Origin of the sequence: Ensifer sp. ENS06 (assembly GCF_014852205.1) — a bacterium.
Lineage (GTDB): Bacteria > Pseudomonadota > Alphaproteobacteria > Rhizobiales > Rhizobiaceae > Ensifer > Ensifer adhaerens.
Genome location: NZ_JACVBC010000008.1, coordinates 1 through 57,487, shown reverse-complemented (window position 1 = coordinate 57,487; position 57,487 = coordinate 1). Strand labels below are relative to the sequence as shown.

Genomic DNA, 57,487 nt, shown 5'->3' with positions numbered 1-57,487 from the left:
CGGCACCCATGTCGGCACCCGCAAGATCGGCGAGACCAATGAGGCGGAACTGATCGCGCTGATGATCAACCGCACGATCGAGCAGATCTATCACAAGGAGCATTTTCCGCCCGGCGAGATGATCGTCGAGACGCGCAACTTGAGCGGTCCCGGTTTCCAGGATGTATCGCTGACGGTGCGCGCCGGCGAGATCGTCGGCCTCTATGGGCTGATCGGCGCGGGACGCAGCGAGTTTGCGCTCGGCCTCTATGGCCGGCACCGACCAACGGCTGGAGAGATCTACTGGCAGGGCCGCAAGGTTGAGATCGCCAGCGAGCGTAAGGCCATGGACCTCGGCATTGCGCTTGCGCCGGAAAGCCGGCGCGACCAGGGCCTCTGCCTCAACCTGCCGATCGGCCTCAACATCAATCTGCCGGTTTTCAACCGGCTGACACGCGGTCTGACGATCAATGGCCAGCAGGAACGGGAAAACGCCGACCGCCAGATTCGCGACCTGAAGATCAAGACGCCGTCACGCCGGGTGCTGGCCTCCGCCATGTCCGGCGGCAACCAGCAGAAGATCGTCATCGGCAAGTGGCTGAGCCACGGCGCCAAGCTTTTCATCTTCGACGAGCCGACGGTCGGCGTCGATGTCGGAACCAAGGCGGAAATCTATCGCCTGTTCGCGCGGCTTCTGGAGAACGGGGCGGGCATCATCCTGATCTCGTCCTATCTGCCCGAGGTCTACGAACTGGCGGACCGGCTGCACGTGTTCCGGCGCGGGCGGCTGGTCGCCAGCCACGACTATCGCGCCGCGAGCCATGAGGAAGTGCTGACGCAGGCAATTGGCGTTTGAACCGATAAAAACAAACTTGAGGATGCAGGGAGGAAGACGATGAGTGCGGAAACGGTGGAGAGCGGCGCCAGCGCGGCACCACGCAAGGGCGTGAGCATTCTGTTCGGCCTTACCCTCCTGGGGTTGCTTCTGTTCCTCTGGCTGCTGTTGGGCTTCGCGACCAACAGTTTCTGGACGCCCAACAACATCAGCAACCTGCTGCGCCAGGGGGCGATGACGGCGATCCTTGCGGTTGGCCAGACCTTCGTCATCATCACCGCCGGCATCGACCTTTCGGTCGGTGCCGTGGTCGGCTTCACCAGCGTTATCGTCGCCTGGCTGCTGGCCGCCGGCGTGCCGCTCTGGATCGCCATCATCCTCACGCTCGCCTTCGGTGTCCTGATCGGCGCATTCCACGCCTTCGGCATCGTGCGCATGGGCCTGCCGCCCTTCATCATCACGCTGGCGACCCTGACCTCGCTCCGCGGTATCGGCCTCTTGATCACCAATGGCTCGACTATTTCGATCACCAATGAGGCCTTCACCAATTTTTCGCGGGCGGATTTCCTGGGCGTTCCCAGCCTGTTCTGGATGGTGATCGTGGTGGCGATCCCGGCCTATGTCTTCCTGCATTTGAGCCGGTTCGGCCGCTATCTCTTCGCCGTCGGCTCCAACAGTGAGGCCGCCCGTCTCTCCGGCGTCAACGTCCACCGCACGATCTATCTCGCCTACATCCTGTCGTCGACCTGCGCCGCCTTCGTTGGCCTGCTGCTTGCCTCGCGCATCGGCATCGGCAACGCCACCCAGGCCGAGGGTTGGGAACTGCAGGCGATCGCCTCGTCGGTCATCGGCGGCACCAGCCTCTTTGGGGCCGTCGGCTCGGTGCACGGGCCGCTGCTAGGCGCCTTCATCCTCGCAACGATCAACAACGGCGCCAACCTGTTGAACGTCAACTCGTTCTGGCAGCGCATCATCACCGGCGCGCTGATCATCGTCATCGTCTATTTCGACCAATTGCGTCGCCGCAGCGCCCGCTAGGCGCCGCCGTACTCGAGAGAATTGCCATGAAAGCCGTGCTCTGCCCACAACCCGGTCGGCTGGAGGTCGTCGATCGCACACCAATCGAAACCGTGCCGGACGGTTGGGTCCGCCTTGCCGTCAGCCATGTCGGCATCTGCGGCACGGACTACCATATCTTCGCCGGCAAACATCCGTTCCTCGAATATCCGCGGGTCATGGGCCACGAGATCTCGGCAACGGTGATTTCTGGCGGGCGAGGGACGACGATAGCGCCCGGCGCGCCGGTCGTGGTCAACCCCTATCTCTCCTGTGGCGCTTGTATCGCCTGCCGAAAGGGCAAACCGAACTGCTGCACGGCCATCAAGGTTCTCGGCGTCCATACCGACGGTGCGTTCTGCGAGGAGATCGTCGTGCCGGAGGGTAATCTTTATCCGGCGGAGGGTCTGTCGCCGGAGGCGGCCGCCACCGTTGAGTTCCTGGCGATCGGTGCCCATGCGGTCCGCCGGGCATCGACGGATGCCGGGTCACGGGCGCTGGTTATCGGTGCCGGGCCAATCGGACTTGGCACGGCGATCTTCTCGCGCATCGCCGGCCATGACGTGGTGCTCGCCGACACCAGTACCGAGCGGCTGGACTTTGCAGTTCGCAAGCTCGGCTTTGCCAAGGGCATCGTCGTGGATGTTGATGCGGCGGCGCGCATTGCCGCTGCGACGGATGGCGACGGTTTCGATGTCGTCTTCGACGCCACCGGGTACGGTGGTTCCATGCAGGCGGCCTTCGCCCACGTCGCCCATGGCGGTACCCTGGTCTTCGTCAGTGTCGTCAAGGACGAGATCCGCTTCTCCGATCCGGAGTTCCACAAGCGCGAGATGACCTTGATCGGCAGCCGCAACGCGACCCGGCAGGATTTCGACCACGTCGTCGCGTCGATCGCGTCCGGCCTTGTGCCTATCGACGCGCTGATCACCCACCGCACCACGCTCGATGGCGCGGTTGCCGATCTGCCGCGATGGGCGGAGGAAAAGACGGGTCTGGTGAAGGCAGTCATCCAAGTGGCGGCCACCTGAGTGATGGCGGCTTTGCTGCATCGCCACAGGGGAGCGTACCCATATTTTCCTGCGGCGAGGCGCCAGATTTTTCTGAAAACGTCAGGCAGCGTGCCTCAATGCACGAAAACAGCGGAAAACGGCCAGTTTCGAGCAAGCTCGTTTGCAAATCGTCAGGAATCCAGATTCATTCTGGCTTCAGGCCTTGTATCGAGGCGAGACGGGTATATTTGTTGCACTGCACAAGAAAAATGGTAGTCTGGCAGCGATTGCGGACACCAAGACAAACAATCGCAAGCTTGCGTCCGACCGGGAGCGGCGTTGTCGTTGATTGAACCAAGGGGTACGCTTCCCATGTTCTACCAGCTCTATGAACTGAACCACGCAATGATGGCGCCGTGGCGCACGGCAGCCGACGCCATGCGGCTCGCGTTCAGCAATCCGATGAACCCCGTCTCGCACACTTATTTCGGTCGCGCCGCCGCCGCCGGTCTCGAAGTGTTCGAGCGCTCCACCCGCCGTTATGGCAAGCCGGAGTTCGGTCTTCCCGAGACTGTGGTCGATGGTCAATCGGTTTCGATCTACGAACGCATCGTCTGGCGGGCGCCATTCTGCAATCTCATTCATTTCGAGCGTGCGCTTCCCAAGGGCCGCGCCCCCGATCCGAAGGTGCTCATCGTCGCGCCGATGTCCGGCCACTATGCGACGCTGTTGCGCGGCACGGTGGAAGCCCTGCTTCCGCATTCCGATATCTACATCACCGACTGGATCGATGCCCGCATGGTGCCGCTCAGCGAAGGCACCTTCGATCTGGATGACTACATCGACTACGTCATCCAGATGCTGCATTTCCTCGGGCCCGACACGCATGTGATCGGCGTTTGTCAGCCCGCGGTGCCGGTGCTTGCCGCCGTCGCGCTGATGGAAGCTGCCGACGATCCGCTGTCGCCGGCGACGATGACGCTGATGGGCGGCCCGATCGACACCCGCATCAACCCGACCGGCGTCAACCAGCTGGCGGAAGAACGTTCGATCGAATGGTTCCGTGACAATGTCATCATGCCGGTGCCGTGGCCGCAGCCAGGTTTCATGCGCATGGTCTATCCGGGCTTCCTGCAGCTTTCCGGCTTCATGTCGATGAATCTCGACCGGCACCTGATCGCCCACAAGGAGTTCTTCGCCCATCTGGTGAAAAACGACGGCGATGCCGCCGAGAAGCACCGTGACTTCTATGATGAATATCTCGCGGTCATGGACCTGACGGCCGAATTCTACCTGCAGACCGTGCAGGTGGTGTTCATGCAGCACGCGCTGCCGAAGGGCGAGATGATGCATCGCGGCAAGCGCGTCGACACGACCGCGATCAAGAAGGTCGCGCTCTTGACGGTCGAAGGCGAGAACGACGATATCTCGGGCGTTGGCCAGACGAAGGCGGCGCAGACCATCTGCACCAACATCCCGGATCATATGCGCATGCACTACATGCAGCCGGATGTCGGTCACTACGGCGTCTTCAACGGCTCTCGCTTCCGCCGCGAAATCGCGCCGCGCATCGTCTCGTTCCACCGCGAGCATGCGCGCCACGCAAAACCGGTAAAGCAGCTGATCAAGGGCGGAAAGTCGGCCTGATCCCGGCTCTTGGGTCGTTTTGACCGCGTAGAGTCAAGGGTTTGTCGGATTCCGGAGGGAGGCGTCTTGCAGAGCCAAGGGCGCCTTCCCACATCGTTTTCATCGGGTCGCATGGGCGGCCCGGATGATTGCGAGGAATCCTGAAGATGAACCAATCTGCAATGATCCGTCCGGATTGGACGCCCGCGACCATCGCTCTGATGGTGCTTGGCTTTGTGGTCTTCTGGCCGCTCGGCCTGGCCATGCTCGCGTACATTCTCTTTGGCGAAAAGCTCAAGACGTTCAAGAAAGACGCAAACGATACGGTGGATGGCATGTGCTCGGCTTTCAAGCGCGGCGGCCGCCGTTCCAACTGGACGCATCGTACCGGCAACGTCGCTTTCGACGACTGGCGCGAAGCTGAACTGGCTCGCCTCGAAGAGGAGCGCCGCAAGCTCGACGAGATGCGCGAAGAATTCGACACCTATGTGCGCGAGCTTCGCCGCGCCAAGGACCAGGAAGAGTTCGACCGCTTCATGCGCGATCGCAAGAATGGTGGCTCGGGTCCGATTGTCGAAGCCCATTAACCTGACGAAACCGCTTCCGGCGTTTCACATGAAACGCCGGATCACTCTCGGCACGCATCCAACCAGCGAACAGTAGGCGAAAGCCCCGCGAATCGGTTAGAAAGCCTGCATGTTCCCTTCCTTCAAGCGGCGCATTCAACCTGCACCACCCGCAACAACGCGGCAGATCGAGGTCGCCGGCAAGTCCCTGCCGCTGACGATCAAGCAAAACGCGCGCGCGACGCGCATGACGCTGCGCATCGAGCCAGGCGGGCGGGCCCTGAAGATGACGGTGCCGCAGGGCCTCCCCGAGCGCGAGGTGAATGCCTTCCTTACACGGCACCAGGGCTGGCTAATGACCAAGCTCGCCCGCTTCTCCGGCGAAAGCCAGATCGAGGAGGGCGGTTCCATCCTCATCCGCGGCGTTGCCCACCGCATCGAGCGCACCGGCAAGATCCGTGGGCTCACGGAAGCGATCGTGATCGATGACGAACCGGTGCTGCGCGTCAGCGGTGGCGAGGAACATCTCACCCGGCGCATCGTCGATTTCCTGAAGAAGGAAGCGCGCCAGGATCTCGACCGATTGGTGGCGATCTATACCGGCCGTATCGGCCGGAGGGCAAAGTCGCTTTCGCTCAAGGACACGCGCAGCCGCTGGGGATCATGCTCAGCCGACGGGGCGCTGAGTTTTTCCTGGCGCATCGTCATGGCGCCGCCAAAGGTCATCGCCTATCTCGCTGCGCATGAAGTGGCACATCTGCAGGAAATGAATCACGGGCCCGACTTCTGGGCGCTGTGTGGGAGGCTGTGTCCGGATACGGACGATGCCAAGCGATGGCTCCGCCGCAACGGCACGATGCTTCACGCGATCGACTTCGATTGAATCTTGGATGGCGATGAGCGGCGCGTTATGCGCGATGGCGCAGCGCTTCACGGATCTTCTCGTCGGTCTTGTATTGGCTGAGCGCATAGACCGACCAGATCGCCGCCGGAACCCAGCCGATCAGGGTCAACTGCAGGATCAGGCAAATGAGGCCAGCAAAGGGGCGGCCGATGGTAAAAAACTGCAGCCAGGGCAGGATAAGCGCGAGCAACAGGCGCATCAGTCTCTCCGTTGTGGTAAAATGCATATGGTGAAAGCGCGCCTGCCGCGCAAGGGGCGCGCACCCGCCAAAGGACGGGTGCAGGGGCGCTGAGTGACCGCTTTTGCGTCGGTTTTTGGCTCGACTCGCGCGGCATTTCATGCAAGGTCGCTTCTCATGAAAACCCAAGTGAAGATATGCGGGCTGAAGACCGCGGAAGCGGCCGAGCGTGCTGTCGCGCTCGGCGCATCCCATGTCGGCTTCATCTTTTTCCCGAAGAGCCCCAGGAACATCGAGCCCGACGATGCCGGCCGCATCGCCGACAGGATTCGTGGCCAGGCGAAGATCGTCGCCGTCACGGTGAATGCCGACAATGACGAGCTTGACGAGATCGTCTCGGCCCTCAATCCGGATATCCTGCAGCTTCACGGCAGCGAGGACGCGGAGCGACTGCTGACGGTCAAGGCGATGTATGGCCTTCCTGTCATGAAGGCCCTTTCGGTGCGCGAAGTATCTGACCTTGAAAAGATCGATGCCTATATCGGCATTGCTGATCGCTTCCTCTTCGATGCCAAGCCGCCAAAAGGGTCCGATTTGCCCGGTGGCAACGGCGTTTCCTTTGACTGGAAGCTGCTCGATGCGCTTGACGGAAGCGTCGATTACATGCTTTCCGGTGGTCTTAACGCCGACAACATTGGCGAGGCCATGGCGCAGACCAACGCGCGTGCCATCGATATCTCCTCCGGCGTCGAGAGCGCGCCGGGCGTCAAGGATCTGAAGCTCATGGAATCGTTTTTCAATGCCGTTCGCCAGGCGGAGGCGGGCATGCCACGGTCAGGGAGCAGGACGTGAACCAGGCGCCAAAGTTGAATTCCTTCCGGGGTGGCCCGGACGAGGACGGCCGTTTCGGTATCTTCGGTGGCCGCTTCGTGGCCGAAACCCTCATGCCGCTGATCCTCGATCTCCAGAACGAGTGGGACAACGCGAAGAACGATCCGGCCTTCAAGGCGGAGCTGGAGCATCTCGGCGCGCATTATATCGGCCGCCCGAGCCCGCTCTATTTTGCTGAACGGCTGACGGCGGAGCTTGGCGGCGCCAAGATCTACTTCAAGCGCGAAGAGCTGAACCACACCGGCTCGCACAAGATCAACAACTGCATTGGCCAGATCCTGCTTGCCAAGCGCATGGGCAAGACGCGCATCATCGCTGAGACCGGTGCCGGCCAGCATGGCGTGGCTTCGGCAACCGTCGCTGCCCGCTTCGGCCTGCCCTGCGTCGTCTACATGGGCGCGACCGACGTCGAGCGCCAGGCGCCGAACGTCTTCCGCATGAAGCTCTTGGGTGCCGAGGTAAAGCCGGTGACGGCCGGCAGCGGCACGCTCAAGGACGCCATGAACGAGGCGCTGCGTGACTGGGTCACCAATGTCGACAACACCTACTACCTGATCGGCACGGCTGCCGGCCCGCATCCCTATCCGGAGATGGTCCGCGATTTCCAAGCGGTGATCGGCCAGGAAGCCAAGGAGCAGATGCTCGCCGCCGAAGGCCGGCTGCCGGATCTCGTCATTGCCGCCGTTGGCGGTGGCTCCAACGCAATCGGCATCTTCCATCCGTTCCTCGATGACGAGAGCGTCAAGATCGTCGGCGTTGAAGCTGGCGGCAAGGGCATCGAAGGCGACGAGCATTGCGCCTCGATCACAGCCGGTTCGCCCGGCGTGCTGCATGGCAACCGCACCTATCTGCTGCAGGACGGCGACGGCCAGATCAAGGAAGGCCATTCGATTTCGGCCGGTCTCGACTATCCCGGCATCGGCCCGGAGCACGCCTGGCTGAACGATGTCGGCCGCGTCGAATACGTGCCGATCATGGACCACGAAGCGCTTGAGGCGTTCCAGACGTTGACCCGTCTCGAAGGCATCATTCCGGCGCTCGAGCCGTCGCATGCGCTTGCCGAAGTCATCAAGCGCGCGCCAAAAATGGGCAAGGACGAGATCATCCTGATGAACCTCTCCGGCCGCGGCGACAAGGACATCTTCACCGTCGGCAAGTTACTGGGAATGGGGCAGTAAGATCATGACCGCACGCATGGACAAGCGATTTGCCGATGTCGCGGCCGAAGGACGTCCGGTCCTCGTCACCTATTTCATGGGCGGCGATCCGGATTTCGAGACGTCGGTCTCGATCATGAAGGCGCTGCCGAAGGCCGGCGCCGACGTCATCGAACTCGGCATGCCTTTCTCGGACCCGATGGCCGATGGCCCGGCGATCCAGCTGGCCGGTCAACGCTCGCTGAAAAGCGGACAGACGCTCGCAAAGACGCTTGAGATCGCCCGCCGTTTCCGTGAGGACGACCAGCGCACGCCGATCGTGCTGATGGGCTATTACAACCCGATCTATATCTACGGCGTCGACCGCTTCCTGACGGATGCGCTGGCCGCCGGCATTGACGGCCTGATCGTCGTCGACCTGCCGCCGGAGATGGACGACGAACTCTGCATCCCGGCGCTGGAGAAGGGCATCAACTTCATTCGCCTGGCGACGCCGACCACGGACGACCGTCGCCTGCCGAAGGTCCTCGAAAACACCTCCGGTTTCGTCTATTACGTGTCGATGAACGGCATCACCGGTTCGGCTCTGCCCGATCCGTCGTTGATCGCCGGCGCCGTCGGGCGTATCAAGGCACACACCAATCTGCCCGTTTGCGTCGGTTTCGGCGTCAAGACGGCGGAACATGCAAGGGCCATCGGAGCATCTGCCGATGGCGTGGTCGTCGGTACGGCGATCGTCAACCAGATCGCGTCGAGCCTGACCGAAGAGGGCAAGGCGACGGATGCGACGGTTCCGGGTGTCGAAGCGCTGGTGAGAGGGCTCTCGGCAGGCGTGCGGTCCGCACGTCTCGCAGCAGCCGAATAATTGCCTATATTAGCGCGCACAACCCGAAGGAAATCTTCAGGAGTTACTAAGTGAACTGGATCACAAACTACGTTCGGCCGAAGATCAACTCGATGCTGGGCCGCCGGGAAGTTCCGGAAAATCTCTGGATCAAGTGCCCGGAAACCGGCGAGATGGTGTTCCACCGCGATCTCGAGGAAAACAAGTGGGTCATCCCGCAGTCCGGCTTCCACATGAAGATGCCGGCCAAGGCGCGGTTGAAGGACCTGTTCGACGGCGGCATCTTTGAAGCGTTTCCGCAGCCGAAGGTCGCTCAGGACCCGCTGAAGTTCCGCGATTCCAAGAAATACGTCGATCGTCTGCGCGACAGCCGCGCCAAGACTGAACTCGAAGACACGATCGTCGCCGGTCTCGGCCGCGTCCAGGGCGTCAAGCTCGTCGCCGTCGTGCACGAGTTCAACTTCATTGGCGGCTCGCTCGGCATGGCTGCCGGCGAGGCGATCATCAAGGCCTTCGAACGGGCGATCGCCGAGAAGTGCCCGCTGGTCATCTTCCCGGCTTCGGGTGGCGCCCGCATGCAGGAAGGCATCCTGTCGCTGATGCAGCTGCCGCGCACCACGGTTGCCGTCAACATGCTGAAGGAAGCGGGCCTCCCCTATATCGTCGTACTCACCAACCCGACCACCGGCGGCGTCACCGCATCCTACGCGATGCTCGGCGACATCCACATGGCCGAGCCCGGCGCGGAAATCGGCTTTGCCGGGAAGCGCGTGATCGAGCAGACGCTGCGCGAGAAACTGCCGGAAGGTTTCCAGACGTCGGAATACCTGCTGGAGCACGGCATGGTCGACATGGTCGTCAAGCGCCATGATCTGCCGTCGACGCTCGCCCGGGTCCTGAAAATCCTGATGAAGAAGCCGGCGGAAGCCTCGAAGCTCAACGGCGGCACGCAGCCGGCCGCCTTGCCGGTCGCTGCCAGCGCTTGAATAAGCGCTGGGCTGGTCGAACTGCGTAGAACAAAATAATGCATCTCCGCAATTTCTTGTGTGCGGGGATGCTGCAACTCAAGGCGTTACAGCGATCGGTAGACGGCCTATAAGGCGCGCGCTGTAGCAGCCGAGCGTGTCGGGGCGGGGTTAAGAGATGGCAGCGGTGGAAGCCAGCGAAGCGGGCTACGAGATCGAAAAACTTCTCGCCCTTCACCCCAAGGGCTTCGACCTGTCGCTGGACAGGATCACCCGGCTTCTTGCAGCACTCGGCAATCCCCAGGACCGACTGCCGCCGGTGATCCATGTCGCCGGCACCAACGGAAAGGGCTCGGCAACCGCGTTTTCGCGGGCGATCCTCGAAGCAGCCGGCCTCAGCGTCCACGTCCATACCTCGCCGCATCTCGTCAACTGGCATGAGCGCTATCGCCTCGGCGTCAAGGGTGGCAAGGGCAGGCTCGTCAGCGATCCCGTGCTTGCCGATGCCGTGCGCCGCGTTGCCGAAGCCAATGGCGGCGAGAAGATCACCGTCTTCGAGATCCTGACCGCCGTCACCTTCCTGCTCTTCGCCGAGCATCCGGCCGATGTGGCGATCATCGAGGTTGGCCTTGGCGGCCGCTTCGACGCGACCAACGTCATGTCCCGACCGGCCGTCTCGGTCGTCATGCCGATCTCGCTCGACCATCAGGCCTATCTCGGCGATCGGGTGGAACTGATCGCGGCCGAAAAGGCCGGCATCATGAAGCGCGGCTGCCCCGTGGTGATCGGCCAGCAGGAGGAAGAGGCCGCTCGTGACGTCCTGGTCTCGACGGCGGAGCGCTTGGGCTGCCCGATGTTCGTTTATGGCCAGGACTTCATGGCCCACGAGGAGTTTGGCCGGCTCGTCTATCAGGACGAGGGCGGGCTTGCCGACCTGCCGCTGCCGAAGCTGCCGGGGCGCCACCAGTATGCCAATGCCGCTGCGGCCATCCGCGCGGTCCGCGCCGCCGGTTTCGACATCTCCGACGCGGCGATCGAAAGAGGGCTTGCGGGCGTCGAATGGCCAGGGCGACTGCAGCGCCTCACCAGCGGCAAGCTCACGCATTACGGTCCGATGGGTGCCGAGATCTGGGTCGACGGCGGTCACAATCCTGGCGCCGGCCAGGTGATTGCCGAGGCGATGGCGACCTTCGAGGAGCGCGAATCGCGCCCCTTGTTCCTGATCATCGGCATGATCAACACCAAGGAGCCGATCGGCTACTTCCGCGCCTTCCTCGATCTCGCCGAACAGGTCTTCACCGTGCCGATCCGCGGTTCCGATGCCGGGCTTGATCCCGTGGCTCTTGCGAGCGATGCCGCTTCGGTCGGTTTCGAGGCTTCCGCGGTTTCCTCCGTTGCCGAGGCGCTGACGGTCATCGCCAATCTGGTCGACGAAGACCCGGCGCCGCCACGCATCCTGATCGGTGGCTCGCTCTATCTGGTGGGCGATGTGCTTGCCGACAACGGCACGCCGCCGAAGTGATCGCCAGCCGGGACCGCCATCCGGCTTCTAGATTGAAGACAAGAAAAAAGCCCGGCATGCCGGGCTTTCAGCGTTTTCAGCAGTGAACTTGCTTTAAGCGACCGCCGTGGAGATCCACGAGGACAGGGCCGTCTTCGGGGCGGCGCCAACCTTGATGTCAGCCACTTCGCCGGCCTTGAACATGGCGAGCGTCGGGATCGAGCGAACGCCGTACTGGGCGGCCAGTTCCGGGTTTTCGTCGATGTTGAGCTTGGCAACCTTGACCTTGCCGGCGAGTTCGTTCGAGATTTCCTCGAGGCTCGGGGCGATCATCTTGCACGGGCCGCACCATTCAGCCCAGAAATCGACAACCACCGGCTCGGCGGAGTTCAGCACTTCCTGCTGAAAATTGGACGTATCGACCTTTACAGTAGCCATAGGCTGCTCCTTGCGTTCGGAATGGCAGTATCCAGATGTTGTGTGTCATGTGAGAAGGCACCGCTGGATTTTCAATATCGGGTATCTCACTTTGTCGCGAGGTCTTCAAGGCTCCTGTCGAGTGCCTGGTCGGGAACGACGTGGATTGCCGGCCCCTCGGTGAAGATCAGTACACATCGAAACGCATGTGCTGGATAAAGCGGCTGCAGGAGCGCGCGGTAGATCGCAAGCTGCGCCGTGTAGGCGAAGGGAATGTCGTTAGGAGATGCCGGCACCTGCCTGTTGGTCTTGAAGTCCGCAATCGTGACGACGCCGTCGCGAACGGCCAGCCGGTCGATCCGGCCTGAAACCGCGTGCTCGCGCTTGCCGAGCGCCAGCGTACCCATGACCGAAACCTCGGCCCGGCTGCTCACCGAGAAAACTGCGCCGAGGTCCGGATGGTCGAGCACGGCTTCGATGCTGGCGATCAGTGCGGCGCGTTGTTCTGAAGGCCAACTGGGCACGGATCGCTCGAGATAGCGTTCGGCCGCGGCCCGGCGATCGTCTCCCGCCATCGAGGGCAGAACCTGCAGCAGGCGGTGCAGGATGGCGCCGCGCAGCATCGAGAGGTTTGCCGGGGCCTTTTCTGAGAAAAGAGCCGAGCCGACGAGCGCATCGCCATCGTCCTCGTCAACCGCGATGCCGACGCCGGAAGGACTGAGCGGCCGCGGCAGCCGCTTTTGCGGCGGCAGTGGCGTCGAAAGCGCCTTTGGCAGGGCGGTGGCGGGACGGCCCGAATCGGCCGAGCGCGCATCGCCGGAGGGCAGATCGCGTTCGAGCTGCTTCTCGCGCCAGGCATGGCCGGACCATTCCTCGCCGCCGGCGTGAAAACTGGTCGGGTGGCCGCGGCCGCTCTCGTCTCCGGCAAGGCTCGCCTGAACCATAGCGTGCCATGTATCGGCAACGGCCCGCTGGCCGCGATAACCGCAGACGATCAGGCGGTCGGCGGCGCGGGTCATGCCGACATAGAGCAGGCGACGATATTCTTCCTCAGCCAGCGTCTTCAGCCGCTCGCCGTCGGCGGTGATGAGCGAGTTCGATTCCGCGCCCGGCGCGCGCCACACCGGAAGCGGCAGGACGGTGCCGTCTCTCTGGGCAAGCTCCAGGAAGCGAAGAGAGGGCACATGCTGGTTGCTGAACGCCGCCCCGCCGCCATCGGCGAGGAAGACGACTGGCGCTTCCAGGCCCTTGGCCGCGTGCACGGTCATGATCCGAACTTCATCGCGTTCCTTGTCCTGCTCGCGCTTGACCGTCGGCGCTTCCATTTCCAGCGTCGAGACGAAGGCCTGCAGGCCGGGCAGGCCGCTTCTTTCCTGGTCGAGCGCGAAGGTCAGGAACTCGTCGAGAATGTCGCTGACCTCGGTGCCGAGGCGCGCGAGAAAGGCGGCGCGTCCGCCATGCACGCCGAGGACGCGGGCATAGAAGTCATGCGGCGCCAGCTGGCTTGCGAGCGCCATGTAGGATTTCAGCGTTCGCGCCGTCTGGTGAAACAGGATACCGTCATCGGCTTCATGCTGCAGCCTCTCCCAGAGGCTTTCGCCTTCGCCGCGCCGCGCCGCGAGTTCGAACAGCGCGTCTTCGCCGAGGTTGAACAGCGGGCTTTTCATCAGCGCGGCCAGCGACAGGTCGTCCTGCGGCAACAGCACGAACCGCCCGAGGGCGAGCAGGTCCTGGACGGCAATATGCTTGGTGAGCACCAACCGGTCGGCGCCGGCGACCGGAATGTTGTTGCGGCGCTTGAGTGCTCTCGTCAGAGCATTGACGAAGGCGTCGCGCTTGCGGACCAGTACGATCACGTCGCCCGGGCGCATCGGCCGGCGAACGCCCTTCTCGACGATCGTCTCCTTGCCGATCCAGCTTTCCAGCGTGGCTGCGATCCGGCGGGCGAGGATGTTGACCGGCGCACTCTCCGGCGTTGCGTCGAAGGCGGCGGTCCATTCCTCGTCTGTATCCACCGGTTCGGCGGCAATCACGTCCCAGATGTCGACGGCGCCGGGATGGCCGATGCGGTTCGAAGCATGCACCACGGGCTCGTTGCGGGCGCTGAGGCCTCGCGCATGCGCCGGATTGGCAAAGACGGCGTCAACGGCCGAAAGCACGTCGACGGTCGAGCGGAAGGAGAGCTGCAGGCGGATGGGCTCGAAAGCCTTGCCGCCGTCGCGCACCCGCCGTTCGGTCTCCTGGCTCTCGCGCGAAAACCGCTCCGGACGGGCGCCCTGGAAGGAGTAGATCGACTGTTTCTCGTCACCGACAGCAAACATCGTGCGGGCAGTACCGCGTGCGCTCTCGCCCGAGAAGAAGTCGGAAGCCAGCGCCTGGATGATCGTCCACTGCGCCGGGCTGGTGTCCTGCGCCTCGTCGACGAGGATATGGTCGATGCCCTGGTCGAGCTTGTAGTGTACCCAGGCGCTGACGTCGCCGCGGGCAAAGAGCGCCGCCGTGCGGTTGATCAGGTCCTCGAAATCGAGCTGGCTGCGGCGTCGCTTCAGTTCCTCGTAGTCGGCATTCAGCCGCTCGGCGAGCGTCAGCGCCGCCAGCGTCGCCTCGAACATCCTGAGGATGCTGATGTGATCGATGCAGGCGATGACATGGCGATAGGCCTCGTCCACGAGGTCAATGAGATCGGGGGCAGCCTGCTGCATCGCCTTGTTGAGGAAGGCGGATTGCGCCCGCGGCTTGCCCGTGCCGGTGAAGAACAGATGCCTGAGCCCGTCATAGCGCGCGCTGAGATCCGTCATCTTCGAAACGGTCCTCAGCCCCTCCGCAAAGTCGAGCACCTTCGTGCCGCCGACGCTGGTGGCGAGCGAGAAGTACCGTTCGAGCGCCGCGCCGTTCAAGCCCGCCAAGGGCCAGATCGTCGCCATGGCGCCGTCGACGCTTTCCCCCGGCGAAAGCTTCAGCGCCCGGCGCAGCTCGGCCTCGGTGCCGCCGAGCCCGTCGGCATGTTCGAGGAAGACCTGGATCGCGGTTCGGTTTTCGACGATTGCGGCCAGCAGCTTTTCCAGGCCGGTATCGTCGGCGATGTCGAGCACGGTGGCAAAGGCGTGGGCAAGAGCCGGATCGTCCTTGGCCGCGGTCGCGGTCAGCAGCAGCCGGCGCGCATCGGCAAGCAGAACCGCAGCCGCGCGATCGTCGAGAACCGAGAAATGGCCGGCGACATTGGCCTCCAGCGGAAACTGGTGCAGCAGCGCCTCGCAAAAGGCATGGATCGTCTGGATCTTCAGGCCGCCCGGGGTCTCCAGCGCGCGGGCGAACAGGCGCCGCGCCTCCTGCAGCTTCAAGCGCCCGGGCCGCTCGCCCTCAATCGCCTCGATCCGCTTTTCGAGCGTCGCGTCGTCGAGCGTTACCCATTCGGCCAGCCGTTCGAACACGCGATTCGACATTTCGGAGGCCGCCGCCTTGGTATAGGTGAGGCAGAGGATCGCCGAGGGGCGGCAGCCGGCAAGCAGCAGCCGAATCACCCGCTGGGTCAGCACGTGGGTCTTGCCGGAGCCGGCATTGGCCGACACCCAGGCGGAGCGGTCCGGGTCCGAAGCCAGCGACTGCCGGCGCGAGGTCCAGTCGAGCCAGCTTTGAGGCGTCGCCTGTTCGGGGCCGAGGTTGTCATCCCTCATCGCCATCCTCCTCTTCGCTGTCGGCCGTCGACCATTCGGCTACGCGTGCCAGATGGTCGTATTCGCCGCCATAATCGCGCTCTTTCTGAACAATCACGCGCGAGGCAAAGCCATGCTTGCCCGAGAGAAGCGCGCTTAGCAGCTTCCTGAGTTCGGCAAGCGACTCGTCCGCAAGCTGATCGGCCGACTTCGTCTCCTTCGACTTGCTGCCTTCGTTGTTGACCGCTTCCGGTTTGAAGCGCGCGCCCGGTTTGAGCCGGACATAGAGCAGCGACTGTGGGTGGCTGGGCGGCACGTCCTTAAAGGCGCCGGCCTTGAGGGCCGCGGCTTCCAGCGCGAGCTGCGGGTCGAGCAGGACGCGCGCTTCCTTGGTCGATGGGCTGGAGCCGGTCTTGTAGTCGACGATCTCGACGCTGCCGTCGGTCAGCGTATCGAGCCGGTCGGCAATGCCGGTCAGCCGCATGTCGGCGACGCCGAGCTCCATCGATGCCGCCACTTCGGTGCGCGACCGGCGGATGAAGCGGGCGCGGTCCCGTTCCCATTTGATGAAGGCCAAGCCGACGGCGGCAAAGCGCGGCCGCCAGATCGTGTCGATATGGGTGGGCAGTCGCGCCTCGTCGAAAGCCTCGTTCAGCAGCCGGTGCATGACCTCTTCCGCCGCCGGCAACATCAGATCGACGCCGGCGCGTACGAAACGCTCGACGATCTGGTGGTAAAGCGTGCCGCGCTCGGCCGGGCCGGGGTCGCTGTTGAACGGCAGCAGCGGATCCAGCCGAAGGATGCGTCGCGCATAGATCGCGTAGGGGTCGCGCCGTAGCCGCGACACTTCGCTGAAAGAGTACTTGCGCGGCTGCAGGTCCGCCGGTGGCTTGGGGGCGGGGCGCTCGGCCAGCGGCTGGCGGCCGCCGTCGTCAAGCATGCGGGCCCAGGCGAGATAGTCGGCGCCATTGGCGTGCAGCGCTCGCGTCAGCCGTTCGCCGCCGAGCGCCAGCAGCCGCTGCAGCCAGCGCGAGGCGACGGTGGGTGCTGCGCCCTGGCGCATCGAGCGGGTGAAGATCAGCCGCCTTGTGCCGCAGGCCATCTGGAAGTCGTGCGCAAGCTGGCCGATGCGTCGTTCAGGCGGCTCAAGACCGATCCCCGTCTTCATGGTGCGCGACAGGAACGGATCGTTGGCCGTCTGGCCCGGCCAATTGCCTTCGTTCAGGCCGCCGAGAACCACCAGGTCCATGCTCTGCAGGCGCGATTCCAGCGCGCCGAAGATGAACACCCGCGGATGGCGCATGGAGCGAGGCTTGACCGCGGCGCTGGCCGACAGGGCTTCGACGACATCGCACCATTGCGGCCCGTTCGCGGTCATCTGGCCGTCGGTTTCGATGATGCCGCGAAGGAGAGTTGCGAGCGTATCGGCGGCCTCTCCGGACCAAAGCCCACCGAGGTCGCCACGCTCGTCGGCTGAGGCTGCTTCCAGGGCCTCGCCGGTGCGCATCGCCCAGTCGGCAAAGGTAAATTCGTCCGAGAACACGCGGCTGCCGTCCCGGCTGCGCGTCAGCGCGGAGGCGAGCGGTGCCACCGCGAGACCGATCTTCGCCGCCACGTCGCGGGCCGCCTCAAGCGCGTCATCCCCGATGCCGATGCGCCATTCCGGTGGATGGCGATCGGTCTTGTGCCGGACGATCGCCGCGTCGAGCACGGATCCGAGGGCCAGCAGATCGACCGTCGCGGTGCTGCCACGCAGTGCCATGCGTTCCAGCGCGTCGGCCCCTTCGCGCATCCTGTCGCGGGAAAGCCCGAAGCGCGCCAGCGGATGCTTGAGCAGCGCGACGAACGGCACGGGATCGCCGGGGCGCAGGCATGCTTCTAGCAGCAGCCGCAGCAGGCTGCCCTGCGGCGTCGCGATGAGAGGCGTACCGGCGGAATCGTCGGCCTCGATGCCGAAGCGGGCAAGCTCGGCGCCGACCCGCCGTGCGAGATTGCGGTCCGGCGTGATCAGCGCTGCCTGGCTCTCGTCGCTGCCTTCGAGCGCGAGCCGCAAGGCGACCGCGATCGCGGCCGCTTCCTCGCGTTCGTTGGCGGTTTCGATGAGGGCTGCATCCTGGAAGGCTTGCTGCAGCAACGCCGGATCCAGCTCGCTGCGCATGGCGGTCCATGCATTGGTCGCCTTGGCCGGCAGAAGAGCGTGCGACAGGATCTCGGCACGGACGTCGAGGTCGACCTCGGCGACAGCCAGGGCGGTCACGTCGGGCCGCAGAACGCCCATGCGTTTCAAAAGCCTGTAAAAGCCGTATTGCGGGTGGCTGCGGCTTGCCGGGTCCGGCCTGCCGTCAAGGGCGGCGTCGGCGACGATCATGTCCCATTCGGCCTCGCTCATCGTCTGGTCGAGGCCAGGCAGCACGATCGTACCGTTGGGCAGCTTCTGCACGGCGGCAATCAGCGCGGCCGTTGCGGGAATGGAGCCGGTCGAACCGGCAATGATGATCGGGCCCTCGATCTTGCCGGCGGCGATGCGCTGCGTCTCGGCCTGCAGGATCGCGTTGCGGTGGCGCGCGGGCGAGGATTGTTTCAGTTCCTCCAGCCGTTCCGGCCAGTAGCTGCGGGCAATCTTCAGGAATTCGAGCGTCAGCTGCCACCAGAGGGCGTGCTCGCCGGCATCGAGCTTGTCGAGCTTGTCCCAGTCGAGCTCTTCCGTCTCCATCGCGTCGATGAGGTCGGCAAGATTGCGCGCGAGCCAGATCGCATCGGCAGGGCTTGCCGGCGCAATCAGCGGGCTCTCCGCATGGATGTCGAGCACCACCTTCGGCAGCCGGTTGCGCCAGGCGAGGATAAGCCGGCCAAGCTCGATCAGGCGGGCGGTCCCGGGCAGGGGCGGGGCGAGATCGAGGATTGCCGGCACCTCGGCATCGAAGAAGCCGCTGTCGTCATCGGTCTCGCCGAGTGCCTTGATCGTGGGCAGGATGGTGGAGCGTCCGCCGAGCAGGTCGACGAACTCGGACCGGAGCACACGGGCCGAGCGCCGCGTCGGCACGAAGATCGTCACGCCGGCAAGCGGCAGGGGATCGGCCGGGTCGTAGCGGAAGTCCGGCGTCAGGCTACCGTCGCAAAGCTTTTCGGCGAGCGTCTTCAGGAAGGGGAGGCCGGGCGGGATCGTGAAGACATTGGACCGGCGGCCAAGCACGCTCATCCCTCCGGCTGGTGGCGGCGGATCGCCGCCTCCGCTTCGCCGATCGCCTCGGGCGTTCCGACCGTCATCCAGTGACCGTCGAGCAGCAGGCCGTAAAGACGGCCTTCTTCGGCGGCGCGATCGAAGTAGATGTTGAGATTGAAGGCGTCGTCGGGCGCGTCGGCAAAGAGCCGGGAGTGAAGCGCAATCGCGCCGGCATAAACCACCGGGTTCGGCAGGCCTTCGGCGTAGCGCGTGAGCTTGCCGTCGTCACCCAGCGAGAAATCCCGCTTGCCGTTGTGGCCGGTCGTATCCTCGTCGCGCACGCAAAGGAGCAGCATGTCCATGCGCTCCGCGTCGAAGGCGGCGGCCAGGCGCGTCAGGTTGCTGGGCTTGCCCTTGGGCTCGCCGACCCAGAAGAGATCGGCATTCATCACCAGAACCGGACCCTCCGGCAGCAGTTTCAGCCCCTTGGCGAGACCGCCGCCGGAATTCATCAGCGCCTCGCGCTCGTCCGAAATCACGATCTCCGGGGCGCTGCGTTGGCTGAGATGGCCTTCCATCAGGTCGGCGAAATGATGCACGTTGACCGCGGCCGTGCTGACGCCGGCCTCCACCAGGAGGTCCAGCACGTAGTCGATCATCGGCTTGCCGGCGATCTCGACGAGCGGTTTTGGCATGGTGTTGGTGATCGGACGAAGACGGGTGCCGAGGCCCGCTGCGAGCACCATCGCATTGCTGATCGACATTGATTCTCTGTCAGTTCGCTGATTCGGAAACGAGGATTCCGGTCTTCATACACCAGTCGTGCAAGGGTTTCAGCGATTCATGTGAAAGCGCCGCCTGAAGATAGGCGAAAGTGCGCGGCATGTGCTTCATGTAGCCGGGTTTGCCGTCGCGCTGCATCAGCCGCACCCAGATGCCGACGAGCTTGCAGTTGCGCTGCGCCGACATCAGGTGCCAGTCGCGAAGGAACATAGCCTCGTCGAAGCTACCACCCGCGCGCCGTTCGGCGAGATAGGCGTCCATCATCCGGCTTGCGAGCGAAGGCGGGATGGTGACGCGGGCATCTTGAACCAAGGACGCGACGTCATAGGCAGTCGGACCGATCATTGCGTCCTGGAAATCGATGAGGCCGATCCGGTTCAGACCTTCGCGTTCCCCGCGCCAGATGATGTTCGGCGAGTGAAAATCGCGCAGCAGCAGGTTCGTTTCGGATGTCTGCAGGAGGTCGATCAGGCCGTCCCAGATCTCTCCATATTCGCGCTTCTCGTCGTCGCTTGCCGGCGCGCCGCGTTTCCAGGGCAGATACCAGTCGGTCAAAAGCCGCGTCTCGATCTTCATCGCCGTCCGGTCGAAATCCGGAATGCGGTGGATCACAGTCGGCTCGACCTTGATCTCGGCCTCGGCCGGTTCCGAGTGCAGGCGGGCAAGCAGCCGCGCGCTCTCGATGTAGCGTTCGTCGATCGGCTCTCCGTCCGCATGGAGGACGCCCTCCGAGCCCAGATCTTCGATCAAGAGGATGCCATGGTCGATGTCGCGGGCGTAGATTTCAGGCGCCGCAAAGCCGCGGGCAATGAGCATCTGGTCGACGGCGACGAAGGGAACGACATCTTCGGCGATATGCGCCAGCTGCTGATAGTACTTTCCGTCCTGAAGGATCGGGCCCGGCTTGTGCCGCGGCGTATCCATCAGAATCCGGCTAACGGAGCCGTCCGCCGGGTAAATGCGCTCATAGGCCCGGATGGAGGCGTCGCCGCTCAGGTGCCGCCGCCGCGCCTTGGAATGTCCGTTCGTATCGAGAAATTCGCGGATCGAAAGCGTTCGGGCGATGCGCTGCAGCGTGTCATCAGGCGCCGAAATATCGACGCGTCGCCCGTCCTTCTCGTGGGTGATCGCAAGCGTGATGCGACGTGAGGGGAGGGCGTCGTCCGCCCGTTCCGGCCATTCGACCAGGCAGATGCCCTGCGACAGGGCTTCATCGAAGCCCAGTTCGTCGAGCTCGCTGGAATCGGCCAGCCGGTAAAGGTCGAAATGCGCGACGGGTATGCGCAAGTCGTAGCTCTGGACCAGCGTGAAGGTCGGGCTCGGCACTTCCAGGCCGTCGTCATCGGCGACGACCCTCAAAAAGGCGCGCGCCAGTGTGGATTTGCCGGCGCCGAGATCGCCCGAAAGAGCGACGCAGTCGCCAGGCTTCAGGGCGAGCGCCAGGTCCTCACCAAGCTCGATCGTTGCCGCCTCGTTTGCAAGATGGCGCTCGATCGCCGGCATCATTCGGCCGCGACGGTGGCCGGCACGTCGGCCGAAGGGATGCGGCAGGTCACTTCCGTGCCTTCGCCTTCCTTGCTGCGGATCGAGACCGTGCCGTGATGCAGGCTGACGAAGCTCTCGACGATCGAAAGCCCGAGGCCGGCGCCGCCGCGCTGACCGTGGCTTTCAAAGCGGTTGAAGACCGTGTCGAGCACGTCCTGCGGAATGCCGGGGCCGCTGTCGGAGACCGAGAAGATGAAGTCGCTGCCCTCGCGGCGGCACGCCAGTTCGATGACGCTGCCATCGGGGGCGAAGTTCGCGGCATTGGTGAGCAGCTTGACGAAGATCTGCTTCAGGCGCTGCTGATCGGCGACCATCCGGCCGAGATTATCAGGTGCGGCGATCCGGAGCGTCACGCCGCTTTCGGTCAGACGGTCGGCCATCTGATACGCGATGTCATCGAGGAAATCGGTGAGGCTGATGTCGGCAAGGTCGAGCTGGACGATGCCGGCGTCGACGGTCGCAAGATCGAGGATGTCGTTGACGATCGTCAGAAGCAGCGACGACGACGTGGCGATATGGTCGACATACTCTGCCTGGCGCTCGTTGAGGTCGCCGAACGCAGGCGTCTTCAAGAGATCGGCGAAACCGATGATGTTGGTGAGCGGCGAGCGCAGCTCATAGGAGACGTGGTGGACGAAGTCGTTCTTCAACGCATCGGCCTTGCGCAGCGCCTCATTCTTTTCGGTGAGCGCGCGCTCGACCCGGACGCTGTCGGTAATGTTGACGAAGGTCAGCATCGTCTGGGCGTTCGGCAGCGGGATGACCGCGTAGTCGAGAATCAGCCCGGTCCTGAGTTCGAGAATGCCGCGGCTGGAAGGCCTCTCGTCGTCGAAGCTGGTGATGATGTGGGTGAAACGCTTCCAGCCGTCGGGCTGGTCGTAGGAGATCAGGCAGGCCTGCTCGATCGCCTTGATATGCGTACCGGGTTTGGCTTCAGCCTCGCTGATGCCCCAGATCGCGCGAAACGCCGGGTTCGACAGGCGGATGCGGCCGTCCGGGCCGAATACCGCTACGCCTTCGGCTAGGTGATCGATGGTTTCGCCCTGGACCTGGACGAGGGTGTTGTAGCGCGTTTCGAGGTCGACCTTCTCGGTCAGGTTCTCGAACACCCAGGTAACGCCGCCCTGCGGGCGGGCGGTGGCAAAGACGCGCAATGTCTGTCCGTTCGGCAGGTGCCAAAGGTCGCTCTGCGTATCGAGCGCCTGGTAGACCGATAGTGCGTTCGCCTTCCACTGTTTCCAGTTGAGCTGCTCCGGCAGCTGGCCGCCAGCACGCAGCCGATCGAGCACTTCGCCATTGTCCGGCTTGCGCTCCAGGAAGCCGATATCGAGGTTCCACAGGCGCTGGAAGGCCTGGTTGTAGAACTGCAGACGCTGGTTGCCGTCGAAGATCGCGACGGGCGTCGCCAGATGGTCGAGCGTTTCCGCATGGCTCTTGAGCGTGCGGTTGAGCTCTTCGCGCACGGCCTCGATCCCCGAAATATCGACTGCGATACCCGCCGAACCGGCGGCGCTGCGGGCGTCGACGACGTCGAAGAAGGTGCGGTTGCCGCGCACGACGGTCGAGACCTTGTCGTGGAAAGGCGTATCGAACGTCGAGACCGACCGGATCTTTTCACGGGCAACGGTCGCAAGCAACTCGCGCTTTTCCGCGACAGCGGTGGCGACATCGGGTGCCTCGACGGCGTCGGCATAGGCTTCGTTGACCCAGACGAGCGCGCCGTCGGTGCCGCGCTGCCAGACGGGCAGGTCGATTGCGTCGAGGAGCGTATGGAAGGAGCGAAGCGCGATATTGAGCCGGTCGTGTTCGAGCTTCAGTTCGGCGAGCTCCGCCCGCATGTTGTTGAGCGCGATGAAGCGCACAAAGGCGCGGCCGCCGGAAACGCGTCCCTGGGCTTCCAGCACTTCATTGCGCTGCGTTTCGATGACGAGATCGAAGCTGCGCGCCTGGGTGCGAAGCGCCTCGATCGATTTTTCGAGCTCGCCTGCAGACTGCGCCTTGACCCAGCGGCCGAAGGCCAGGAAGTCGCGGTCGTCGGAAGGCGCGCCGGTTTCCGCCGGCAGCTGGCCGAGCAGTTCGGCGCGTTCGAGAAGCCCGTCCCAGATGACGATCCGGCGGTTCTTGTCGGCGACCAGCGCCTGGTAGCGCGAGAGGCGCTGGTTGGCGTCGGAAAGGTCGGACCTAAGCTCGCGGTTTTCCGCCTCGATGTTGCCGCGCTGGCGGATCAGCCAGATCGCCGAGATCATCGCAGCGGAAATGACGCCGATCAGCACGGAAAAGGTGACGACTTCCGACGAGCCGAAGATGCCGGCCTTTTGCGGGACAGCCTGGGCGAGAGCATCCGTGGCGGTGAAAAGGGCGGTGCCGGCCAAAAGGCGGCGCAGGAATTTCGGACCCTTGCGGCGGATGGCCGGAAAATCTGTCTGGTCTTTGTTCATGGCGCTGCCATCCCCGTCTGTCCGAAGAGTGCTGCCGGCCTTGCTGCGCCTTGCACAGTTCCACCGGGGCCCTGTTCAAGGGTCCGCGTCAGTTCCGATTGCATCCCCGGTCTGTCTCCGTCTGTTTGCCGCTAATTCGACAAGACATCCCATCCGCGATGCCCAAGGTCCGCACCGGCATCACGAATCAATGGGTTAGAGCATACTTCCTAGTCGAATCGTCGGGAAGGGAGAGGCCCAAAAAAGCGGCCGCGCTCTCTTGTCAAGAACGCGGCCACAAGATGTTGTGGATTGCCCGGGTAAGGATTAGTACCGGTAGTGCTCAGCCTTGAACGGACCCTGCGTCTTCACGCCGATGTAGTCGGCCTGCTCTTCGGAAAGTTCCGAAAGCTTGGCGCCGAGCTTCTTGAGGTGCAGGCGAGCGACCTTCTCGTCGAGCGCCTTGGGCAGGACGTAGACTTCGTTCTTGTACTTCTCACCCTTGGTGAAGAGCTCGATCTGGGCCAGGACCTGGTTGGAGAACGAGGCCGACATCACGAAGGACGGGTGACCGGTGGCGTTGCCGAGGTTGAGCAGGCGACCTTCCGAAAGCAGGATCATGCGATTGCCCTTCGGGAACTCGATCATGTCGACCTGCGGCTTGATGTTCGTCCACTTGAGGTTACGCAGAGCCGAGACCTGGATCTCGTTGTCGAAGTGGCCGATGTTGCCGACGATCGCCATGTCCTTCATCTCGCGCATGTGGTCCATGCGGATGACGTCTTTGTTGCCGGTCGTCGTGATGAAGATGTCGGCCGAGGAGACGACGTCTTCGAGCTGGACGACTTCGAAGCCGTCCATGGCGGCCTGGAGCGCGCAGATCGGGTCGATTTCAGTGACCTTGACGCGGGCGCCGGCGCCGGAAAGCGAGGCGGCCGAACCCTTGCCGACGTCGCCGTAACCGCAGACGACGGCGACCTTGCCGGCCATCATCACGTCGGTGCCGCGGCGGATGCCGTCGACCAGCGATTCCTTGCAGCCGTACTTGTTGTCGAACTTCGACTTGGTGACGCTGTCGTTGACGTTGATCGCCGGGAAGGGCAGCAGGCCCTTGGCCTGGAGCTGGTAGAGGCGGTTGACGCCGGTGGTGGTTTCTTCGGTCACGCCCTTGATCGCGTCGCGCTGCTTGGTGAACCAGCCCGGCGAAGCGGCAAGGCGCTTCTTGATCTGCGCGACGAGGATTTCTTCTTCCTCGGAGCCCGGGTTGGAGAGCACGTCCTCGCCGGCTTCGGCGCGGGCGCCGAGCAGGATGTACATGGTGGCGTCGCCACCATCGTCGAGGATCATGTTCGAGACGCCACCGTCGGCCCACTGGAAGATCTTGTCCGTGTAGGTCCAGTATTCTTCGAGCGTCTCACCCTTGACGGCGAAGACCGGAACGCCGCTGGCGGCGATCGCGGCTGCGGCGTGGTCCTGGGTCGAGAAGATGTTGCACGAAGCCCAGCGTACGTCGGCGCCGAGTGCGACCAGCGTCTCGATGAGGACGGCGGTCTGGATGGTCATGTGCAGCGAGCCGGTGATGCGCGCGCCCTTCAGCGGCTTCGAAGCGCCGAACTCTTCGCGGCAGGCCATCAGGCCCGGCATTTCCGTTTCGGCGATCGCAATTTCCTTGCGCCCGAAATCGGCAAGTCCGATGTCGGCGACGATGTAGTCCTGAGTGGTGGTCATGGAGTTCTCCGGGCTGATCTCTTCAAGCCGCGCGGCCTTGGCCATCTCCGCGGCGCGATTATGCCTCCCACGCCTATACGACGCGGTGAGAGTGCGACCGATCTATCAGGATTCAGGGTGGAGAGCAACCTCGATATAAAGAAGTCTTTATATCTTTATATTGCCGTCAGATTTCTTCGCCAAACTTGTCGGCGACCAGAGCGTCGAGCGCGTTCAGGGCCTCTTCGGCCTGCGCGCCGCTGGCGGTCACGCAAACGCTGCAGCCGGTGCTGGCGGCCAGCATCATCAGCCCCATGATCGAGGTTCCGCCAACGGTCATGCCGTCCTTCGAAACGGTGATCTCGGCGTCATAGGCCTCAACCGTCTGCACGAACTTTGCTGACGCCCGCGCATGCAGGCCTCGCTTGTTGATGATCAGCAGTTCGCGCGTCAGCGACATGTCGGGGCGGTGATCCATTACTTTCCACTCAGGACGCGGCTGGCGACGTTGATGTATTTCCGCCCGGCCTCGGAGGCCTCGACAAGTGCCTTGTCCATGTCGCTCTCGCCGCGCACGCCGGCAAGCTTGATCAGCATCGGCAGGTTGACGCCGGCGATCACTTCGACGGTGCCGCTGCGCATCACCGAGATGGCGAGGTTGGAGGGGGTCCCGCCGAACATGTCGGTGAGAATGATGACGCCGTTGCCTTCGTCGACATTGGTGACCGCGTCGAGGATATCCTGCCGACGCTGGTCCATGTCGTCCTCGGGGCCGATGCAGACGGTCTCTATAGCTTTTTGCGGACCGACAACATGCTCAAGCGCATGTCGAAATTCCTCAGCCAGCTTGCCATGGGTGACAAGCACAAGTCCGATCATGGGTATCTTCGCTCCAACTGCACACGCAATTCACTGATGGCCAGATATCGCAATGCAGCAATTTCGTCCACCTGTTGGGGAGGGCATCTTGGCAAGGAAAAGGGGAAGTGCAAGCCAAAAATGCCGAAATTCCGGTCGCGCTGACGGTAAATCGGGCTAGAAACCTATTTTTTCAGCGATGAGCGCCTGCAAAATATTGAGAACCTGGGCGCCTTCTTCAACGGGAACGCGAACAATCGGCAATACGCGCCCGAGTGGCAGGGGCAATGTCTCGTCTTCGGGCGGTAGCCGCGGGTCGAATGGGGCGGCGACGGGCAGAATGGCCCAGTCCATCACGGCGGCAGGCACGGTTTCGATCGTGCCGATGCCGGCGCCGCGGATTTCGATGAGGCCGTGAATGGAGGGCGGGCAGCGCGCCACGATCCGGTCGTGTTCGAGCGCAAGATCCACCCGGTCGTCGGCGACGAGCGCCGCGAAATGTCCGGTCTGCCGGGCGGCCGTGATGCAGGCGAGCGCCAGTCTGGATTTGCCGCTGCCGGACGGGCCGGTAAGCAGGAAGCCGCGTGTCCCGAGCACGATTGCGGTGCCGTGGACATTGGCGCGGGCCGTTGTCACGCGTGCGGCTCGGCGGGCAGGGACAGGACGAAGCGCGCGCCGGTGATATGGCCATCCGGTCCGGCGATGTTCTCGGCCTTGAGCGTGCCGCCATGGGCTTCGGCGATCTGCCTGGAGATCGACAGCCCGAGGCCGGAGTTCTGTCCAAAATCCTCGCCTTCCGGCCGGTCGGTATAGAAGCGCTCGAAAATGCGGTCGATGTCTTCGGCCTGGATGCCCGGGCCGTTGTCCTCGACATAGACGAGGCAGCGCGAGCGCGAGCGGGTGAGGCGCACGACGATCCGCCCGCCGTCCTCGGGAACGAAGGAACGGGCGTTTTCGATCAGGTTGGTAATGATCTGGCCGATGCGCAGGTCGTAGCCGCTGACGGCAAAGCGCGCCTTGGGGCTGTCCTTGCGGTCGATGACGAAATCGAGCAGCACCGCCTTCTTCTTGCTGCGGACCTGTCGCGAGATATCGACGAGGTCGCCGAGGAGTTTTTCGAGATCGATCGTCTTGGCGTCGCTGCGGGCAAGTTCCGCGTCGAGACGCGAGGCGTCCGAGATATCGCTGATCAGGCGGTCGAGACGGCGGACGTCATGCTGGATGACGTCCATCAGCCGCTTCTTCGATTCGTCGGTCCGCGCCAAAGGCAGCGTCTCGACGGCGCTACGCAGTGAGGTGAGGGGGTTTTTCAGCTCGTGGCTGACGTCGGCGGCAAAGTTTTCGATCGCGGCGATCCGGTCATAGAGCGCGGTCGTCATCTCACGCAGCGCGACCGAGAGGTTGCCGATCTCGTCCTGGCGCGAGGAGAAGTCGGGAATTTCCTCGCGCTCCTTGGCGCCGCCGCGGCGCACGCGCACCGCTGCTGCCGCAAGCCTGCGCAGCGGATTGGCGATCGTCGACGACAGAAGCAGCGACAGGATGATGTTGACGAGCGCCGCGACGCCGAAGACGCGGATGATGGCGAGTCGCTCGGCCTGGACGATCTTGTCGATGTCGCCGGCCTGGGTCGAAAGCAGGAGCACGCCGAGAACGGCGCGGAAGCGCTGGACGGGCACCGCCACGGAAACGATGAGCTCGCCCTTCTCGGTAACGCGCTCGACATAGCCGCGCACGCCCGTCAGAGCATTGGTCACCTCAGGGTAGATCGAGCCGTTGCCACCCGGCGGTTCTTTATAGAGCGGCAGATTGCCCGGCTGCAAAAGCTTGTTCAGCCAGCTGTTGAGCTTTTCGCCGATGCCCGTCGCCTCCGGCTCGATCGGCGGCAGGTCGAAGCGCAGCACCTGGCCGCCGCTATAGAGATGGCGCGAATCGAGCAGCAGGTCGGCGTCCGCGTCGAACAGCCGGGCGCGGGTGCGCGTCGGCGAGATCAGCCGGCGCAGAACCGGCGCGACACGCTCCTGGATGATCGGGAAGTCGAGATCCTCGTCGCTCGGCAGCGGCGTGATGCTCTGGCCGGCCTGCAGTTCCAGCAGCTTTTCGGGATCGATGGTGATCGAATTGGTATCGACCGAGGCGGAAGCCGAGATCGCGCCGGCGATGATTTCGCCCTGGGTCAAAAGGCTTTCGACGCGCGCGTCGATCAGCCCCTCGCGGAACTGGTTGAGGTACATGATGCCGCCGACCAGAACGACGAGCGCCACCAGGTTGAAGAAGACGATACGGCGGGTGAGGCTCGAGAAGACGGCATTGCCGAAGAGACGACGAATGAGCGTGAAGGGATGCGCCCAGCGGCGCTGGCCCTTCAGTGCCTGGGCACGCCCGTCAGTGTCTTCAATGTCGCCGTGCAAGACTTCTACCAAATGTCCCGCTCCCGCGCGGACTGTCCTTCATAATCGTTCGATAGCGGCGGCGCTGCCGGCCGGTTGCGCCGCCTTCCATGGTTTTGATCCGAAGACGGCGGAGATCGTGTCGAGCCTCAGATGAGGCCATCACCATCGCGCCGCTTCAAATGCGCCACTCTGGGCGCGATGGCAAGCCCCGAGGCTCAGGCACTCTCCCGGAAACGATAGCCGACGCCGTAAAGCGTCTCGATCATGTCGAAGTCGTTGTCGACCATCTTGAACTTCTTGCGCAGCCGCTTGATGTGGCTGTCGATGGTGCGGTCGTCGACATAGACCTGTTCGTCATAGGCCGCGTCCATCAGTGCGTCGCGGCTCTTCACCACGCCCGGGCGCTGCGCCAGCGAATGAAGAATGAGGAATTCCGTCACCGTCAGGGTCACCGGCTCGCTCTTCCAGGTGCAGGTGTGGCGCTCCTGGTCCATCACCAACTGCCCGCGCTCGAGCGAGCGCGACGGCGCGTCGGTTGCCTTGACGGCATTGTTCGGATTGGCGGCCGCGGCTTCGCGGTTGGCGGCGCGGCGTAGGATCGCCTTGACGCGTTCGACCAGAAGGCGCTGCGAAAACGGCTTGGTGATGAAGTCGTCGGCGCCCATCTTCAGGCCGAAGAGTTCGTCGATCTCTTCATCCTTGGAGGTGAGGAAGATCACCGGCAGGTCCGACTTCTGCCTTAGGCGGCGCAGCAATTCCATGCCGTCCATACGCGGCATCTTGATGTCGAAGATCGCAAGCTGCGGCGGCCGGGCGAGCAGGCCTTCGAGCGCGGAAGCGCCGTCGGTATAGGTCTCGACTTTGTAGCCTTCTGCCTCCAGGGCGATGGATACGGACGTCAGAATATTCCGGTCATCATCGACAAGCGCGATGGTCTGCATCGTGTTCAACTCCGTCTTTTGAGGTGCCGGTCCCGTCCCCGAAAACTCCGGCATTCGCGAGTCACGGGTGCGTTAGTGAGTATAAAGGTGGAACAAATTGTGGCGAAGCCCAAAAAGCACCTGTCGTGACGATAGGATAGGTCCTGTCAGATCGGTGTTCGGGAGGCCGATTTCAACCGATTAAAAAAACGATAATTTTCTTTAAATCGATTAATATACTGAAATCATTATTCTTTTTTTGACGTCGCCTTGTTTTTGAGCGAGCATGCAAGTAAGGTCCGGCGAAATTCAACGCCAATGGCCAAACACGAAGGAAGCTTGACCATGGAGCAACTCGGCACTCGCAATCTCGCGAACGGCTTGGAAAAACTCGGCTTTATCGACCTGGAAACGGTTCGGTACAACCTCGAAGCCGCAGAGCTTTATGAGGAAGCTCTTCGCCGCGGCGAGGCTGAGCTGACGGCACACGGTGCGCTCGTCGCCCGTACCGGCCAGCACACCGGTCGCTCGCCGAAGGACAAGTTCGTCGTTCGCGATGCGAACACCGACGACCAGATCTGGTGGGACAACAACAAGCCGATGTCTCCGGAGCATTTTGCCCTGCTGCGCAAGGATATGCTTGAGCACGCCAAGGGCATGTCGCTCTATGTGCAGGACCTGGTTGGCGGCGCCGATGCCGACAACGCCCTGCCGACGCGCGTCGTTACCGAGTACGCTTGGCATTCGCTGTTCATCCGCAATCTGCTGATTCGCCCAGCCCGCGAAGCGCTCGGCTCCTTCCTGCCGAAGCTGACGATCATCGATCTGCCGAGCTTCAAGGCGGATCCGGAGCGCTACGGCTGCCGCACCGAGACGGTCATCGCCTGCGACTTCACCAACGGCCTGATCCTCATCGGCGGCACGTCCTATGCCGGCGAAATGAAGAAGTCGGTCTTCACCGTTCTCAACTACCTGCTGCCGAAGAAGGGCGTCATGCCGATGCACTGCTCGGCAAACGTGGGCGCGGCCGGCGACACCGCGATCTTCTTCGGCCTCTCCGGCACTGGCAAGACGACGCTTTCGGCCGACCCGACCCGCACGCTGATCGGCGACGACGAGCACGGCTGGGGCGAGCAGGGCGTCTTCAACTTCGAAGGCGGCTGCTACGCCAAGGCGATCCGCCTGTCGGAAGCCGCCGAGCCGGAAATCTATGCGACCACCCGCCGCTTTGGCACCGTCATGGAAAACGTCGTGCTTGACGAGCGCCGCGTTCCTGATTTCGACGACGGTTCGCTGACGGAAAACACCCGTTGCGCCTATCCGCTCGACTTCATCCCGAATGCCAGCGCCACCGGCACCGCACCGCAGCCGCGCACCATCATCATGCTGACCGCCGATGCCTTCGGCGTCATGCCGCCGATTGCCAAGCTGACGCCGGAACAGGCGATGTACCACTTCCTTTCCGGCTACACCGCCAAGGTCGCCGGCACGGAAAAGGGCGTTACCGAGCCGGAAGCCACCTTCTCGACCTGCTTCGGCGCACCGTTCATGCCGCGTCACCCGTCGGAATACGGCAACTTGCTGAAGGACCTGATCGCCAAGAACGGCGTCACCTGCTGGCTGGTGAACACGGGCTGGACCGGCGGCGCCTACGGCACCGGCAGCCGCATGCCGATCAAGGTGACGCGCGCTCTGCTCGCGGCCGCGCTTGACGGTTCGCTGAACGCTGCGGAACTGCGCACCGATGCCAACTTCGGCTTTGCCGTTCCAGTCTCGGTCCCGGGCGTCGACGACGGCATCCTCGACCCACGCTCGACCTGGGCCGATGGTGCAGCCTATGACGCACAGGCCCGCCGCCTGGTCGACATGTTCATCACGAACTTCGCCAAGTTCGAGAGCCATGTGGACGGCAGCGTTCGCGACGCGGCTCCCGGTACGAAGATCGCCGCCGAATAAACATTGTCGGCTATGATTCACGTGAAACCCGGTCCTTGTGGCCGGGTTTTTCGCTTTCGCGCCCGCTCTGTGTCCCTTTAAATCCCCTTCGATCTAAGGCGAGCCAAAGTGCTACGGCGACCTTTGCGCCTCTGATGAGACGCGCGGCCCCGCAGTGTTTTCAACGGGTTCGCTCTGTGCCATAGATCGGGCCGAGGTGAACCATGGCCAGCGACCCGCTCTACATAAACGACAATATCGTCCTTGCCGGCTGGGAGCTAACGGAGCAATTCGTGCTGGCCGGTGGCCCGGGCGGGCAGAACGTCAACAAGGTGTCGACCGCCGTTCAGCTGTTCTTCAACGTCCAGGCGTCTCCGGCGCTTTCCGATCGCATCAAGGCCAACGCCCTGAAGATCGCCGGCAAGCGCGCCTCGAAAGAGGGCGTGCTGATGATCGAGGCGAGCCGCTTTCGCAGCCAGGAGCGCAACCGCGAGGATGCGCGCGAGCGGCTGAAGGAGTTGATCCTGAAGGCTGCCGAACCCCCGCCGCCGCCGCGCAAGAAGACCAAGCCGACGCGCGGCTCCGTCGAGCGGCGTCTCAAGGAGAAGTCGGGTCGCGGGGAGATCAAGAAGCTCAGGGGCCGGCCTGGAGGCGATTGATTCTTTTTGCGGCTCCCTTGCCTTTTGGCGGGCAGCGCCCTCTCTTATCGAGCAGTGTTTTCGCAAAAGGAGATATTCATGGGTCTTTTCAGCTTTATCAAGAACGCCGGCAAGAAGCTTGGTATCGGCGGCGACGACGATGCTCCGGATGCCGAAAGCGTTCAGAAGGAACTTGCATCCCACGATCTCGGCACCAAGGACGTGCAGGTCGAAGTGGCCGGTGACAAGGTCGTGCTGAAGGGTGTCGTGAAGGACCAGAGCGTCTTCGAAAAGGCCGTCGTCGCCGTCGGCAACACGCTCGGCGTGTCCGCAGTCGAGGCCTCCGAACTCAAGGTCGCCGATGCCGGCGCAGCACCTGCTCCGGCAAAGGAGCCCGTCTTCTATACGGTCAAGAAGGGCGATAACCTCTGGAAGATTGCCGAGGCGCAGTACGGCAAGGGCAAGGGCGCCAAGCACACGGTGATCTTCGAAGCCAACAAGCCGATGCTGACCCATCCGGACAAGATCTATCCCGGCCAGGTTCTGCGCATTCCGGATCTGGATGCGGCCTGAGCGTGTCCTTCAGGCGTTCTCTCGTCGTTGCCGCGCTGGCAAGCCTCTGGCTTGCCAGCGGTTCTTTGGCGCAGCCTTTCCGTGAACCCGCCAAGGGCAGTACGGAGCGTGCCGCCATCCTCGACGCGATCCGCCCCGCGGTCGAAGCCGAGATGCGCGGTCCCGTCGAATTCGTCGTCACCACCATGCGTGCCGCACCCAACTGGGCCTTCATGCAGGTCGAGCCGCAACGGCCGGGTGGCGGATCGATCGAGCTTTCGCAAACCGGGTTGCGCGACGAGGCAGACATGATGGATGGTCTGACGGTGTTCGCACTCGTCAGCTTCCAGAATGGCCGCTGGAACCTGGTCGATCACGTCGTTGGGCCGACGGATGTGGCCTATGCCGGCTGGCCGCTTCGCTACGGTGTGCCGGCGGCACTTCTCGGCCTGGAACAATAAGGACTGCTTCTCATGCAGGTGCTCCCGAAAGGGATCAGACATATTCCGGGTTATCTCGATCGTGCCCGGCAAGAGCAACTGGTCGAGGCCATTCGGTCAGTCGTTGCCGAAGCGCCGCTGTTCGTGCCGGAAATGCCGAAGACTGGCAAACCCATGTCGGTGCGCATGACCAATTGCGGCGCGCTCGGCTGGGTCACGGATCGCGATCGCGGCTATCGTTACCAGTCTCAGCATCCGGTGACCGGCCGCCCCTGGCCGGTCATGCCGGAGATCCTGCTCGATATCTGGGATGCGGTTTCCGCAAGCAGCAAGACGCCCGAGGCCTGCCTGGTAAACTTCTATTCCGAAGAGGCCCGCATGGGGCTGCACCAGGATCGCGACGAGCGCGATCTTGAAACCGCCGTCGTCTCGATCTCGCTTGGTGACAGCTGCCTCTTCCGCGTGGGTGGCAATACGCGCGGCGGCCAGACCATGTCCTTCCGGCTGGAAAGCGGCGATGTCGTGGTGCTGGGTGGGGAAGGGCGTCTCGCCTTCCATGGCGTCGACCGGATCTATCCGAGCACGTCGACGCTGCTGAAGAATGGCGGGCGGGTCAATCTGACACTCCGCCGCGTCAATCCCTGAGGATGCACCGAAAGCTTAGAGCTTCCTGAGCGCCACCTTTTCGGTCAGATGGTTCGGGCCCTTTTGCAGGATCAGGTCGGCGCGCGGGCGTGTCGGCAGGATGTTCTGGTGCAGGTTCTTCAGGTTGATGTTGTGCCACAATCCCTCGGCAATGGCCCGGGCTGCATCCTCGCTGATCGTGGCGTAGCGGTGGAAGTAGGATTCCGGGTTCTTGAACGCGGTTTCGCGCAGCCGCATGAAGCGGTTGACGTACCAGCTGTGGATCAGGCTCTCCTCGGCATCGATATAGATCGAGAAGTCAAAGAAATCCGAGACCATCGGCACGATCTTGCCGTCGGCCGGCAGGTTGCGCGACTGCAGAACGTTGATGCCTTCGAAGATCAGGATATCTGGCCGGTCGATGACCGTGAACTGGTCGGGCAGCACGTCATAGGTCAGGTGCGAATAGCTGGGCGCCTTGACGTTCGGCTGGCCGGCCTTGATCGCCGACAGGAAGCGCAGGAGCGCGCCGACGTCGTAGCTCTCCGGAAAGCCCTTGCGGTCCATCATGTTTTCGCGCTGGAGCACGGCGTTCGGATAGAGAAAACCGTCTGTTGTCACCAGGTCGACCTTCGGGCTCGACGGCCAACGCGCCAGAAGCTGCGCCAGGATACGGGCCGTCGTCGACTTGCCGACGGCGACCGATCCGGCAATGCCGATGACGAAGGGGGTCTTCGTCTCGGACATGCTGAGGAAGCGCTTGCGCTGCTCGAAGAGCATCTGCGACGATTCCACATGGGTCGAAAGCAGGCGTGACAGCGACAGGTAGATCTGCCGGACCTCGCCGAGATCGACGGGGTCGTTCAACGATCGCAGCCGCTGTACCTCGTCGGCCGTCAGCGTCATCGGCGTATCGGCGCGAAAGCGCGACCATTCCTCGGCGGTGAAGAAATGATAGGGCGAGTAGTCCCGCTTCTGGAGGTTGTCGGGCAGGTCGGCTGCTTCGATGTCTTTCGCCGCGATCGTCATGGGGTCTGCCGATTTGCCTTTTCCTGCAGGCCGGATTGGTTGGTCCGTCGCTGAAGTTCGTTGAGCACATCCTGCAACGGAACGTCGGCGATCTTCAATACGACCATTAGATGATAGAGGAGATCGGCGCTTTCGGCGATGAGATTTGCGCGGTCGTTGCTGATGGCCGCGATCACGGTTTCAACCGCTTCCTCGCCGAGTTTCTTCGCCGCCTTCGGCTGGCCGCTTGCCACCAGTTTTGCCGTCCAGGATTCGTCCGGCGCCGCCATCGCGCGTGTCGCGACGATGGCTTCGAGGTCGGAAAGTGTGAAGTCGCCCATGGGAGATCCTGAAGCTCAGTCGAGGCGCATGGCGATGCCATGCTCCGCCATATAGCGCTTGGTTTCGCCAATGCTATAGGTGCCGAAGTGGAAGATGGAGGCGGCAAGGACCGCGGTCGCGTGACCGTCCTTGATGCCGGCGACCATGTGGTCGAGTGTGCCGACGCCACCCGACGCGATAACGGGCGCGCGGACCGCGTCGGCGACGGCGCGGGTAAGCGCGATGTCATAGCCGCTCTTGGTGCCGTCACGGTCCATCGAGGTCAAAAGGATCTCGCCGGCGCCGAGATCGACCACCCGACGGGCAAAATCGATCGCGTCGATGCCGGTCGGCTGGCGTCCGCCATGGGTGAAGATCTCCCAGCGATCCGCTTCGCCATCCGTCGAGACCTTCTTGGCGTCGATCGCGACGACGATGCACTGGTTGCCGAACTTGTCGGCGGCTTCGGCGACGAATTCCGGGTTCTTTACCGCAGCCGTGTTGATTGACACCTTGTCGGCGCCGGCCAGAAGCAGCTTGCGGATGTCGGAAACCTGGCGCACGCCGCCGCCGACGGTCAGCGGCATGAAGCACTGTTCGGCCGTACGGGCGATGACGTCGAAGATCGTCTCGCGATTGTCCGAGGACGCGGTGATGTCGAGGAAGCAGAGCTCGTCGGCGCCGGCAGCGTCATAGGCGCGGGCCGCTTCCACGGGGTCACCGGCGTCGATCAGGTCGACGAAGTTGACGCCCTTGACGACACGGCCGTCCTTGACGTCGAGGCAGGGGATAACGCGGGCTTTAAGCGTCATGGTTCAAGCCTTTCTCGCAGCGCGGATCAGCTCCAGCGCCTCCTGCGGGTCGATGCGGCCGTCATAGAGCGCGCGGCCGGAGATGGCGCCTTCGAGCTTGCGTGCGTCCGGCTCGACCATGCGGCGGATATCGTCCATCGAGGCGAGACCGCCCGATGCGATGACAGGAATGGAAACCGCGTCCGCCAGTTCCAGCGTCGAAGCCCAGTTGATACCGGTCAGGATGCCGTCGCGGTCGATGTCGGTATAGATGATCGCCGAAACGCCGGCGCCCTCGAACTTCTTGGCAAGCTCGATCACGCCGAGTTCGGAAGCCTCGGCCCAGCCTTCGACGGCAACCTTGCCGCCCTTGGCGTCGATGCCGACGGCGACCTTGCCGGGGAATTTGCGGCAGGCCTCGATCACGAGCGCCGGATCACGGACAGCGACAGTGCCGAGGATGACGCGGGCAAGCCCGCGCGACAGCCAGTTTTCGATATGGTCGAGCGTGCGGATGCCGCCGCCGAGCTGCACCGGGTTTTTGGTCGCCTTGAGAATGGCGTCAACGGCGGTACCGTTGACCGTCTCACCGGCAAAGGCGCCGTTGAGGTCGACCACGTGCAGCCATTCGAAGCCCTGGTCTTCAAAGGCGCGGGCCTGGGCCGCCGGGTCGGGGTTGTAAACCGTCGCCTGGTCCATGTCGCCAAGCTTCAGGCGCACGCATTGCCCGTCTTTCAGGTCGATCGCGGGAAAAAGGATCATGGGTCTGTCCAATCAGTCGTGCGAAAGCTCAGGGCTTCCAGCGCAGGAAATTCGAGATGAGGGCAAGGCCAAGCGCCTGGCTCTTTTCCGGGTGGAACTGCGAGCCCGCCTTGTTGCCGTTGGCGACGAAGGCCGTGACCGGCCCGCCATAGTCGGCCTCGGCGACCACGTCGGCGGCGTCCTCAGCGGCCAGGTGGTACGAATGCACAAAATAGGCATGCAGGCCGGCTTCGCCAACACGGATGCCGTCAAACAGCGGGTGCTCGCGCTTGAGCTTCAGCGTATTCCAGCCGATCTGCGGGATCTTCAGCGTGGTGTCGGCGGGCGTCATCTCGACGACATCGCCGGGGATCCAGCCAAAACCATGGGTGATGGTCTTTTCAAGTCCGCGCGACGACATCAGCTGCATGCCGACGCAGATGCCGAGGAAGGGTCGCCCAGCCTGTTCGACCGCCTCGGTCAGCGCTTGCTCCATGCCGTCGACGGCAGCAAGGCCGCGGCGGCAATCGGCATAGGCGCCGACTCCCGGAAGCACGATGCGGTCGGCGCTCGCCACCCGTTCCGGCTTGTCGGTAAGGTCGATCTCGGCTGCAATGCCGGCTTCGCGGGCGGCCCGTTCAAAGGCCTTGGTGGCCGAGCGCAGATTGCCCGAGCCGTAATCGATGATGGCGACGCGCATCAGCGTTCTCCGTAGGAATCAAAAAGGCCGAGGCCGGGGCCGCCACTTGAGGGCTTGCGCACGGTCCAGTCGGCCGGGGAGGGGGCGGCGGGCTTGGTCTCATTCGAAGCCAGGCTCGTGAAATAGATCTCTTCGGCCGCTTCGAGATTGGGCGCCGGAACGATGGAACGCAGCGTCCAGTCACGGGCCGTCAGGCTGCGTGCCACCAGAACAGGCCCTTCGAGCGCCACCACCAGCCGAAGCGCGAGCTGCGCCAGGAGAGATGGCAAGAAGCCGCTCTCGTGGTTCGACAGGAATATTAACGAGATCTGCAGAACAGCAACTGCGATTCCGATTGCCCATTGACGCTTGGCGAGAAGCCAGAGCGCCGGGAAAAGGAAGGCCCACCAGGAAAAGCCGTCGGCGACGAAGCGCGCCCGCTCGTCGTTGGCGCGGGCACCCGGCGGGGTGAGGATCATGTAAGAAGCCATGAGTCAAAGCCAGTGACTGGCCGCTTAGGCAAGGGTCCCCTTGGTCGAGGGAACGCGGCCGGCCTGGCGCGGGTCGATTTCGGTTGCGGTGCGGAGCACGCGGGCGACGGACTTGAAGCAGGTCTCGGCGATATGATGGTTGTTGGCGCCGTAGATGTTCTGGATATGCAGCGTGATCCCGGCATGCTGGGCGAGCGCCTGGAAGAATTCGCGCACGAGTTCCGTGTCGAAGGTGCCGATCTTCGGCGAGGTGAAGGTCACGTTCCAGACGAGGAACGGCCGGCCGGAAACGTCCACTGCCGCGCGGGTCATCGTTTCGTCCATCGCAAGATCGAGCGAGGCATAGCGGGTGATGCCGCGCCGGTCGCCAAGCGCCTTGGCAATCGCCTGGCCGATGGCAATGCCCGTGTCCTCGACCGTATGGTGGTCGTCGACATGCAGGTCGCCGTCAGTCTTGATCTCCATGTCGATCAGCGAATGTCGGGCGAGCTGGTCCAGCATATGGTCGAAGAAACCGACGCCGGTCGAAATCTTGGCGATTCCGGTGCCGTCGATGTTGACCGATACGGATACCGCGGTTTCGTTGGTCTTTCGCGAAACCTCTGCGGTGCGGCTGGACGTGGCTTCTGCCATCGGGCTCTCCTGTATACGCTGACGCGGCTCCTTATCAGGCAAAAGCTGAAATATCCAGAACTTGAGCGGTCGATTCGAATCATCCGGTGACAGTCGCCGAACGAAGATTGCGCCGGCGGCCTGTTGCCATTTGCAAACCCGTCTGCCGTACTTACATAGGCCTCAAGCAACCAGGCTCGAGTCACGAGCCGCAATGCCCCGCGTATCAGGGGCCTACGGGTAATTTCATGAGCGAACACAATCCCTACGGAACGATGCATGCGACGACCATCATCACGGTACGCAAGGATGGCAAGGTGGTGATGGCCGGCGACGGCCAGGTGAGCCTCGGCCAGACCGTGATGAAGAGCAACGCGCGCAAGGTGCGGCGGCTTGCCAAGGGCGACGTGATCGCCGGCTTTGCCGGCGCCACTGCCGATGCCTTCACACTGCTGGAACGGCTCGAAGCAAAGCTCGAACAGTATCCCGACCAGCTGATGCGGGCAGCCGTCGAGCTCGCCAAGGACTGGCGCACCAACAAGTATCTGCGCAATCTCGAAGCGATGATGCTGGTGGCCGACAAGTCGATCACGCTGGCGATCACCGGCAACGGCGACGTTCTCGAACCCGAGCACGGCACGATTGCCATCGGATCGGGCGGCAACTACGCCTTTGCCGCGGCCCGCGCGCTGATGGACAGCGACAAATCGGCCGAGGATATTGCCCGCAGGGCGCTGCAGATCGCCGGCGACATCTGCGTCTACACCAACCACAATATCGTCGTGGAGACACTGGATGCCCAATGAGCCCGCGCATGTCAGTTTCGTGCCGGTGGCCGATAGCCACCTGCCGCTGCTGCATGCCTGGCTGAGCGAGCCGCATGTGCGGCAATGGTGGGGCGACCCGGACAAGGAAGTGGAGCTGATCCGCGAAGGCTGCGCGTCAGGAGAAGTGGAAGGCTTCATCTTCCACGTGGCCGGCGAGCCGGCGGGCTACATCCAGTCCTGGGTGCCGGCCCAGTACCCGGACGACGAGCCCTGGGCGAAGGACATGCCGGCCGATGTGCCCGGTATCGACATCTTCATCGGCCCGGCGGAACTGACGGGCAGGGGCGTCGCATCGCTCGCGGTCCGGGCCTTTGCCGGGCGGCTCTTTGCCGCCGGCGCCCCCCGCGTCGTGATCGACCCTGACGCCGGCAACCGAAGGGCCGTCAGCGCCTACACCAAGGCCGGCTTCGTGCCTTACGCAGAATGGATTGATACGTCCGGCCGCACACTCCTGATGGAGCTGACGCGGACCGAGTTTGAGAGGACTACATGAGTACGTTTTCACCCAGAGAAATCGTGTCGGAACTCGACCGTTTCATCATCGGCCAGAACGACGCCAAGCGCGCCGTGGCGATCGCGCTCCGCAACCGCTGGCGCCGCCAGCAGCTCGGGGACGAGCTGCGCGACGAGGTGATGCCGAAGAACATCCTGATGATCGGACCGACCGGCGTCGGCAAGACCGAGATTTCCAGGAGGCTCGCCAAGCTCGCCGGCGCGCCCTTCGTCAAGGTCGAGGCGACCAAGTTCACCGAGGTCGGCTATGTCGGCCGCGACGTCGAGCAGATCATCCGTGACCTCGTCGAAGTCGGCATCGGTCTCGTGCGCGAAAAGCGCCGCGCCGAAGTCAAGGCAAAGGCGCACCAGAATGCCGAGGAGCGCGTGCTCGATGCACTGGTCGGCGCCACCGCGTCGCCGGCAACGCGCGACAGCTTCCGCAAGAAGCTGCGGGCCAACGAGCTCGACGACAAGGAAATCGAGATCGACATCGCCGAGACCGGCGCGCCGGGCGGCGGCTTCGAGATCCCGGGCATGCCGGGCGCCAATATCGGCGTGCTCAATCTCTCGGAGATGTTCGGCAAGGCGCTCGGCGGCCGCACCAAGAAGGTCAAGACGACCGTCAAGGCCTCCTATGGCATGCTGATCGACGACGAGTCCGACAAGCTGCTCGACAACGAGCAGATCCAGCGCGAGGCCGTGAAAGCAGTCGAAGACGACGGCATCGTCTTCCTCGACGAGATCGACAAGATCGCCTCGCGGGAAGGCGGCATGGGTGCTGGCGTATCGCGTGAAGGCGTACAGCGGGACCTCTTGCCGCTCGTCGAAGGCACGACCGTTGCGACGAAGTATGGGCCAGTCAAGACCGACCACATCCTCTTCATCGCGTCCGGCGCCTTCCACGTGGCCAAGCCCTCGGACCTGCTGCCGGAGTTGCAGGGCCGCCTGCCGATCCGCGTCGAGCTGCGCGCGCTGACGAAGGAAGACTTCCGCCGCATCCTGACGGAAACCGAGGCGAGCCTCATCCGCCAGTACAAGGCGCTTCTGGACACAGAAGAGGTCAAGCTCGACTTCACCGATGACGCAATTGATGCGCTTGCAGACGTGGCGGTGCAGTTGAACGCCACGGTCGAGAACATCGGCGCCCGCCGGCTGCAGACCGTGATGGAGCGTGTGCTGGACGAGATCTCGTTCAATGCGCCGGACCGCGCCGGCCACGAGGTGACGATCGACGCTGAATATGTGCGCAAGCATGTCGGCGATCTCGCCGCCAACACCGACCTGTCGCGCTATATCCTGTGACATTTCGGTCGTAGGGCCATGCAAACGCCCGCAACCCTGAATACGCAGGCCGCCTGTCTCTCGACAGGCGGCCGCATTTTTTCTAACACGGACGCGGTTATCGATCGTGGTCCGGGCATTTTTCCGACATGATCTTGGCGTAGGAGCGGCCCGCCGACCGAGGCAGCCTCCACCAGTCACAGGAAGAAGAGATCGTGCGTTTCACCGCCTGCATGCTCGCTATCGCCACGTTTTGCCTGAGCGCAAGCCAGTCATTCGCCGCGACCGACGTTCCGCCGGGCAACCGCAACGTCGAGCAACCGGCGATCCCCGGCGCATCCGTGCGCCGCACCAAGGCCGGCCGCACGTCCTTCGATGCCAAGTTCGAGAAGGTCCGCGATCTGCTAGCCACCGACAAGCAGCTGATCAGCAAGATCAAGTCTGTGTCGCGCGCCTATGGCATCGCGCCGATCCACATGGTCGGCGCCATCGTCGGCGAACACACCTACAATGTCGACGCCTACGATCGGCTGCAGTCCTATTACGTCAAGGCGGCTGCCTATGCCGGCAACAGCTTCCAGTTCGGATACGATGGCGAGACCGTCGCCGAATTCGTGGCTCGGCCGCAATTTTCCGAATGCGGCGCCAAGAAGGGCGCCTATGCGCTGTGGAGCTGCCGCGAGCGGGTCTGGGACAACGACTTCCGCGGCAAGTCGGTGGGCGGCAAGTCCTACCCGAACAACCGTTTCAGCGCCGTTTTCTTCCAGCCGTTCTTCGCCGGCCAGACCTTCGGTCTTGGTCAGATCAACCCGCTGACCGCCCTGATGCTGACCGATATCGTGGCAAAGACCTCGGGCTATGAGCGCCTCGACGAGAACAATGCCGCCAGCGTCTATGAGGCGATCATGGATCCGGACGTCTCGCTTGCCTATATGGCGGCCTCGATCCGTCACTCGATCGACGCCTACAAGTCGATCGCAGGGGTCGATATTTCGACCAACCCCGGTGTAACCGCGACGCTCTATAATGTCGGCAATCCGGATGGCCGCGCGGCAGCGCTCGCCGCCAAGATCCAGAGCGGTCAGGCGCAATGGCCGGAGGAAAACTATTACGGCTGGCTCGTCAACGACAAGCTGTCGGAACTCGAAAGCCTGCTGTGATTCACGTGAAGCACTTTCCTTGATTGCGCCGTAAAAACCTGAAATCCTGGGGCAATCGAGAAAGGCAATCACCATGGACATGCGTCCGGAGCCGTTCGAACCGCCGGCTCCCGTTCCCCGTGTCGGCATTCCTTCCTACCTGAAGATCATCAGGACCGTGCTGCGCAATCCGCTCGAACTGTGGGGCGAGCCATCCTATACGCTGCCCTGGATCGAGACGAAGTTCGTTACCCAGCGCACCCTGATCGTCAACGATCCCGGCCTCATCCGCCATATCCTCGTCGATAACGTCGCCAATTACGAAATGTCGAAGGTGCGCCGGCTGATCCTGCGGCCCATCCTGCGCGACGGGCTGCTGACGGCGGAAGGCGAGGTCTGGAAGCGTTCGCGCAAGGCCATGGCGCCGGTGTTCACGCCGCGCCACGCCAAGGGCTTTGCCGGCCAGATGCTGCGCAGTTCGGAGCAGTTCGTCGAGCGCTATGCCGGAGCCCAGGAAGCTCCCTTTACCACCAATGTCGCCAACGACATGACGGAACTGACCTTCGACATCCTGGCCGAAACGCTGTTTTCCGGTGAGGTCGCCGTCGAGCGCGAAGGCTTCGTCCAGAGCGTCGAGGAATTGCTGCACCGCATGGGCCGCGTCGATCCGATGGACATTCTGCTGGCGCCCGAATGGATCCCGCGCCCGACGCGCATCGGCGGCAAGAAGGTGATGAACCGCTTCCGCTCGATCGTGTCGGAGACCATGGCGCTTCGCCGCCGCAAGATGGCGGAGGACCCTAAGGGCACGCCGCAGGATTTCCTGACGTTGCTTCTGGAGATCGAGGGCAGCCAGGGCCTTTCGACCGCGGAGATCGAGGACAACATCCTGACCTTCATCGGTGCCGGGCACGAGACCACGGCCCGGGCACTCGCCTGGACGCTCTACTGCATTGCCAACACGCCGGCCTATCGCGAAATCATGGAAGCCGAGATCGATACCGCGATGGCAAGCGGTGCCGAGCCGGTCGAATGGCTTGGTCTGATGCCGCATGTGCTCGCCGCCTTCGAGGAGGCGATGCGGCTCTATCCGCCGGCGCCGTCGATCAATCGCGCGGCGATCGAGGAAGACGCGTGGACCTCACCGACTGGCGAGCGGGTGCGCATCCCCAAAGGGATCGCCGTACTGATCATGCCCTGGACGCTGCATCGCCATGTGCTCTACTGGGATAAGCCGCGCGCGTTCATGCCCGAGCGTTTCCTGCCGGAAAACCGAGAGAAGCTGAACCGCTACCAGTATCTGCCCTTCGGTGCCGGCCCGCGCGTCTGCATCGGCGCGACTTTCGCGCTGCAGGAAGCGGTGATCGCGTTGGCAGTGATGATGCACCGCTACCGCTTCGATACGACCGCGGAAACCAATCCTTGGCCGGTGCAGCGGCTCACTACTCAACCGCGGGGCGGGTTGCCGATGAGGGTTTCGGCTCGCTGAAGGTCTTGCCGGGGATCGGTGACTGAACGGAACGCACCGGAGAATCCGCCGGCTTCGGCTGCTGTAGCATTTTCGACGGCTTCTTGATCGTCTTGATCTGTGCGCAGGTGGCGTCGCCGACATTGTCGCAGGGCTTGTAAACCACGATCTCGCTTCCGGCGCCATCGTCCCAGACCGCCTGGATCGTCAGCGTTTGCGCCGTTTTGGCGGGCAGCGAGATGTAGACATATTCGGCCGTCTCGTCGCCGGGCAGGTTGAAGGGCAGCTGGGGATTGCACTTGGCCAGCGGGAAGCGTTGGTCGAGTGCGTCGGAATTGATCGAGTAGCGGATTTCCGATAGCCGGCAATGCATCGTCTGCAGTGCCGTGAAATAGATCAGCTGCCGGTCGTCATAGTCGCGAAACTGGATCCAGCCGGTCTGCTTGTTGGCATCGAGCATCGCCTTGTAGATCGCGACTTCGGGCAGCTGCGGCTTGTATTCCTCTTCCACCGCGTCCTGTGCGCGGGACGGCATTGCTGCAAGACACAGGATGCCCGCTGACAGCAAGGCGACGAGCAACGGATGGCGGCGTTCGAGCATGCGATGGACCCCTGCCATTCTCACCGGTGTCGCTGAACTCATCGTCGATGTCTGCGACACGATGGTCTTCTCCTGAAATATGTCATATCACCGCATCGATCCCCATTGAACCCGGGGCCTCTGCGCCCCGCGCGAATTCCGGACTGCGCGAATTGACCTCCCATTTTCTTCTCGGCATCGACACCGGCGGCACCTACACCGACGCCGCCCTCTTCTCGGAGACGAAGGGGGTGGTCGCCAAGGCCAAGGCGCTGACGACCCGCCATGACCTCGCGGTCGGCATTTCCGGTGCAGTCGAAGCGGTGCTCGATCAGGCCAGCGTGCCGGTCTCGGCGATCAGCATGGTCTCCCTGTCGACGACGCTTGCCACCAATGCGCTGGTTGAAGGGCAGGGCGGCCGCGCCGGCCTCGTCATGATCGGCTTCGGCCCCGAGGATCTGAAGCGCGACGGTTTGCAGGAAGCGCTCGGCTCGGATCCGGTAGTCTTCCTGCCGGGCGGCCACAATGTGCATGGCGGTGAGACCCCGCTGGACATGAGCGAGCTCGACGCCGTCCTGCCGGTGCTGGCTGATCAGGTCTCCTCCTTCGCCATTGCCGGCTATTTCGCCGTTCGTAATCCGGATCATGAAAAGCGCGTGCGCGACCGCATCCGCGAGGTCTCGCACCTGCCAGTCACCTGCAGCCACGAACTGTCCTCGAAACTCGGGGGGCCGCGCCGTGCCTTGACGACGCTGCTCAACGCCCGCCTCGTCTCGATGATCGACCGGCTGATCGGGTCCTGCGAAGGGTTCCTCAAGGCGCGCGGCATCGACGTGCCAATGATGGTGGTGCGCGGTGACGGTGCGCTGATTTCGGCCGAGGAGGCGCGGCTGCGCCCGATCGAGACGATCCTCTCCGGTCCGGCAGCAAGCCTCGTCGGCGCGAGGCATCTGACCGGCCTCGACAACGCCGTGGTTTCGGACATCGGCGGCACCACCACCGACGTGGCCGTGCTCGATGGCGGCCGCCCGCGTCTCGATGCCGAAGGCGCCGTCGTTGGTGGCTTCCGCACCATGGTCGAGGCTGTTGCGATGCGGACCTACGGCCTTGGCGGTGATTCGGAAGTGCGCATCAACGATCGCGGCCTCAAGGCGAAGATCGACCTCGGTCCGCGCCGGCTGATGCCGCTGAGCCTCGCCGCAGCGCTCCACGGCGACGCCGTCATCTCGGTGCTGGAAAAACAGATGCGCGCCCAGCACACCGGGCGCAACAATGGGCGCTTTGCTGTGCGTACCGGCCTGCCGGATCATCTGGCAAGCGGCCTGCAGCCACAGGAGCAGGCGCTCTACGAGCGCATCGGTAGCGTCCCCGTCTCGCTTGAAACGCTGCTCGTCTCGACGCCACAGAAGGCGACGCTCGATCGTTTGGTGGCCCGGGGGCTCGTCCATATCTGCGGTCTGACGCCGTCCGACGCCATGCATGTGCTCGGCCGGCAGTCGCAATGGAACCTCGAAGCGGCCGAGCTTTGCATTCAGCTTGCGGCCCGGACCCGCGACGGCTCCGGCCAGCCGATTGCTTCTTCTCCACAGGCGCTGGCGCAGATGATCGTCGATCGGCTGACGCGGCAATCCTCCGAGGTCATCCTGCAGGCCTGCCTCGGCGAGGACGGCGCCGGCGCGATCGATCCCGCGGTGTCGCAGGCCGTCGATCGTGCGCTGACCCGGATGCCCGGCATCGTCCGGTTCTCGCTTGGTCTCGATCGTCCGCTCGTCGGTCTTGGCGCTTCGGCGCCGGTTTATTACCCGGCTATTGCCGAGATGCTCGGAACCGAAGCCGCCATTCCCGAGGAGGCCGGCGTCGCCAATGCCGTCGGCGCCGTGGTCGGCCAGGTAAGCGCCACCGTCACCGTTTTCGTGACGATGCCGGAGGAGGGCATTTTTGTCGTCAACGGGGCCGGGGCCAGCGAACGCTTTCTCGATCAGGAAAAGGCTTTTGGTGCCGCGCGCCGACGGGCCGAGACCGCAGCGCTGGAGGCGGCGCGCACCAACGGTGCCGATGATCCCGCGTCGTTGCTGCGCGAGGAAATCGATGCGCCGGAGGTCGAGGGCAGCCCCAAGCTGATCGAGGCCCGGTTCGTTGCGTCCGCCAGCGGCCGGCCGCGCATCGCGCACGGCTGATCTTTTCCATTTCGGAAACAATTCTTCGCATCCTTGCAGAATTGACAGGGAATGAATTGGTGAGAAACTGCGGCCGTTTCACGCGCGTATTGCGCATGGGCTGGTCCGAGACCCGCTTCAGGCGCAAGATCAACATGTTGGGGCGTTTTCATCGCATCCGTTCGGATCGGTGGCGCTCCTTACGTCTATTTCAAGGAGTTGGCAGATGGACCGCATTGAGACGTATGGATTGAAGATTGATGCGGACCTCCATCGCTTCCTGGTGGAAGAGGCGATGCCCGGCACCGGCGTCGATGCAGAGCACTTCTTTGCTGAGCTTTCCGCCCTCGTGCACGATCTGGCGCCGAAGAACCGGGCGCTGCTCGCCAAGCGCGACGACCTGCAGGCCAAGCTCGACGCCTGGTACAAGCAGAACGGCGCCCCCAGCGATATGGAGACCTATCAGGCCTTCCTGCGCGATATCGGCTACCTGCTGCCCGAGGGTGGCGAGTTCAGCGTTTCGACCGCCAATGTCGATCCGGAGATCGCGACGATCGCCGGCCCGCAGCTCGTCGTTCCGGTCATGAATGCGCGCTATGCGCTGAACGCCGCAAATGCACGCTGGGGCTCGCTCTACGATGCGCTCTACGGCACGGACGCGATTTCGGACGCTGATGGTGCCGAGAAGGGCCGCGGCTACAATCCGAAGCGCGGCGCCAAGGTCATCGCCTGGGCGCGAAACTTCCTCGACGCCAGTGCGCCGCTGGCGAATGGAAGCTGGGCCGACGTTACGTCCCTGAAGGTTGCTGGCAGTGCGCTGGCGATTGGTCTCAAGGATGGTTCGAGCACTGCACTGCGCAACGCCGCTCAATTCGCCGGCTATTCCGGGGCTGAAGGTGTGCGCTTCGAGATCGTTCTCCGGCACAACAATCTGCATGCGATCGTCGTCCTCGACGCCACCACGCCGATCGGCAAGGAAGATCCGGCGGGCATCGCCGACGTCATTCTCGAATCGGCGATCACCACGATCATGGACTGCGAAGATTCTGTCGCCGCCGTCGATGCCGAAGACAAGGTCGTCGTCTACCGCAACTGGCTCGGCCTGATGAAGGGCGACCTCGAAGAAGAGGTTGCCAAGGGCAGCAAGACCTTTACCCGTCGTCTCAATGCCGACCGCGTTTACACGGCAACTGCCGGCGGTACGCTTTCCCTTCCCGGCCGCTCGCTGATGCTGGTCCGCAACGTCGGCCACCTCATGACGAATCCGGCTATCCTTGACCGCGACGGCAAGGAAGTGCCCGAGGGCATCATGGACGCGATGGTGACGGCGCTGATTGCCCTCCACGATGTCGGCAACGGCGGTCGCCGCATGAACTCCCGCGAGGGTTCCATGTATGTCGTCAAGCCGAAGATGCATGGCCCCGAGGAAGTCGCCTTCGCCAGCGAGATTTTCGCCGGTGTCGAAAAGGCGCTCCGCATGCCCGCCAACACCATGAAGATGGGCATCATGGACGAGGAGCGCCGCACGACGGTCAACCTCAAGGAATGCATCCGCGCGGCCCGCGAGCGCGTCGTCTTCATCAACACCGGCTTCCTCGATCGCACCGGCGACGAAATGCACACCTCCATGGAAGCCGGCCCGATGATCCGCAAGGGCGACATGAAGCAGGCAGCCTGGATCGGCGCCTATGAAAACTGGAACGTCGACATCGGGCTTGAATGCGGCCTGTCCGGTCACGCCCAGATCGGCAAGGGCATGTGGGCGATGCCCGATCTGATGGCGGCGATGCTCGAGCAGAAGATCGCCCACCCGAAGGCCGGCGCCAACACCGCCTGGGTGCCGTCGCCGACGGCGGCCACTCTGCACGCGACCCACTATCACCGCGTCAATGTTGCCGAAGTCCAGGCGAGCCTGAAGAGCCGTACCCGCGCCAAGCTCTCCGATATCCTGTCCGTGCCGGTCGCCGTCCGTCCGAACTGGACGTCCGAGGAAATCCAGCGCGAACTCGACAACAACGCGCAAGGCATCCTCGGCTACGTCGTGCGCTGGGTCGATCAGGGCGTCGGCTGCTCGAAGGTTCCGGACATCAACAATGTCGGCCTGATGGAAGACCGTGCGACGCTGCGCATCTCCGCCCAGCACATGGCCAACTGGTTGCATCATGGCCTCGTCACCGAGGCCCAGGTCGTCGAGACGATGAAGCGCATGGCGGCCGTCGTCGACAGTCAGAACGCCGATGATCCGCTCTACGTCGCGATGGCCGGCAATTTCGACCGTTCGATTGCCTTCCAGGCCGCCGTCGAACTCGTCCTCAAGGGCCGCGAGCAGCCGAACGGCTACACCGAGCCGGTCCTGCACCGCCGCCGCCTGGAGCTGAAGGCGCGCAACGCCGCCTGATTCGCCACCGAAGTCGGGGTATTGGAAAAGAGCCGTGCGTTCACATGAACGCACGGCTCTTTCGTTTCAGCGGTGGTCCGGTCTTCCAGACACGATCGCAGCCCGTGCCGCTCTAAAACTCCGCCCAGCCGTCCGTTGCGAGTGCGGCATTGCCGTGGGTGGCATAGGGGGCTGGTCGGCGTACCGGCTGAGGACGTCCCTGGTCACGCGTGGTTGCGGCGACTGCCGGGGCAGGCGCCATCGGCCTGCCCTTTGGCTGGGCCTCGCCGGCGAGCGTGAAACGGTCGATCAGGTTGCGCAGGTTCGTGCCTTCCTGCGCCAGCGTCGCGGAGGCCGCATTGGCTTCCTCGACCATCGCTGCGTTCCGCTGCGTTACCTGGTCCATCTGGTTGACGGCGGTGTTGACTTCGCTCAATCCCACCGACTGTTCGCGGGCGGAGGTGGCGATCGCCGCCATGTGTTCGTTGATCGTGATCACATGCGCTTCGATCGTCTGCAGCGCCTCGCCGGTGTCGCGCACCAGGTGCACGCCGTTCTCGACCTCCCGGCTCGATGTACGGATGAGATCCTTGATTTCTTTCGCAGCCTTCGCCGAGCGCTGGGCGAGCTCGCGCACCTCCTGGGCCACGACGGCGAAGCCCTTTCCCGCTTCGCCGGCCCGCGCTGCTTCGACGCCGGCATTCAGCGCCAAGAGATTTGTCTGGAAGGCGATCTCGTCGATGACGCCGATAATGCTGGAAATCTGGCTGGAGGATTCCTCGATCCGACGCATGGCTTCCACCGCGTTGGCGACGACGACGGCGGATTGGGCCGCGCTGGTCTTCGCCTCGCCGGCGATGTCGCGTGCCTCCTCCGTCCGTCTTGAGGAATTGCTGACATTGGCGGTGATCTGATCGAGCGCCGCGGCCGTTTCCTCGAGAGACGCGGCCTGCTGTTCGGTGCGCTTGGACAGGTCGTCGGCGCTCTGGCTGATTTCGCGCGTCCCCATGCCGATGTTTTGGGCGCTGTCGGCAACGGCGAGAAGCGCATCGTTCAACTGCGCGGCCGCCTTGTTGAGGTCGTGCCGTAATTGTTCGAACTCGGCGGCGAACGGCTCATGTAGCTGAACGGCGAGATCGCCGTTGGCCAGCCGCTGCAGGCCGCCGGCAAGTCCGGCGGTCGCCTGCGTCAGCTTTTCCTGCGCCGCCTGCTCCGCCGCCTTCTGGACGCGGACACGTTCGGCCTCGCCGTTGCGGCGGTTCTCTTCGGCCTCCGCCTGCAGCCGAAGATTCGAGCGCGCCGCCTCGCGGAAGGATTGAATGGCGCGGGCCATTTCGGCGATCTCGTCCTTGCCGCGCACCGGTTCGTCGGCATCTTCAACGTGGCCGTCGATCAGCCGGCGCATGGCGGCGATCTGGCGGGCGAGCGGTCCGACGACGCCGCGCAGCACCACGAGGAGGGTGCCGGCAGCAAGCGCCACGACGAGAACGATGATCCCAATGTTGAGTGTCTGTACGGCTTCGAACTCATGATGCTTGGCCTCGAAGGCCGTACCCGAAAGTTCGACCTGCAGGTCCGAAATCTCGGAGATCGTGGCCGTCAGCGGATCGATCGTCGCGTAGAGCTTGTCGCGCACGAAGGCATCAAGAGCCTTCTGGTCCTTGGCCGAGAGGATCCGCGTGAGTGCCGTGATCGAATCCATCGCAACGACCATCTGGCTTCGTGCATTGTCGACGAGTTTCCGTTCCTCGTCGGTCATCGAGGTCGCCGCATAGGCATCCCAGTTTGACTTGATCGTTTCCCGTGCGGCATTGACCGAGGCAAGCCCGCTCTCCATCGATTCGTTACCATTGCGCACCTTGTGGGCAGCATCGACGATCGAGACCGCAAAGGCGTCGGAAGTCGCCTTCAGGTTCTTCAGCGGCACAATGCGATCGGCGTAGACCGCGTCCATCATGTCGCTGGTTTCCGACAGCGTGCTCTGGCTGTGAATAGCGATGCCGATAGCGATGGATGATAGAAGCGCGATTGCGCCGATAAGCTTGGTCTTGATCAGCATGCCAGTCCCTTCCGAGCGGAATTTCGTGGGCACACTGTTTCGATTATTTAGATAACGCTTACTTAATAAGCGACTGAATTTAAGTCGAAATTGAACTTTCCGAGCGGACAGGGACAAATTCCGCGACCCTGATTTGAGCGCGAATCAGGACGGCAACTTTGCGTCGATGGTGTGCCTGCTTGCGGCTTTCGCTCGGAAGTTGGGTGACGTTGAGCGCGAACGAAAAAAGCCGCCGACAGGGTCGGCGGCTTTGTCAGTGTCGATCTGATTCGATTACTGCTGGACGACGACGCGGGCGCTCTTGCCGGGGCGAACGCGCGAATAGAGGTCGATGATGTCCTGGTTGATCAGGCGGATGCAGCCGGACGAAGCGGCGGTACCGATCGAGGACCATTCCGGCGTGCCGTGCAGACGGAACAGTGTATCCTTGCCCTGGTCATTGAAGAGGTAGAGCGCGCGGGCGCCAAGCGGGTTCTTGAGGCCGGGACCCATGCCATCTTCGACGTACTTGGCGACTTCCGGCTTGCGTTCCGCCATTTCCTTCGGCGGATGCCACATCGGCCATTCCTGCTTCCAGGCAATATAGGCTTCGCCTTCCCATGCAAAACCGGCCTTGCCGACGCCGATGCCGTAACGAACGGCCTTGCCGCCCGGCAGCACGTAGTAGAGGAAGCGATTCGGCGTGTTGACGACGATCGTTCCGGGGCGCTCGCTGGTGGCGTAATCGACGATCTGGCGATGGAAACGGGTATCGACCTTGCTGATCGGAATGGCCGGCAGCGCGTAACCGTGATCCTCAACTGCGCCATAATCGCCGTTAAAGATCTGATTCGTAGCAACCTGTACCGTTGCGGGCGCGGGTTCGTTCGCAGCCGTTTCGGGCTTGGACGAGGTCGTCGAGCAGCCGGCAACGGCGAGTGTCGCCGCGAGGCTGCACAAGAGGAAGGCATTGCGGAAGCGCATGGGAGTCTCTTAAAAAGAAGCGAAGTAAAAACTGGGTCGCCGCGACCAACAGTGACTACGGTTATTTTCGATTAGTTTGAGCTATGCAAGAGATTGCGCGGCCACAATTTGGCTGAAAAGTGCAAATTCCATGACCCTTGTTTTTTTGCAACAAAATGACCGGCTCAAAGGACACCGGACGCATGACGATCCTCTCCATCCATGGCGACAACCCCTTGATCGACGGTCGCCAATCGAATCGCGCGATGATGGTGCGCCGCGGCGTGCAGCGGCTTTTCGCCGAGCTGCGCCATGCGGTCCTGCCGGAATTGACTTTGGCGAGTGGGCGGCGTGCCGATCTGATCTCCTTGTCGGCGAAGGGCGAGATCTGGATCGTCGAGATCAAAACCTCGATCGAGGACTTTCGTGTCGACCGCAAATGGCCGGACTACCGACAGCACTGCGACCGGCTGTTCTTCGCCACCCATGCCGGCGTGCCACTGGACATCTTTCCGGAGGACTGCGGACTGCTGCTGTCTGACGGTTATGAAGGCCACATCGTTCGCGAGGCGCCCGAACACAGGCTGCCGCCGGCGACACGCAAGTCGGTGTTGCAACTCTTTGCCCGTACGGCAGCACAACGGCTGATGCTTGCCGAATGGGCGGCCGAGCGCAACGGCGAACTCGGTGATTCGATCGGCGACATCCTCTCCGGCGGTCGCGACTGATCCCGCGGGGAAAAGCGACCGGAGCAGCGGTTGTGCGCCGGTCGTGGAAGTTGATTGCTTACTTCGGCGCGCGCTTGGCGAGAATGCGCTGTAGCGTGCGGCGATGCATGTTGAGCCGGCGCGCCGTTTCCGAGACGTTGCGCTCGCACATTTCATAGACGCGCTGAATATGTTCCCACCGCACGCGATCGGCCGACATCGGGTTTTCCGGCGGCTCGACGCGTTCGCCCTGGCGCTGCACGAGCGCGGCAAAGATGTCGTCGGCATCGGCAGGCTTGGCGAGATAGTCGACCGCGCCGAGCTTCACCGCGTTCACGGCGGTGGCGATGTTGCCGTAGCCGGTCAGCATGATCATGCGCGTGTCGTCGCGCCGTCCGCGGATCGCTTCGATCACGTCGAGGCCGCTGCCGTCGCCGAGCCTGAGGTCGATGACCGCATATTTCGGCGGGTTGCCCTTGGCCTTGGCGATGCCTTCCGCGACCGATTCGGCGATGTCGACCGAAAAGCCACGGGCTTCCATGGCGCGGGCCAACCGCCTGAGAAAGGGTGCGTCGTCATCGACCAGCAACAGGGTGCGGTCCGGTCCGATCAGTTCGGCGTCCTGTGCGGTGGTGCTGGGCGAAGCTGTCGATTTGTCGGTCATTCTCGCAATCCTTGGGCAAAAACGGAACGGTTTCGCCGAGATTATAGGTTTCTGCCTCGTTCAATAAACTGCGAAATGTCATTTCGCCAGTTTCGTATCCATGAGGGCGCGCGGCCATTCGACGCTGACCCGGGCGCCCGGCCTCTCCGGCCCGCCATTCTCGAAGCGCAGGCGCGCGCCCGAGCGTTCGAGCAGCGTCTTTGCGATAAAGAGCCCGAGCCCGAGGCCGCCGGCGCTGTCATCCTTCTGCCTGCGTGTCACATAGGGTTCGCCGATCCGCTGCAGGATATCGGGCGCGAAACCGTCACCATCGTCGGCGATCGTGACGCGAACCCGATCCGCCGTGTGCTCGACGGTTACGGTCACCTGTTTCTTGGCGTAGTCGACGGCGTTTTCCAAGAGGTTGCCGAGCCCATAGAGAATGCCGGCATTGCGGTTGCCCACCGGCTCCGTGGCACGGTCGCCCTTTTCGATGAGCTCGATGTGGATGCCGAACTCGCGATGCGGCGCCATCACCTCTTCGATCAGCGACGACAGCGGCAAAAGCCGCATGTGCTCCTCGCTCTCGGAGGACAGCGTCGTCAGCCGCTTCAGGATATCGCGGCAGCGTTCGCTCTGGCTGCGCAGCAGATGCACGTCCTCCCCGAAGCGCGGATCGTCGCCGAGTTCGCGTTCCATCTCCTTGGCGACGACGCTGATGGTCGCAAGCGGCGTGCCGAGTTCATGGGCTGCCGCTGCCGCAAGCCCATCGAGCTGCGACAGGTGCTTTTCCCGCTGAAGCACCAGTTCGGTCGCCGTCAGCGCTTCCGACAGCTCACTCGCTTCCAGCGACACGCGGTAGGTATAGAAGGCGGCAAAGGCGGTCATCGAGACGATCGCAAACCAGATGCCGGCGGTCAGCACCCGCGGCATCAGCAGGACCGTGCCCGGATACCAGGGCAGCGGAAAGGGTGAGAAGGCGAGTGCGGTGATGGCGATTACCGCAAAACCGGCAAGAATGATGCTGTGTGACTTCGGCTGCGACGCAGAGGAAATGATGACCGGGACGCAGAGCAGCGGCGCGAAGGGATTGGTGAGCCCGCCTGTGATGAACAGCAATCCGGTGATCTGCGCGAGATCGAGGCCGAGAAGCGCGAAGGCCGCCGGCGGCTGCAACCGGTGCGTCGGCGGATAGCGCAACGTCACATAGGCGTTGACCAGCGCGAGGCTCGCGATCAGCACCAGGCAGGAAATCAGAGGCAGAGGAAACTGCAGCCAGAAGGCCGTGATGAGGACGGCGATCGACTGGCCGCCGACGGCAAGCCAGCGCAGCCGAACGAGCGTCTGCAGGCGCAGGCTGCGGTTGCTGGTCTGGTCGTTGTTGTGTTCGAGCGCAACAGTGGTCATTCGTGCCTGCATTCCAATGATCGATGCTTTCGTCTCATGTACCACGGGGCTTCGCCCGTGTCGTCGGCGCCGCATTGGCCGGATCCTCGGGCCAGGGATGCTTCGGATAGCGCCCGCGCATGTCGGCGCGCACATCGCGCCAGGAACCCGCCCAGAAACCGGGCAGGTCGCGCGTCGTCTGGATCGGCCGATGTCCGGGCGAGATCAGCTCGAGCAGCAACGGCAGCCGCCCATCGCCGATCGCCGGATGGGTCTTCAGGCCAAACAGCTCCTGTACCCGGATCGATAGCAGCGGCTCGTCGCCGTCGTAGTGGATCGGGTGCCGTTGCCCGGTCGGCGCCTCGAAATGCGTCGGCGCCAGCCGCCCGAGTTCCCGTTGCCGCTCGTGTGGAATGAGGGAGAGCAGACCGTCGGAGAGGTTGGATGCCTTGATGTCGGCAATCGCGGTGATGCCGTGCTGGAAGGGAACGAACCAGTCGTCGAGACGGTCGAGCAGCGCTTCGTCGGAAACATCCGGCCAGGGTTCACCGATCGAGCGGTTGAGGAAGCCGAGGCGGTCGCGCATCTGCATCGCTTCCTTGGAGAAGGGCAGGATGGCAAGGCCGAGCTGGCGTACGCCGTCGGCCAGTGCCCGCGCCGCCGATTCACCGGTCGGTCGTGTGAGCGGCGCCTCCTCGAAGATGATGGCGCCGAGCCGCGTGACCCGACGCGCCCGCACCTGCCGGCTGGCCTTGTCGAAAAAGCTCTGGTCCTCGCGGGTTATCGCCTCGGGCATATGCGCCTCGACCTCGGCGCGCGTCAGCTCTGCCGCCGCCAGCACGCGCTGGCCGCCGGCGCGGCCGGTCAGGTCGGCGATGACGAGCATGGAAGCCGCCGCCAGCCGCTCCGTCTCGGGGATCTCGGCGCCCCGTCCGTTCGCCATGACGAATCGGCCGCGGCCACCGCGCTGCAGCGCGATGCGGTCGGGAAAGGCGTGCATCAGCAGGGCACCCGGCTGGATCGGTTCGCTCGATTTCGGCGCGCCCTTCAGCTCGGCCGCCATGCGCCGCGCCAGATTGCGCGAGGCGCCGGCGCGGTCGCCACGCTCCTGACGGAAGCGGCGCACCCGGTCCTCGAGATCGACGCTGTTGCCGCCCAAGCCCTGTTCGGTCAGCATCACCGCCAAGAGACACGCGGTTTCCGCCTGTCCCTCTTCGGCCGCGGCAACCGCCATTGCCGCCAGCCGCGGCGGCAAGGCCAGGTCGCGGATCTTGCGGCCCGTCGGGGTCAGCGCGCCGGCCTCGTCCAGCGCGCCAAGGCTGGTCAGCAGTTTCCTCGCTTCGGCGAGTGTCGTCTCCGGCGGCGCGTCGATGAAGGCAAGGGTGGCCGGATCGCTGACACCCCAATGGGCGCAGTCGAGCAGCAGGCCCGAGAGATCGCTGGCCAGAATCTGCGGCGGCGTGAAGGCGGCAAGCGCTGCGGTCTGGCCGCTATGCCAGAGACGGATGGCAATGCCGGGTTCGGTTCGCCCCGCACGGCCGGCGCGCTGATCGGCAGACGCGCGCGACACGCGCACCGTCTCCAGCCGCGTGATCCCGGTCGCTGCCTCGAACACCGGAAGGCGCTGTAGGCCGCTGTCGATGACGATGCGTACGCCGTCGATGGTGATCGAAGTTTCGGCGATCGAGGTGGCAAGCACGATCTTGCGGGTGCCTGATGGCGCCGGCCGGATCGCTGCATCCTGTTCCTTCTGGGTCAGGTTGCCATAAAGCGGTACGATCGCCGTATTGTTGTCGAAGCGGTCCTGGAGCCGCGTGGCGACTCGGGTGATTTCGGCCTGGCCGGGCAGAAAGGCGAGGATGGAGCCATCTTCCGTACGATGCGCTTCGGCAATGGCCCGCAGCATCGTGTCCTCGACGCTGTCGCCGCCGCGATCCTGGTAGCGGATGTCGATCGGATAGCCGCGCCCCTGGCTCTCGATGACCGGCGCATCGCCAAGCAGGCCCGAGACCCGCTCGACATCGAGCGTTGCTGACATAACGATGATCTTCAGGTCGTCACGCAGCGCCGCCTGCACGTCGAGCGCCAGCGCCAGGCCGAAATCCGCGTCGAGCGAGCGCTCGTGGAATTCGTCGAACAGCACGGCTGCGACGCCCTTGAGTTCCGGGTCGTCGAGGATCATGCGGGCAAACACACCTTCGGTCACCACTTCGATGCGTGTCTTGCCGGAGACGCGGTTGTCGAGACGCATGCGATACCCGACGGTTTCGCCGACCTTTTCTCCCAGGAGCTCGGCCATGCGGCCAGCTGCGGCGCGCGCTGCCAGCCGCCGCGGCTCGAGCAGAATGATCTTTCCGCCTTTTGCCCAGTTCTGATCGAGCAGGAAGAGTGGAACGAGCGTCGTCTTGCCGGCGCCGGGTGGGGCCGAAAGCACCACGGAGGGGCCTGCGGTGAGCGCTTGTGCCAGTGCGGGCAGCACCTCGCGAACCGGAAGCGCAGGAAGCTGTGTCATCACGTCTGGTTCTCCGCCCCTATAGAGATGATGGCGCTGCGTGCGGTCGGTGCATCCGTCGGCTCATGCATCACCATGTTGCAGGTCCGCCACCGCATGGATCGTCATGTCGGGCAGGGCGGACAATTCGCAAGTACGGCAATAGCCCGGCCAAGGGCAAGCGTGGCGCGTCCGTGAGCGTGCTTCGTATGGCGCTTCGTTGCTGGAGATATCTACATCTGACAGCTAAGAGACCCATGCTGTCTACATGTAGATGAGGTCGCTCAGAGGGGCGTTTTGGGCCACGTGAAATGGCCATCAGGTTTTTGACCGCCTGGTCAAAGATTCGCGCCGCGGATTCGCTGGTTTTCCGGTGCATTAAATCGACCTAGTTTATCAACAGCTGGAATTATTGTGTAAATTCAGAGAGTTGTCGATTTTTGAAGTTTTTTTGAACGTGGCTGTTGACGTCTGTGAGGATGGGGGTCTATAAGCCCGATCACTGACGAGGGCGGCGGCGCTGCTGGCGACGACGACCTTCGCTCTAGAGTTTCCTGGTTGGCTTGGTGCTGATTGAGGGGTTCGGAACGAGAGTTCTGGGCTTTGTGGAAACGGTTTGACGGACGGTGCGTTCGTCGGTTTTTTGACAATTGAATATAGAGAAAGAGAAACGTGGGCGGCGGAGCTCGTGGGGAACTTCGGTTCCTTATGAAAGAGACTTTGGCGGTCACGTTTTAACAAGAGACTACACCTGTTT

At 63.4% G+C, this 57,487-nt stretch carries 50 protein-coding genes (1 of these 50 cut by a window edge); 24 read left to right on the top strand and 26 right to left on the bottom strand.

Going from position 1 to position 57,487, the window contains the following annotated elements; genetic code table 11:
- The 6 genes from IB279_RS24445 to IB279_RS24420 all read left to right on the top strand — a co-directional run.
- A protein-coding gene (locus tag IB279_RS24445; protein WP_034801642.1) for a sugar ABC transporter ATP-binding protein crosses the window boundary here: on the top strand, positions 1-835 show its 3' portion. The gene continues 719 nt to the left of window position 1, outside the view; only the last 835 of its 1,554 coding nucleotides appear in the window; its start codon lies beyond the left edge, outside the window; its stop codon occupies positions 833-835.
- A 39-nt stretch (positions 836-874) separates the two neighbouring features.
- Positions 875-1,852: an ABC transporter permease gene (locus IB279_RS24440; RefSeq protein ID WP_034801644.1), complete on the top strand. Its 978-nt coding sequence runs from the start codon at positions 875-877 to the stop codon at positions 1,850-1,852.
- 26 nt (positions 1,853-1,878) lie between these two features.
- Positions 1,879-2,901: a zinc-binding alcohol dehydrogenase family protein gene (locus IB279_RS24435; protein WP_192339887.1), complete on the top strand. Its 1,023-nt coding sequence runs from the start codon at positions 1,879-1,881 to the stop codon at positions 2,899-2,901.
- 333 nt (positions 2,902-3,234) lie between these two features.
- A complete protein-coding gene (gene phaZ, locus IB279_RS24430) occupies positions 3,235-4,509 on the top strand; it encodes a polyhydroxyalkanoate depolymerase (protein ID WP_090295152.1) in 1,275 nt (424 codons plus the stop codon).
- A 146-nt stretch (positions 4,510-4,655) separates the two neighbouring features.
- Positions 4,656-5,075 carry a DUF2852 domain-containing protein gene (locus IB279_RS24425; protein WP_034801651.1) on the top strand — a complete coding sequence of 140 codons (420 nt, stop codon included), beginning with the start codon at positions 4,656-4,658 and terminating at the stop codon, positions 5,073-5,075.
- 109 nt (positions 5,076-5,184) lie between these two features.
- Positions 5,185-5,937 (top strand): M48 family metallopeptidase, encoded by a 753-nt coding sequence (locus IB279_RS24420; protein ID WP_034801660.1) that lies wholly within the window; start codon positions 5,185-5,187, stop codon positions 5,935-5,937.
- Between the two features lie 25 nt (positions 5,938-5,962).
- Here IB279_RS24420 and IB279_RS24415 read toward each other — a convergent pair whose 3' ends face one another.
- On the bottom strand, positions 5,963-6,157 hold the full coding sequence (locus IB279_RS24415; protein ID WP_034801662.1) for a YqaE/Pmp3 family membrane protein: 195 nt from the start codon (positions 6,155-6,157) through the stop codon (positions 5,963-5,965).
- Positions 6,158-6,313: 156 nt separating this feature from the next.
- Between IB279_RS24415 and IB279_RS24410 the strand changes: the two genes are divergently transcribed.
- The 5 genes from IB279_RS24410 (at position 6,314) to IB279_RS24390 (ending at position 11,515) form a co-directional block, all read left to right on the top strand.
- Positions 6,314-6,988 (top strand): phosphoribosylanthranilate isomerase, encoded by a 675-nt coding sequence (locus IB279_RS24410; RefSeq protein WP_112772877.1) that lies wholly within the window; start codon positions 6,314-6,316, stop codon positions 6,986-6,988.
- Complete coding sequence (gene trpB / locus IB279_RS24405) at positions 6,985-8,205, top strand: tryptophan synthase subunit beta (RefSeq protein ID WP_034801666.1); 1,221 nt, start codon at positions 6,985-6,987, stop codon at positions 8,203-8,205. Before IB279_RS24410 ends, trpB begins: the two co-directional genes overlap by 4 nt.
- Positions 8,206-8,209: 4 nt before the next feature.
- The gene (trpA, locus tag IB279_RS24400) at positions 8,210-9,049 is read left to right on the top strand and encodes a tryptophan synthase subunit alpha (RefSeq protein ID WP_034801668.1); all 840 of its coding nucleotides are present in this window, start codon (positions 8,210-8,212) and stop codon (positions 9,047-9,049) included.
- A gap of 50 nt (positions 9,050-9,099) precedes the next feature.
- Positions 9,100-10,014, top strand: coding sequence for an acetyl-CoA carboxylase, carboxyltransferase subunit beta (gene accD / locus IB279_RS24395; protein ID WP_034801670.1), 915 nt, complete (start codon positions 9,100-9,102; stop codon positions 10,012-10,014).
- Between the two features lie 157 nt (positions 10,015-10,171).
- Positions 10,172-11,515 (top strand): folylpolyglutamate synthase/dihydrofolate synthase family protein, encoded by a 1,344-nt coding sequence (locus IB279_RS24390; protein ID WP_112772878.1) that lies wholly within the window; start codon positions 10,172-10,174, stop codon positions 11,513-11,515.
- Positions 11,516-11,608: 93 nt separating this feature from the next.
- Here the strand turns inward: IB279_RS24390 and trxA are convergent, their stop codons facing one another.
- The 12 genes from trxA to chvI all read right to left on the bottom strand — a co-directional run bounded on the left by trxA (position 11,609) and on the right by chvI (position 29,368).
- A complete protein-coding gene (trxA, locus tag IB279_RS24385) occupies positions 11,609-11,932 on the bottom strand; it encodes a thioredoxin (RefSeq protein WP_034801674.1) in 324 nt (107 codons plus the stop codon).
- Positions 11,933-12,018: 86 nt separating this feature from the next.
- The gene (gene addA / locus IB279_RS24380; RefSeq protein ID WP_112772890.1) at positions 12,019-15,585 is read right to left on the bottom strand and encodes a double-strand break repair helicase AddA; all 3,567 of its coding nucleotides are present in this window, start codon (positions 15,583-15,585) and stop codon (positions 12,019-12,021) included.
- Positions 15,575-18,757: a double-strand break repair protein AddB gene (gene addB, locus IB279_RS24375; protein ID WP_234824587.1), complete on the bottom strand. Its 3,183-nt coding sequence runs from the start codon at positions 18,755-18,757 to the stop codon at positions 15,575-15,577. Before addB ends, addA begins: the two co-directional genes overlap by 11 nt.
- A gap of 2 nt (positions 18,758-18,759) precedes the next feature.
- Complete coding sequence (locus tag IB279_RS24370; protein WP_060521541.1) at positions 18,760-19,491, bottom strand: nucleotidyltransferase family protein; 732 nt, start codon at positions 19,489-19,491, stop codon at positions 18,760-18,762.
- A 10-nt stretch (positions 19,492-19,501) separates the two neighbouring features.
- On the bottom strand, positions 19,502-21,013 hold the full coding sequence (tsaE, locus tag IB279_RS24365) for a tRNA (adenosine(37)-N6)-threonylcarbamoyltransferase complex ATPase subunit type 1 TsaE (protein ID WP_192339946.1): 1,512 nt from the start codon (positions 21,011-21,013) through the stop codon (positions 19,502-19,504).
- Entirely contained in the window at positions 21,013-23,493 is a 2,481-nt protein-coding gene (locus tag IB279_RS24360) for a PAS domain-containing sensor histidine kinase (RefSeq protein WP_112772880.1), read from the bottom strand. Before IB279_RS24360 ends, tsaE begins: the two co-directional genes overlap by 1 nt.
- A gap of 306 nt (positions 23,494-23,799) precedes the next feature.
- On the bottom strand, positions 23,800-25,200 hold the full coding sequence (gene ahcY, locus IB279_RS24355) for an adenosylhomocysteinase (protein ID WP_034801698.1): 1,401 nt from the start codon (positions 25,198-25,200) through the stop codon (positions 23,800-23,802).
- Between the two features lie 166 nt (positions 25,201-25,366).
- Positions 25,367-25,657, bottom strand: a complete 291-nt coding sequence (locus tag IB279_RS24350) for an HPr family phosphocarrier protein (RefSeq protein WP_043624332.1) — start codon at positions 25,655-25,657, stop codon at positions 25,367-25,369.
- Complete coding sequence (locus IB279_RS24345; protein ID WP_034801684.1) at positions 25,657-26,058, bottom strand: PTS sugar transporter subunit IIA; 402 nt, start codon at positions 26,056-26,058, stop codon at positions 25,657-25,659. Before IB279_RS24345 ends, IB279_RS24350 begins: the two co-directional genes overlap by 1 nt.
- Positions 26,059-26,214: 156 nt before the next feature.
- Positions 26,215-26,673 carry an HPr kinase/phosphorylase gene (locus IB279_RS24340; protein WP_112772881.1) on the bottom strand — a complete coding sequence of 153 codons (459 nt, stop codon included), beginning with the start codon at positions 26,671-26,673 and terminating at the stop codon, positions 26,215-26,217.
- Positions 26,670-28,403, bottom strand: coding sequence for a sensor histidine kinase (locus IB279_RS24335; protein ID WP_218685636.1), 1,734 nt, complete (start codon positions 28,401-28,403; stop codon positions 26,670-26,672). Before IB279_RS24335 ends, IB279_RS24340 begins: the two co-directional genes overlap by 4 nt.
- Positions 28,404-28,642: 239 nt before the next feature.
- Positions 28,643-29,368: a two-component system response regulator ChvI gene (gene chvI, locus IB279_RS24330; RefSeq protein WP_060521546.1), complete on the bottom strand. Its 726-nt coding sequence runs from the start codon at positions 29,366-29,368 to the stop codon at positions 28,643-28,645.
- Between the two features lie 324 nt (positions 29,369-29,692).
- On the opposite strand from chvI, the gene IB279_RS24325 reads away from it, so the two are divergent.
- From IB279_RS24325 to IB279_RS24305, 5 genes are all read left to right on the top strand, one after another.
- Positions 29,693-31,303 (top strand): phosphoenolpyruvate carboxykinase, encoded by a 1,611-nt coding sequence (locus IB279_RS24325; protein ID WP_060608919.1) that lies wholly within the window; start codon positions 29,693-29,695, stop codon positions 31,301-31,303.
- A 203-nt stretch (positions 31,304-31,506) separates the two neighbouring features.
- Positions 31,507-31,941 (top strand): alternative ribosome rescue aminoacyl-tRNA hydrolase ArfB, encoded by a 435-nt coding sequence (arfB, locus tag IB279_RS24320; RefSeq protein ID WP_034801693.1) that lies wholly within the window; start codon positions 31,507-31,509, stop codon positions 31,939-31,941.
- A 78-nt stretch (positions 31,942-32,019) separates the two neighbouring features.
- Positions 32,020-32,493 (top strand): peptidoglycan-binding protein LysM, encoded by a 474-nt coding sequence (gene lysM / locus IB279_RS24315; RefSeq protein ID WP_034802175.1) that lies wholly within the window; start codon positions 32,020-32,022, stop codon positions 32,491-32,493.
- Positions 32,494-32,495: 2 nt separating this feature from the next.
- On the top strand, positions 32,496-32,933 hold the full coding sequence (locus IB279_RS24310) for a hypothetical protein (protein ID WP_034802172.1): 438 nt from the start codon (positions 32,496-32,498) through the stop codon (positions 32,931-32,933).
- 12 nt (positions 32,934-32,945) lie between these two features.
- Entirely contained in the window at positions 32,946-33,557 is a 612-nt protein-coding gene (locus IB279_RS24305) for an alpha-ketoglutarate-dependent dioxygenase AlkB (protein ID WP_060521549.1), read from the top strand.
- Positions 33,558-33,572: 15 nt separating this feature from the next.
- Here IB279_RS24305 and coaA read toward each other — a convergent pair whose 3' ends face one another.
- The 7 genes from coaA to hisB are packed head-to-tail and all read right to left on the bottom strand — an operon-like array spanning position 33,573 to position 38,200.
- Positions 33,573-34,565 carry a type I pantothenate kinase gene (gene coaA / locus IB279_RS24300; protein ID WP_060521550.1) on the bottom strand — a complete coding sequence of 331 codons (993 nt, stop codon included), beginning with the start codon at positions 34,563-34,565 and terminating at the stop codon, positions 33,573-33,575.
- Complete coding sequence (locus tag IB279_RS24295; protein ID WP_034802164.1) at positions 34,562-34,885, bottom strand: phosphoribosyl-ATP diphosphatase; 324 nt, start codon at positions 34,883-34,885, stop codon at positions 34,562-34,564. The genes coaA and IB279_RS24295 overlap by 4 nt, the downstream gene beginning before the upstream one ends.
- Positions 34,886-34,900: 15 nt before the next feature.
- Positions 34,901-35,677: an imidazole glycerol phosphate synthase subunit HisF gene (gene hisF / locus IB279_RS24290; protein WP_034802161.1), complete on the bottom strand. Its 777-nt coding sequence runs from the start codon at positions 35,675-35,677 to the stop codon at positions 34,901-34,903.
- Positions 35,678-35,680: 3 nt separating this feature from the next.
- Positions 35,681-36,418, bottom strand: coding sequence for a 1-(5-phosphoribosyl)-5-[(5-phosphoribosylamino)methylideneamino]imidazole-4-carboxamide isomerase (gene hisA / locus IB279_RS24285; RefSeq protein ID WP_060521552.1), 738 nt, complete (start codon positions 36,416-36,418; stop codon positions 35,681-35,683).
- Positions 36,419-36,446: 28 nt separating this feature from the next.
- Positions 36,447-37,097 (bottom strand): imidazole glycerol phosphate synthase subunit HisH, encoded by a 651-nt coding sequence (hisH, locus tag IB279_RS24280; RefSeq protein WP_112772882.1) that lies wholly within the window; start codon positions 37,095-37,097, stop codon positions 36,447-36,449.
- Complete coding sequence (locus IB279_RS24275; protein ID WP_060521554.1) at positions 37,097-37,567, bottom strand: DUF2628 domain-containing protein; 471 nt, start codon at positions 37,565-37,567, stop codon at positions 37,097-37,099. Before IB279_RS24275 ends, hisH begins: the two co-directional genes overlap by 1 nt.
- Before the next feature lie 24 nt (positions 37,568-37,591).
- Positions 37,592-38,200, bottom strand: a complete 609-nt coding sequence (gene hisB, locus IB279_RS24270) for an imidazoleglycerol-phosphate dehydratase HisB (protein ID WP_034802151.1) — start codon at positions 38,198-38,200, stop codon at positions 37,592-37,594.
- A gap of 227 nt (positions 38,201-38,427) precedes the next feature.
- Here hisB and hslV point away from each other — a divergent pair, with 227 nt between their 5' ends.
- The 5 genes from hslV to IB279_RS24245 all read left to right on the top strand — a co-directional run bounded on the left by hslV (position 38,428) and on the right by IB279_RS24245 (position 43,410).
- Positions 38,428-38,985 carry an ATP-dependent protease subunit HslV gene (hslV, locus tag IB279_RS24265; RefSeq protein ID WP_051659613.1) on the top strand — a complete coding sequence of 186 codons (558 nt, stop codon included), beginning with the start codon at positions 38,428-38,430 and terminating at the stop codon, positions 38,983-38,985.
- Positions 38,975-39,499, top strand: a complete 525-nt coding sequence (locus IB279_RS24260; protein ID WP_060608910.1) for a GNAT family N-acetyltransferase — start codon at positions 38,975-38,977, stop codon at positions 39,497-39,499. Before hslV ends, IB279_RS24260 begins: the two co-directional genes overlap by 11 nt.
- On the top strand, positions 39,496-40,803 hold the full coding sequence (hslU, locus tag IB279_RS24255) for an ATP-dependent protease ATPase subunit HslU (RefSeq protein ID WP_034802146.1): 1,308 nt from the start codon (positions 39,496-39,498) through the stop codon (positions 40,801-40,803). The genes IB279_RS24260 and hslU overlap by 4 nt, the downstream gene beginning before the upstream one ends.
- A gap of 194 nt (positions 40,804-40,997) precedes the next feature.
- Positions 40,998-41,942 carry a DUF1402 family protein gene (locus tag IB279_RS24250; RefSeq protein ID WP_112772883.1) on the top strand — a complete coding sequence of 315 codons (945 nt, stop codon included), beginning with the start codon at positions 40,998-41,000 and terminating at the stop codon, positions 41,940-41,942.
- A 73-nt stretch (positions 41,943-42,015) separates the two neighbouring features.
- Positions 42,016-43,410 (top strand): cytochrome P450, encoded by a 1,395-nt coding sequence (locus IB279_RS24245; protein WP_112772884.1) that lies wholly within the window; start codon positions 42,016-42,018, stop codon positions 43,408-43,410.
- On the opposite strand, the gene IB279_RS24240 is transcribed toward IB279_RS24245, so the two are convergent.
- A complete protein-coding gene (locus IB279_RS24240; RefSeq protein ID WP_146749594.1) occupies positions 43,364-44,050 on the bottom strand; it encodes a hypothetical protein in 687 nt (228 codons plus the stop codon). The genes IB279_RS24245 and IB279_RS24240 overlap by 47 nt on opposite strands.
- Before the next feature lie 92 nt (positions 44,051-44,142).
- On the opposite strand from IB279_RS24240, the gene IB279_RS24235 reads away from it, so the two are divergent.
- Positions 44,143-46,146 (top strand): hydantoinase/oxoprolinase N-terminal domain-containing protein, encoded by a 2,004-nt coding sequence (locus tag IB279_RS24235; RefSeq protein WP_112772886.1) that lies wholly within the window; start codon positions 44,143-44,145, stop codon positions 46,144-46,146.
- A 205-nt stretch (positions 46,147-46,351) separates the two neighbouring features.
- Complete coding sequence (locus IB279_RS24230; protein ID WP_192339885.1) at positions 46,352-48,523, top strand: malate synthase G; 2,172 nt, start codon at positions 46,352-46,354, stop codon at positions 48,521-48,523.
- A gap of 112 nt (positions 48,524-48,635) precedes the next feature.
- Here the strand turns inward: IB279_RS24230 and IB279_RS24225 are convergent, their stop codons facing one another.
- Together IB279_RS24225 and IB279_RS24220 are read right to left on the bottom strand one after the other, a co-directional pair.
- The gene (locus IB279_RS24225) at positions 48,636-50,561 is read right to left on the bottom strand and encodes a methyl-accepting chemotaxis protein (protein WP_112772888.1); all 1,926 of its coding nucleotides are present in this window, start codon (positions 50,559-50,561) and stop codon (positions 48,636-48,638) included.
- Positions 50,562-50,834: 273 nt separating this feature from the next.
- On the bottom strand, positions 50,835-51,524 hold the full coding sequence (locus IB279_RS24220; RefSeq protein WP_034802133.1) for a L,D-transpeptidase: 690 nt from the start codon (positions 51,522-51,524) through the stop codon (positions 50,835-50,837).
- Between the two features lie 182 nt (positions 51,525-51,706).
- Between IB279_RS24220 and IB279_RS24215 the strand changes: the two genes are divergently transcribed.
- Positions 51,707-52,231, top strand: coding sequence for an MmcB family DNA repair protein (locus IB279_RS24215; protein ID WP_060608897.1), 525 nt, complete (start codon positions 51,707-51,709; stop codon positions 52,229-52,231).
- A gap of 58 nt (positions 52,232-52,289) precedes the next feature.
- Here IB279_RS24215 and IB279_RS24210 read toward each other — a convergent pair whose 3' ends face one another.
- From IB279_RS24210 to hrpB, 3 genes are all read right to left on the bottom strand, one after another.
- A complete protein-coding gene (locus IB279_RS24210) occupies positions 52,290-52,874 on the bottom strand; it encodes an ActR/PrrA/RegA family redox response regulator transcription factor (RefSeq protein ID WP_034802128.1) in 585 nt (194 codons plus the stop codon).
- A 78-nt stretch (positions 52,875-52,952) separates the two neighbouring features.
- Positions 52,953-54,260, bottom strand: a complete 1,308-nt coding sequence (locus tag IB279_RS24205; RefSeq protein WP_034802125.1) for an ActS/PrrB/RegB family redox-sensitive histidine kinase — start codon at positions 54,258-54,260, stop codon at positions 52,953-52,955.
- 34 nt (positions 54,261-54,294) lie between these two features.
- On the bottom strand, positions 54,295-56,751 hold the full coding sequence (gene hrpB, locus IB279_RS24200) for an ATP-dependent helicase HrpB (RefSeq protein ID WP_112772889.1): 2,457 nt from the start codon (positions 56,749-56,751) through the stop codon (positions 54,295-54,297).
- Positions 56,752-57,487 lie beyond the last annotated feature (736 nt).

Bases quoted from the DNA above. Each gene is read 5' to 3' on its own strand.
- IB279_RS24440 (WP_034801644.1), top strand. From the start codon at position 875: ATGAGTGCGGAAACGGTGGAGAGCGGCGCCAGCGCGGCACCACGCAAG.
- IB279_RS24435 (WP_192339887.1), top strand. From the start codon at position 1,879: ATGAAAGCCGTGCTCTGCCCACAACCCGGTCGGCTGGAGGTCGTCGAT.
- phaZ (WP_090295152.1), top strand. From the start codon at position 3,235: ATGTTCTACCAGCTCTATGAACTGAACCACGCAATGATGGCGCCGTGG.
- IB279_RS24425 (WP_034801651.1), top strand. From the start codon at position 4,656: ATGAACCAATCTGCAATGATCCGTCCGGATTGGACGCCCGCGACCATC.
- IB279_RS24420 (WP_034801660.1), top strand. From the start codon at position 5,185: ATGTTCCCTTCCTTCAAGCGGCGCATTCAACCTGCACCACCCGCAACA.
- IB279_RS24415 (WP_034801662.1), bottom strand. From the start codon at position 6,157: ATGCGCCTGTTGCTCGCGCTTATCCTGCCCTGGCTGCAGTTTTTTACC.
- IB279_RS24410 (WP_112772877.1), top strand. From the start codon at position 6,314: ATGAAAACCCAAGTGAAGATATGCGGGCTGAAGACCGCGGAAGCGGCC.
- trpA (WP_034801668.1), top strand. From the start codon at position 8,210: ATGACCGCACGCATGGACAAGCGATTTGCCGATGTCGCGGCCGAAGGA.
- IB279_RS24390 (WP_112772878.1), top strand. From the start codon at position 10,172: ATGGCAGCGGTGGAAGCCAGCGAAGCGGGCTACGAGATCGAAAAACTT.
- trxA (WP_034801674.1), bottom strand. From the start codon at position 11,932: ATGGCTACTGTAAAGGTCGATACGTCCAATTTTCAGCAGGAAGTGCTG.
- addA (WP_112772890.1), bottom strand. From the start codon at position 15,585: ATGAGGGATGACAACCTCGGCCCCGAACAGGCGACGCCTCAAAGCTGG.
- IB279_RS24370 (WP_060521541.1), bottom strand. From the start codon at position 19,491: ATGTCGATCAGCAATGCGATGGTGCTCGCAGCGGGCCTCGGCACCCGT.
- tsaE (WP_192339946.1), bottom strand. From the start codon at position 21,013: ATGCCGGCGATCGAGCGCCATCTTGCAAACGAGGCGGCAACGATCGAG.
- IB279_RS24360 (WP_112772880.1), bottom strand. From the start codon at position 23,493: ATGAACAAAGACCAGACAGATTTTCCGGCCATCCGCCGCAAGGGTCCG.
- ahcY (WP_034801698.1), bottom strand. From the start codon at position 25,200: ATGACCACCACTCAGGACTACATCGTCGCCGACATCGGACTTGCCGAT.
- IB279_RS24350 (WP_043624332.1), bottom strand. From the start codon at position 25,657: ATGGATCACCGCCCCGACATGTCGCTGACGCGCGAACTGCTGATCATC.
- IB279_RS24345 (WP_034801684.1), bottom strand. From the start codon at position 26,058: ATGATCGGACTTGTGCTTGTCACCCATGGCAAGCTGGCTGAGGAATTT.
- chvI (WP_060521546.1), bottom strand. From the start codon at position 29,368: ATGCAGACCATCGCGCTTGTCGATGATGACCGGAATATTCTGACGTCC.
- IB279_RS24325 (WP_060608919.1), top strand. From the start codon at position 29,693: ATGGAGCAACTCGGCACTCGCAATCTCGCGAACGGCTTGGAAAAACTC.
- arfB (WP_034801693.1), top strand. From the start codon at position 31,507: ATGGCCAGCGACCCGCTCTACATAAACGACAATATCGTCCTTGCCGGC.
- lysM (WP_034802175.1), top strand. From the start codon at position 32,020: ATGGGTCTTTTCAGCTTTATCAAGAACGCCGGCAAGAAGCTTGGTATC.
- IB279_RS24305 (WP_060521549.1), top strand. From the start codon at position 32,946: ATGCAGGTGCTCCCGAAAGGGATCAGACATATTCCGGGTTATCTCGAT.
- coaA (WP_060521550.1), bottom strand. From the start codon at position 34,565: ATGACGATCGCGGCGAAAGACATCGAAGCAGCCGACCTGCCCGACAAC.
- IB279_RS24295 (WP_034802164.1), bottom strand. From the start codon at position 34,885: ATGGGCGACTTCACACTTTCCGACCTCGAAGCCATCGTCGCGACACGC.
- hisF (WP_034802161.1), bottom strand. From the start codon at position 35,677: ATGACGCTTAAAGCCCGCGTTATCCCCTGCCTCGACGTCAAGGACGGC.
- hisA (WP_060521552.1), bottom strand. From the start codon at position 36,418: ATGATCCTTTTTCCCGCGATCGACCTGAAAGACGGGCAATGCGTGCGC.
- hisH (WP_112772882.1), bottom strand. From the start codon at position 37,097: ATGCGCGTCGCCATCATCGATTACGGCTCGGGCAATCTGCGCTCGGCC.
- IB279_RS24275 (WP_060521554.1), bottom strand. From the start codon at position 37,567: ATGGCTTCTTACATGATCCTCACCCCGCCGGGTGCCCGCGCCAACGAC.
- hisB (WP_034802151.1), bottom strand. From the start codon at position 38,200: ATGGCAGAAGCCACGTCCAGCCGCACCGCAGAGGTTTCGCGAAAGACC.
- hslV (WP_051659613.1), top strand. From the start codon at position 38,428: ATGAGCGAACACAATCCCTACGGAACGATGCATGCGACGACCATCATC.
- IB279_RS24260 (WP_060608910.1), top strand. From the start codon at position 38,975: ATGCCCAATGAGCCCGCGCATGTCAGTTTCGTGCCGGTGGCCGATAGC.
- hslU (WP_034802146.1), top strand. From the start codon at position 39,496: ATGAGTACGTTTTCACCCAGAGAAATCGTGTCGGAACTCGACCGTTTC.
- IB279_RS24245 (WP_112772884.1), top strand. From the start codon at position 42,016: ATGGACATGCGTCCGGAGCCGTTCGAACCGCCGGCTCCCGTTCCCCGT.
- IB279_RS24230 (WP_192339885.1), top strand. From the start codon at position 46,352: ATGGACCGCATTGAGACGTATGGATTGAAGATTGATGCGGACCTCCAT.
- IB279_RS24225 (WP_112772888.1), bottom strand. From the start codon at position 50,561: ATGCTGATCAAGACCAAGCTTATCGGCGCAATCGCGCTTCTATCATCC.
- IB279_RS24220 (WP_034802133.1), bottom strand. From the start codon at position 51,524: ATGCGCTTCCGCAATGCCTTCCTCTTGTGCAGCCTCGCGGCGACACTC.
- IB279_RS24215 (WP_060608897.1), top strand. From the start codon at position 51,707: ATGACGATCCTCTCCATCCATGGCGACAACCCCTTGATCGACGGTCGC.
- IB279_RS24210 (WP_034802128.1), bottom strand. From the start codon at position 52,874: ATGACCGACAAATCGACAGCTTCGCCCAGCACCACCGCACAGGACGCC.
- IB279_RS24205 (WP_034802125.1), bottom strand. From the start codon at position 54,260: ATGACCACTGTTGCGCTCGAACACAACAACGACCAGACCAGCAACCGC.
- hrpB (WP_112772889.1), bottom strand. From the start codon at position 56,751: ATGACACAGCTTCCTGCGCTTCCGGTTCGCGAGGTGCTGCCCGCACTG.